This is a genomic window from Actinacidiphila yanglinensis (assembly GCF_900107965.1).
GTDB classification, from domain to species: Bacteria; Actinomycetota; Actinomycetes; order Streptomycetales; family Streptomycetaceae; genus Actinacidiphila; species Actinacidiphila yanglinensis.
The window spans coordinates 432,709-489,109 of record NZ_FNVU01000006.1 but is presented as its reverse complement, the minus strand read 5'-3'; the positions used below and the strand labels follow the sequence as shown (position 1 = coordinate 489,109).

Here is a 56,401-nt window from a genome sequence, read left to right as displayed (position 1 = left end):
CAGCGAACTGCTGCGTGCGAAGGGTTGCTCTCCCGAGGTGAAACGGCCCAGGAACAGGGCGTCGACGACGTCGGACGGCGAGTCGCTGTCGTCCAGGCGCACGTGGATGGGCAGGGCCCGGGAGGGATCGGTCGCCGTGGCGGCCTTCCTGTCCGAGGACGGGGAAGTGGGCGGCACGTGCCTCCTCGGTGCGCGGGGTGTGGCGGACATGGGGCCCATGATCCGGCACCGCGTGGCAATCGCCCAGCGCTTTTCGGTCCGCCCCGGACTTCCGTCCGGATTCCCAAACCCCTCGAAAGGGTTGATTTGCCGCACATGTGTCCGGATATGAATTCTGTGGGGCCAACGAGGCGGCGGGACCGCCTTGTTGACCGCCCAACAGTTTCCGTACCCATGGCCCCTCCTGAGGGCGTCGTCGACGTCGCGAGCGGGTGGCCGGTGAACCCACCAGGGAGTCCCTCATGAAAATGCGCCACTTCGCCTCATCCGCGTCCGCGTTGGCCCTCATGTGCACCGCCGGCCTGCTCGGGACCGGTTCCGCGCACGCGGCGGCCGCCCGCTACGTCGCTCTCGGCGACTCCTACTCCTCCGGGGTCGGCGCCGGCGGATACGACGCCTCCAGTGGCGCCTGCAAGCGAAGTACCAGGGCCTATCCGGAGTTGTGGGCGGCGGCCCATCACCCTTCGTCCTTCGCCTTCACCGCCTGCTCGGGTGCCAAGACCACGGACGTCGCCGGCGGCCAGCTGAAACCGGTCACCTCGGCGACCAGCCTGATCAGCATCAGCGTGGGGGGAAACGACGCGGCGTTCTCCGACGTCATGTCGACCTGTGCCCTCGAGTCGCAGAAATCCTGCACGGCCCGGATCGCCAAGGCACGTACCTTCGTCGACAAGCGCCTTCCGGGTCTGCTCGACACTCTGTACGACAGGATTCGCGTCAAGGGTCCGCACGCCCACGTGGTCGTGCTCGGGTATCCGCATGTCTACAAAGTTCCCGGCGGCTGCCTGCTCGGCCTGAGCGACACCGACCGCAGGGCCATCGACGCCGCGGCCGACGACCTGGACGGGGTCATCGCCAAGCGTGCGGCCGTCCACGGGTTCACGTTCGCCGACGTCCGCAAGGTCTTCGCCGGTCACGAACTGTGCTCCGGCGCCCCGTGGTTGCACAGCGTCACGCTTCCGACGGACGAGTCCTACCACCCGACCGCGGCCGGTCAGTCCAAGGGCTATCTGTCGACTTTCGCCGCCGGGGCATGATGCGCGAGCGTTCTCCGCACGTCCGTTCCAGCGTCAACACCCTTGAAGGGAAGGTGAATCGGGCGACAGAGGCGGACGGGGGATGCGCACGTGACGTTGCGGGGGCGATAGGGTTACCCTGCCCGTGCAGGGTGCCCTCGATAGGGTGGGGAGAGTCATGGAACAGATAGCGATGCACGGCAGGCCCAGAGTGCCTGCCATCAACTGCGGTACCACGGCGTCCAGTGCGCGTCTGGACCGGCATCTCTCGGTACTGGCCGGCCCTGCCGTGCCGCAACGCGAGGCTGAGGAGGCGACCGTGCTGTTGCGGGAGCTGACCTCGCGCAACACGGCGCACACCAAGACAAACAAGGGTGCCCGGGTCTCCCTGTTCGCGCCGTTGCGCCGACTGCGGAGGTCCCTCTTCGGCAACCGGGGCTGACTCGCGAGCAGTTCGCGTACATCCCGCTGTCCACGCGGTGGGTTCCTGCGGCCGTCCTCCCCAGCGGCCGCAGCCGAACCACCGCTCACAGCAGGGCGAACTGCCCGTCGGGGCCCTCCTCGTGGTGCTCCAGCACGGAGGCGGGCCTGCGCCTGGCTCCGGGGACCGGAAGGACTCCCTCGGCCCGCAGCGCCACCGCGCCGGTCGCCCTGCTGTCGCCCGAAGTCGCCAACTGATTCGCGAAGTCCGCTTGTTCTCCCCGCAACTGGGCCAGCAGCGTCAGCACGGTGATGAGTTCCAGGAGCTCGGAGGTCGTGGTCCGGCTCCACGCCGCGGGGCGCAGCGCTTCCAGCGAGCCGGGTTCGCCCGGCGTGGTGCGCCGGGCGTACCACGCCTCCAGCACGCGTACGCCGCCTGCCGTCGTCTCCCACGTGTCGAGTGTGACGGGGGCCACCTGGCCGGAGCCGATCCACAGGGCGCGCTCTTCCGGGTCGTACCTCAACTCGTCGGGTCGGGGCCGGGCGGGCAGCGGTGCCCTGACGTAGGGGCGGCTCCCGGCGGGTGGCTTCAACCGGGCGGCGTCACGGCCCTGGGTGGAATCGGCGTATCGGGCACCTCGGGTGTGCAGCCACAGCGATCTGCGGCCCAGGGCCAGTCCTTCCCTCCACTGCTCCGGGGTGCGGGGGAGGGGCACGACGCAACCCCGGCGGCCCGGGCGGGCGGTTGCGGCGATCCAGGCGAAGGTGCCCTCGGCGTCGACGTCGGTGCCCAGGCGGGTGGAGAGCCAGGCGGTCAGCCCCGGTGCCAGGTTCGGATCCCGGCCGCCGGGCTGCCGATAGAGCGGTCGGATCAGGGCGGGTTTGCCGGCCGGTGAGCGCCCGTCGGGCAGCAGCGCGCAGAAGGTCACCGCGGGCTCCTGGGTGTCCGGCAGCGGGCTCTGCTCGACGGCGAACACCTGCCGGTCGTCGGCGATCCGCCACAACTCGGGGCGCGCCACGTCGATGAGCCGGTGGTCGGGTATCAGCCACTCCTGGTCGAAGGGTCCGTGCTGGATGCGCACCGGTTCCGGGCACCGGCCGTCCTCGCGGGCGATCGCGGTGGTGGGGGTGCGGTGGCCGGGAAGTTGGGCGACGGGGGTATGCGGGCCGCGGGCGCGGGTCGGGTGGAACAGGGCGGTTCTGGCGGCTTCGTCCGACGCGGTGGTGAGGAGCGTCCAGCGTGCCCGCAGGCAGGTGGGTTCTGGTGCCATCGGCCAGCCGCGGCCGATCCGCAGCGGGCGCACCGACCAGGGCATCAGGTCGTCCAGCAAAGGCGCGTCATCGCTCACCGTATGCATGCTACTGAGAGCCCTCAGGGCGCCTCCATGGTCACGGTGAAGGAGAACCGGTCGCCGCGGTAGTGGATGCGGACCACGTCGACGGCCCGGCCCGTGTCGTCGTACGTCACGCCGGTGTAGTGGAGTATCGGGCTGAGCAGCGGCACGTGCAGCAGGCGGGCGGTGTCCGGGGCGGCGAGTCGCGCCTCCAAGGTGTCCGTGATGCGGCTGATCCGCACCCCCAGCACATCGCGCAGCACTTTCGTCATCGGCCAGCGCTCCAGATCGGCGAGGTCGATGCGGGCGGCGAGTTCGGGGCGGACGTGGTTCTCGGCCCAGTTGGAGGGCTCGCCCGACTCGTCATGGCGCAGCCGGCGGAAGGCGACGGCTTCGGTGAGGTCGGGGAAGTACTCGGCGGCCTCCGCGGGCAGGGGCACGGGGCCGTGCGACAGGATCGTGGTGCGGCCGCCGGACTGCTGGGCGACGATGGCGTCCACCGAACCGAGCAGCTTCACCGGCGCTCCGCGCAGCGCGGTCGGCTCGATGAAGGTGCCGCGCCTGCGGTGCCGGGATATCAGTCCCTCGGTTTCCAACTCCTTCAGCGCCTGGCGCATGGTGAGCACGCTCACCCCGTAGTGCTCGGCCAGGTCGTCCTCGGTGGGCAGCCGGAGGGGAGCGTCCGCGTGCCGGCCGAGTATCGAGGCCCGCAGGGACTGCGAGACCTGGTACCACAGCGGCAGCTTGCGGTTGAGGACCAGCGAGTCGGGGGCGAAGGAGTTCACGGTCGGAAGTTTCTCTCAAGTCCCTCCCACACCGCGTCGTATCGCTCCTGGCGGTGTCCCGCCGTCAGTGCGTGCGCGGTCGGGACGACCGGCCAGCGGGTCTCGAACATGAACGCGAGCCCGTCGTCGATCTTCTGCGGCCGCAGTTCCGCGCTGCTGGCACGGTCGAAGGTGGTCCGGTCCGGGCCGTGCGCGGACATCATGTTGTGCAGGGAGGCGCCGCCGGGGACGAAGCCCTCGGCCTTCGCGTCGTAAGCGCCCTCGACCAGGCCCATGAACTCCGACATCACGTTCCGGTGGAAGTACGGGGGCCGGAAGGTGTCCTCGCCGACGAGCCAGCGCGGGGCGAACACCACGAAGTCCGCGCCCGCGAGGCCGGGGGTGTCCGAGGGGGAGGTCAGGACGGTGAAGATCGACGGGTCGGGGTGGTCGTAGCTGATCGACCCCAGGACGTTGAAACGGTGCAGGTCGTACAGGTAGGGCACGTGAGTGCCGTGCCAGGCCACCACGTCGAGCGGGGAGTGGTCGTACTCGGCCGCCCACAGGTTGCCGCCGAACTTGTTGACCACCTCGATGCTCTCGTCGCGGTCCTCGTAGGCGGCGACCGGGGCGAGGAAGTCGCGGGCGTTCGCCAGCCCGTTGGCGCCGATGGGACCGAGGTCGGGGAGCTGGAACGGCCGGCCGTAGTTCTCGCACACGTAGCCCCGGGCGGTCGCGTCGGGGAGCTCCACCCGGAAGCGGACGCCGCGCGGGAGGAGGGCGACATGGCCCGGTTCGGCACGCAGCAGGCCGAGTTCGGTACGCAGCAGTAGGGCGCCCTGCTGGGGAACGATCAGGAACTCGCCGTCCGCGGAGGAGAAGACCCGGTTCTGCATCGAGGTGTTGGCCGCGTACCAGTGGATGCCGATGCCCTCACGGCGCAGCACGTCTCCGTTGCCCCCCACGGTGATCAGGCCCTGGACGAAGTCCGTGGGCTCCTCGGGGAGGGGCAGCGGGCCCCAGCGCAACCGGTTGGGGTCCGGGTCCACGTCCTGGAAGGGGGCGCTGCGCAACGCCCCGTTCGGCACGCGGTGGAAGGGCGGGTGCGCGGCGGACGGGCGGATGCGGTAGAGCCAGCTGCGGCGGTTGTGCGAGCGGGGCTCGGTGAAGGCGGTGCCGCTGAGCTGCTCGGCGTACAACCCGAAGGGCGCGCGCTGCGGGGCGTTGCGACCGACCGGGAGCGCTCCTGGTACGGCCTCGGTGCTGTGCTCGTTGCCGAAGCCCGGCTGGTAGTCGAGGTCCTTGCCCTCGTCCCCGTGCCCGCTGTGCTGCGCGTCCATGGTCCGCTCCCCGTCCTGCCGTCGTGATTCCTATGCTGAACCATAGGAATCACGACGGCAACCCTCAGCGCCCGCCTGTGGATAACCCCGCGGCGGGGATGCGCGAGGCCAGTGTCCGGATGGTCGTCGCGGCGATGACCGCATGGCCGCGGGCGGAGGCGTGCAACCGGTCGGCGCTGAAAAGGTCCCGGTCGGAGGAGGCCGGATGGCCGTACATCCGCACGACCACGGCCCCGTGTCGTGCGGCGACCTCGCGTGTCACCTCGTTGAGCACGTGCACGCCCCTCTCCAGGGGGCCGCCGCGCAGTTCGGGTACGGCGTCGACGACGTTGGCGAGGGCGAAGACGAACAGGGTGGTGCGGCGTGCGGCCAGTGCGTCGAAGAGGTCGTCGAGTTCCGCTGCCAGGACGTCCGGGCTGAAGCCGGGGAGCAGCAGGTCGTTGCCGCCGCAGACGACACCCAGGAGGTCGGGCGCGAAGGCCGCCGCGTGCTCGGCCTGTTCGGCGCGGACCTCGGTGGCGGTCAGCCCGCGTCGCCCGAGGTTGAGGTAGGCCAGGTCGGGCACGGACCGGCGCAGCGCCTCGGCCACCCGATCCGCCCAGCACACGGTGCGGTAGCCGGGCACGGGATCGCCGAGACCCTCCGCGAGACTGTCCCCGACGATCGCCAGGCGCCTCCAGGGGGCCTCGCGCAGGAGGGTATCCGCCTCCTCGTCGCTCATGCAGTGCGGATCGGCCGACTCGCGGGAGGTGTCGTCAATGCGGTCGGAGGTCCCGGAGCTTTCGGACGCTTCGTAGGGAGAGGCGGCACCCGGGGCCGGGAGGGATTCGGCGGTCATCTCAGGACTCCTTCGGGCGGGTCAGGGTGCGGGTCATGGCGAGGCCGACCGACGCGGCGGTGGCGGCGAGCAGCGCGCAGGCCAGATAGACGTCGCGGAACGCCTGCACGCTGCCGACATGGTGGGCCGCGATGATCGTGCCGGTCGCCGCGGCGCCCAGGGCGCCGCCCAACTGCCGCGCGGTGGTGCTCATCCCGAGCCCCGAGGCGAACTGCGCCGGGGGCAGGGCCGTCGCCGCCGCGGTGGACAGGGCCGTCAGGGCCCCGCCGAATGCCGCGCCGCCGACGAGCCCCATGGGCAGCCAGAGGCTCAGGAAGCGGGTGTCGGTGCCGAGTTGCAGCCACCCCCACACGCCGACGGCCGCGGAGGCCGCCATCGCCGCGCCGACGACGAACGGAAGGTGGTGCGGCTTGGCGCGCCTGCCGACGGCGACGGCCGCCAATGCGGAGGTCAGCGCGCCGGGTGTCACCGCGAAGCCGGCCTTGAGCACCGAGTAGTGCCAGAGGGAGGTGAGGAAGAGCGGGCCGCTCAGCAGCCAGGCGAAGAGCGCCGCACCGGTGAAGGCCGCGGAGGTGGATGCCACGGCGAAGGTGCGGTTGCCGAAGAGGCCGGTCTCGACGGCCGGCGCGGAGTGGTGCACGGAGCGCAGCAGGGCGAGCGTGCCCAGGGCCGCCCCGCCTGCCGTGGTGCCGATGGTGGCCGCCGAGTCCCAGTTCCAGTCGCTCCCCTTGGTGAGCCCGAGGACGAGCAGGGCGATGCCGGCGGTGAGGGCCCCGGTCCCGAACGGGTCGGGCAGGCTCCGCCCGCCGCCGCGGCGTTCGGGCAGTCCGCGTATCCCCGCGGTCACGAGGGCGGCGCCGACAGGGATGTTGATGAGGAATACGGCGCGCCACCCGAAGACGTCGACCAGGACTCCGCCCAGGGCCGGGCCGGCCGCCGAGGCCATCGAGCCCGCCGCTCCCCAGGCGCCGATCGCCGCGGCGAGCCTGGCGGGTGGAGTGGTGGCCAGCACCAGCCCGAGGGCGGCCGGGATCATGCCCGCCGCGGCCGCTCCCTGGAGGGCTCGGGCGACGATCAGGAACGGCAGGTCGGGCGCTGCGGCGCACAGGGCGGACGCGACGGTGAAGGCGGACAGCGAGAGCAGGAAGACCCGCTTGCGGCCCACGGCGTCGGCGATCCGGCCCATCGGGGTGAGCAGGGCGGCGAAGAGCACCGCGTAACTGCTCACCACCCAGGACAGGTCGGAGACCCGATCGGCCGGAAAAGAGGTGGCCAGGTCCGGAAAGGCGACGTTGACCACGGTGGTGTCGAGGAACGCGATGAAGGTGGCCCCTGAGCTGAGCAGCAGGACGAGACCGGGCCGGGTGACCGTACCCGGAACTCCGGGCGGGGCGCCGGGGATGGCCGGGGATGCGGATGAGGCGGTTGAGGACATGACCGTCCTTGCCTTGTCGGATCCGATGCATACTGACGGTATGGAACATACATACCGAAGGTATGTGACTGTCAAGCGATGACCTTGGTTAGGGTGTGGACGGACAGGGCAGCCGTTCCCGACGGCAGGCAAGAGCAGGAGGTGCGCCGTGCCGGCAACCAGCACAGGTGCCGCCGGTGGCGCGCGGCGCCCCGGCACCCGGTCGCGTGGCGCCGGTGGTGCCGCAACTTCCGCGGCGCCCCGCCAGCGCCAGCGCGAGCGTTCCGACGCCACCGTCGAGGACCTGCTCACCGCCGCCCGCGCGCTGTTCGCCACCGACGGGTACGGCGCGACGTCCCTGGACGCGGTGTGCGAACGGGCGGGTGTCACCAAGGGCGCGCTCTACCACCACTTCACCGGCAAGCGGGAGTTGTTCAGCGGCGTCTACGCGCGCGAGCAGGAGGCGCTCGCCGCCGCCATCTCGGCCGCCTACCTGAAGGTCGCCGACCGCCCCTGGGAGGCGCTCTTCGAAGGCAGCCGGGCCTATCTCGAAGCATCGATCGACCCCGAGGTGCAGCGCATCACGCTCTTCGACGCCCCCGGCGCCCTGGGCTGGGAGGCGATGCGCACCCTCGGATTCGACTGCCGCGAGCTGACCTTCCGCGGTGTCGCCCGGGCGATCCGGAAGGGCGCGATCCCGGCCCGCCCGGCCGACCCTCTCACGTCGATGCTCTACGGCGGCCTCAGCGAGAGCGCCATGGCCATCGCCCGTGCCGAGGACCCGCAGGCCGCACTCGCGGAGACCCTGGACGAACTGCGCCGGCTCTTCGATGCCATAGCCGGGAGTTGAGGGCCGTGCCCGGGACCGAGGCGGCTCGCGGTGCGCTGCGTCGGGCTCCCGTGCAGCGCCGGAGCACCGAACGCCTCGCCCGCATCCTCGACGCCTGTGCCCGGGAACTCGACGAGGGCGGCTACGAACGGTTGAGTACGCGCGCGGTGGCCGCACGCGCCGGAGTGCCGATCGGTTCGGTCTACCGTTTCTTCTCGGACAAGCGCGCCATGACCGACGCGCTGGCGCACCGCAATCTCGACGAGTTCCTGGACCGTACGGCGGCGCGGCTGGCCGAGCCGGGTGTCGGCGCGGACTGGCGCGCCGCCGTCGACGTCCTGGTCGAGGAGTACACGGCGATGAAGCGCACAGCGCCGGGTTTTGCCCTGGTGGACTTCGGAGTTCCGGGGGAGACCAACCAGGATCTCGCCGACAGGCTGCCGGCGCTGCTCGGCGACCGGCTTCCCGTCGACCCCGCCGACCCGCGGCTCCGGCTGGCGCTCGTCATCGCCGTCGAGGCCGCGGACGCCGCACTGCAACTCGCCTTCCGGACCAGCCAAACGGGTGATTCGCGCGTGATCGCCGAGGCGAAAGAGCTGGTCAGGGCCTATCTCGGCACGGTGCTCGAATAACGAACAGCCATTCGACGGGTCGCCGTCGATGGAGCCGGGTAGGTCCTTGATCAGAACCACTCGGCGCCGATATCTCCGCGCGATCGCACGGGGATCGACGGGATCGACGGGGATCGCGGGTCGGAGCCGGATGGCCGAGGGGCGGCGCCTCGGGGGTGACGTACGGAACGCAAGGGTGGCCGGGCGAGCACTGGTCACAAAAAACTATCGGCGCTAGTTTGGGGCCGGGTGCAGAGCGGCGAGGTCGGAGGACAGAGTGAACGGCGAGACGGAAACGGCGGGCGGGCGCGTCCACCAGGGGCGGGACGAGGTGTACATCGACGGGCGCTGGCAGCCCGCCGCGGCCGGCGAACTGATCGACGTCGTCGATCCGGTGACCGAGCAGGTCATCGCCCGCGTGCCCGCGGGCGACGCGCGAGACGTGAACGCCGCGGTGCGTGCGGCGCGGCGGGCGCTGCCCGGGTGGGGGGCGACGGCACGCGCGCGGCGGGCCTCGATCCTGGCCGGCGCAGCCGCGTTGATGGCCGAGCGCCGGGACGAGATCGCGGCGACGATAGCGGCGGAACTCGGTGCGCCGGTCGCGTTCGCCACCGCCGTGCACACGGACATGCCGACCGCGGTGATGAGGACGTTCGCCGAACTCGCCTCCGAGCATCCCTTCGAGGAGCGGATCGGCAACTCCCGCGTCTTCCACGAGCCGGTGGGCGTGGTCGGGGCGATCACGCCGTGGAACTACCCGCTGCACCAAGTCGTGGCGAAGGTGGCGCCTGCCCTCGCCGCGGGCTGCACCGTGGTGCTCAAGCCCGCCGAGGACACCCCGCTGGTCGCTCAGCTGGTGGCGGAGATACTGGACGCGGCGGGGCTGCCCGCCGGGGTGTTCAACCTGGTCACCGGGCTCGGCCCGGTCGCGGGGCAGGCCCTGGCGGAGCATCCGGAGGTCGACCTGGTGTCGTTCACCGGCTCGACCGCGGTGGGCCGGCGGATCGGCGAAGTCGCCGGCGGCTCGGTCAAGCGGGTGGCGCTCGAACTCGGCGGCAAGTCGGCGAACGTCATCCTTCCGGGCGCGGACCTGGCCCGTGCGGTGAACGTCGGCGTGGCCAACGTCTTCGCCAACTCGGGGCAGACGTGCAGCGCCTGGACCCGGATGCTGGTGGACACCGCCCGCTACGACGAGGCGGTGGAGATAGCCGCGGCGGCCTCCGCGAAGTACGTACCCGGCGAGCGGCTCGGCCCGGTGGTCAACGCGAAGCAGCGCGACCGGGTCCGCGGCTACATACGCAAGGGCGTGGAGGAAGGGGCGAGGATCGCGGCCGGCGGCCCGGACGCGCCCGACGACCTGCCCACCGGCTACTACGTGCGCCCGACGGTCTTCGCCGACGTCGACCCCGGGATGACGATCGCCCAGGAGGAGATCTTCGGCCCGGTGGTGGTGCTCATCCGGTACGAGGACGAGGAGGACGCGCTGCGGATCGCCAACGGCACGGTGTACGGCCTGGCCGGAGCGGTGTGGGGTGCGGACGAGGAGCAGGCCGTCGCGTTCGCCCGGCGGATGGACACCGGGCAGGTGGACATCAACGGAGGACGGTTCAACCCGAAGGCGCCCTTCGGTGGCTACAAGCAGTCCGGGGTCGGGCGGGAGTTGGGGCCGCACGGACTGCTGGAGTACCTCCAGACCAAGTCGCTCCAGCTCTGACCTCGCGCGCCCGGCACATCAGGGAAGACGACAAACCGACAACGCAGCCGTGAAGAAGCCAGGAGACACCGTGGTCCGCGCCGCAGTCCTGCCGGAAGTGAACGCCCCGCTGCTGGTCACCGAGATCGAGTTGCCTGCGCCCGGGCCGGGCCAGGTGCGGGTGCGCCTGGCGGCCGCCGGGGTGTGCCACTCGGACCTGTCGCTGTCCAACGGCACCCTGCGCCAGCCGGTGCCGGCAGTGCTCGGGCACGAGGGCGCGGGCACGGTCGTGGAGGTGGGGGAGGGCGTCACGCAGGTGGCGGTCGGCGACCAGGTGGTGCTGAACTGGGCACCGGCCTGCGGGGCCTGCCATTTCTGCGGGCTGGCCGAGCCATGGCTGTGCGCGAACGCGGGCGCGGCGGCGGCTGCGCCCTACGCCACCCGTGCCGATGACGGCAGTGCGCTCTACCCGGGCCTGGGCACCGCGGTGTTCGCCGAGGAGACGGTGGTGGCGGCGAACGCGGTGCTGCCGCTGCCCGAAGGGGTGCCGCTGGCGGACGCGGCGTTGCTCGGTTGCGCCGTGCTGACCGGGTACGGGGCGGTGCACCATGTGGCGCGGGTGCGGACGGGGGAGTCCGTCGCCGTATACGGGGTGGGCGGAGTGGGCCTGGCCGTCCTGCAGTCGGCCAGGATCGCCGGGGCGGAGCGGATCATCGCGGTGGACGTGGCGCCGGGCAAGGAGGAGCTGGCCCGGGCGGCGGGCGCCACGGACTTCGTGGTGGCGGGGGAGGACACCGCCAAGCGGGTACGCAAGCTCACCGGTGGCCACGGCGCCGACGCGGCGGTCGAGTGCGTGGGCCGCGCCGAGACGATCCGCACCGCGTGGTCGTCCACCCGCCGCGGCGGCCGTACCGCGGTGGTCGGGATCGGCGGGCAGGACCAGCAGGTGACTTTCTCGGCGCTGGAACTCTTCTACTTCGGTCGTACGTTGTCAGGTTGCGTGTACGGCAACTGCGACCCGGCGAAGGATCTCCCCGTCCTCGCCGGGCACGCACGCGAAGGGCGGCTCGACCTTTCCGCGCTGGTCACCGACCGTATCGATCTCGACGGGATACCGGACGCCTTCGAGGCGATGACCGCCGGGCGCGGCGGCCGGGCGCTGGTGGTGTTCTGAGCGGGCGGAGCCGGACCGCGGTCAGCTGACCTGGGCCAGCCACGGCTGGTGGGCGCCGCTGAAGGGACCGGTTCGTTCGGCGACCGCGGTCATCAGCCAGGCGGCGGACCGCTCGGCGGAGCGGATGACGTCGGGCGGGTAGCGGTAGGCCAGTTGGTGCTCCGCGAACTCGTCCTCGTCGACGAGGATCGGGAGTTCGGCGCCGCGCCGCCGCAGGACGTCGAGGTCGAGGTCGACCATGGTCACCTCGGCGGGCGAGGGCCATTGCGGCGGGGTGGTGATGTCGCAGTAGAGCTCGGTCCTGCGCGGGGCGGCGTTGAAGGCGGCGGTCCACCAGGCGTCGCGCGGGAAGAGGATGACGTGGGCTTCGGCCAGTTCCCTGTCCGGACCGAGGCCCTTGCGTATCCGGCTGTCCGCGGGAAGGCCGAGCCAGATCCCGTGTTCGTCCGCGCCGAGCCTGCGCATCCGCAGGTTCCAGTGCAGGGAGCCGTCGTACTTGCGGTAGTTGACCTGGACGAGGCCGTCGTCGCCGGGGTCGCCGGTTTCGTCGAGAGCGGGCATGGCGTCATCCTGCCATCGAGGAGCCGATGGGCTCAGCGGAACTGGAGGGCCAGTCCGTCGATGAGCGCGCGCAGGCCGGTCTCGAAGGCGCCCTCGTCGACCTGTTCGCGGTGGCCGGCCAGCAGGTGGGCCTGGCCCAGGTGCGGGTAGTCGGCCGGGTCGTACGCCTCGGGGTCGCCGACGAAGCCGCCCGCGAAGGAGCCGAGCGCGGAGCCGGTGACGAAATAGCGCATCAGTGCGCCGATCCGGGTCGCCTGGGCCGCCGGCCAGCCCGCCGCGACCATGCCGCCGAAGACCGCGTCCGCCATCCGCAGCCCGGCGGGCCGCAAACCGGGGCCGGTGGCGAGGAAGGGCACGATGTGCGGGTGTTCGGTCAGGGCCGCGCGGTAGGAGCGGCCCCAGGCGAGGAGGGCGGCACGCCAGTCCGGCCCGCCGTCCGGCGCGGGCGCGAACATCGACAGGTCGACCTGGGCGATGACCGTGTCGGCGGCGGCGTCGAGGATCGCCTCCTTGGTGGCGAAGTGGTTGTAGAGGGACGGTCCGCTGACCCCGAGTTGTGCGGCGAGCCGCCGGGTGGACAGCGCGTTCAGGCCTTCCTCGTCGATGAGGGCGAGGGCGGCGGTGACGATGCGGTCGCGGCTGAGCAGGGGCTTGCGGGGGCGGGCCATGCGGCACATAGTAGAGGCTTCCGGCAGAAAACTAGCGCCGGTAGTTTATGAGTCGGAAGGGCCGGGTGACCGCAGTGGACCTTGAGTTGTCCGAGGAGCAGGCTGCCGTCAAGGCGCTGGCCAGGGAGTTCGTCGACCGCGAGGTCGCCCCGCACGCCGCCGAGTGGGACCGGGCCGAGAGCGTGGACCGCGGCATCGTGAAGAAGCTCGGCACGCTCGGGTTCCTCGGTCTGACCCTCGGCGAGGAGTACGGCGGCTCGGGCGGCGACCACCTCGCCTACTGCCTGGTGACCGAGGAGTTGGGGCGCGGGGACTCGGCGGTGCGCGGCATCGTGTCGGTCTCGCTCGGCCTTGTCGCCAAGTCGATCGCGCATTGGGGCAGCGACCGGCAGAAGCGGGCGTGGCTGCCCCGGCTCACCTCCGGCGAGGCGCTCGGCTGCTTCGGCCTCACCGAACCGGGGACCGGGTCCGATGCCGCCAACCTCACCACACGCGCGGTGCGGGACGGCGACGCGTACGTGATCACCGGCAGCAAGATGTTCATCACCAACGGCACCTGGGCCGACGTGGTGCTGCTCTTCGCCCGCACCGGCGGCGAGGGGCATCGCGGGGTGAGCGCCTTCCTCGTCCCGCTCGACACCCCCGGGCTGACGCGGCGCGAGGTGCACGGCAAGCTCGGCCTGCGCGGTCAGGCGACCGCCGAGCTGATCCTGGACGCGGTACGGGTCCCGGCGGACGCCATGCTCGGGCCCGAGGGCAAGGGCTTCTCCGTCGCGATGTCCGCCCTCGCCAAGGGCCGGATGTCGGTCGCCGCGGGCTGCGTCGGCATCGCGCAGGCCTGCCTGGAGGCGGCCACCGAATACGCCGGCCAGCGCGAGCAGTTCGGGGCGCCGATCGCGAGGCACCAGCTGGTCCAGGAGATGCTCGCCGACATCGCCGTCGACGTCGATGCGGCCCGCCTGCTCACCTGGCGGGTGGCCGACCTCATCGACCGCGGACAGCCCTTCGCCACCGAGTCCTCCGTCGCCAAGCTCTTCGCCAGCGAGGCCGCGGTGCGCTGCGCCAACAACGCCCTCCAGGTCTTCGGCGGGTACGGCTACATCGACGAGTTCCCGGCGGGCAAGCTGCTGCGCGACGCGCGGGTGATGACGCTGTACGAAGGCACCAGCCAGATACACAAGCTGCTCATCGGGAGAGCGCTGACGGGCGTCTCCGCCTTCTAGCCCCGCCCCGCGGGGAGAGCCGGCCCTTGCCGGCCCCGTGTCAGCCTCGCGTCGGCCCGCATGCCCGGGGGGTCCCGTCCCGTGTCACGGGTTGACCTGGCTGGATCCGGTTCCTCGCGCCCTCGCATCCCCGGCCGGCTCGCTCGCCTAAGCGCTTGCTCACCCAGGACGGTAGGGTGTGGCCCTGTCGACCAAGTGGGTGTGACGGGTGTGAGGAGCGTGCGATGACTGCGGAGGCGGCAACCGGCGAGGCGTGGGGTGACATCACCCCCGACGCCGCGAGGCGGCTGGTGATCGCCGCGGTCGAGGCGTTCGCGGAGCGCGGCTACCACGCCACCACCACCCGGGACATCGCCGGCCGGGCCGGGATGAGCCCGGCCGCGCTCTACATCCACTACAAGACCAAGGAAGAGCTGCTCTACCAGATCAGCAAGGTCGGGCACCATCGTTCGCTGGCCATGCTGGAGGAGGCCCGCGACGCCGGCGGCACCGCGGCGGAGCGCCTGGCGGCGGCGGTGCGCGTCTTCGTCCGCTGGCACGCCGAGCACCACACCACCGGCCGCATCGTGCAGTACGAGCTCGGCGCGCTCGCCCCCGAGCACTACCGCGAGATCGTCGTGCTGCGACGGCGCAGCGAGGACGCGATCCGCACGATCATCAAGGACGGCGTGACGGACGGCGAGTTCGACGTGCCGGATGTCTCCGGGACCACCCTCGCGGTGCTGTCGCTGTGCATCGACGTGGCCCGCTGGTTCAGCCCGAGCGGCCGCCGCACGCCGGAGGAGGTCGGCGCGCTCTACGCCGACCTCGTCCTGCGGATGGTCCGGCAGAACGGCTGATCGTCGGGGCGGCCGGCCGAAATCGGCCGGCCGCCCCGACGATCCACCGGGTACCCCAAGTCCGGAGGCTCCGGCCTCCCCGGTGGGCGCTTGCCGCTCGCTAGAGGTAGAAGCGCGCCACCGTCTCGGCCACGCACACCGGCTTCTCGCCGCCCTCGCGCTCGATCGTCACCTGGGTCACGAGCTGGACGCCGCCGCCTGCCTCCGACACCTCCGCGATCCGCGCGGTCGCCCGCAGCCGCGAGCCCACCGGCACGGGAGCGGGGAAGCGGACCTTGTTGACGCCGTAGTTGACGCCCATCCGGACCCCTTCGACGGAGAACAGCCGGGGGGTCAGCGACGGGATCAGGGAAAGCGTGAGGAAGCCGTGGGCGATGGTGGTGCCGAAGGGGCCCTGGGCCGCACGCTCGGGGTCGACGTGGATCCACTGGTGGTCCCCGGTCGCCTCGGCGAACTGGTCGATCCGCTTCTGCTCGATCTCCAGCCAGTCGGTCCAGCCGAGCTGCTCACCGACGGCGGCACGGAGTTCGTCGAGCGACGCGAAGACGCGGGGCTGCGGCATGGTGGGGAGCCTCCTGGGCTGAGTAGCTGGTGTCCAAGCGCTTGCTCAGCATGATTCCGGTCCACCGGCATGTCAACGTGCCCGGGTCGCCGCCGGCTTGTCGAGGCGTGCCCGCAGCTCCGCCGGCTTGTCGAGCAGCGCCCGCAGCCCCGCCAGCCCGTCGAGCTGCGCGCGCTGGCCCGCGATGTCCGGTGCGGCGATCCGGAAGACCAGGTGCCGCGCGCCCGCGTCGACATAGCGGCCGAGCTTCTCGACGACCGCCTCGGGCGTCCCGGCGGCGTTCGCCTGGATCCGCTCCATCTCCTCCACCGGGCGGCCGTAGGTGGCGCGGGCGTACGCGTCGAGCTCCGTCCGCCCGCCGTCCGCCGCGTTCGTCAGCAGGACGTTCACGAACAGCGCGGGGGCGAAGGCGGCGTCGGAACGGCCCGCGGCGGCGGCCGAGGAGCGGATCGAGGCCAGGCCGGTGCCGTAGTCGGCCGGGTCGGGCGGGTAGGGCAGCCAGCCGTCGTACAGGCGGCCGGCGCGGGCGTGGGCGGCGGGCGTGGCGCCGCCGAGCCAGATCGGCGGGCCCTGCGGGCGGAACGCGGGAGTGGCGGGGGCGATGTCGTCGAAGTGCAGCACCTCGCCGTGGAAGGAGACCGGCCCCTCGCCGGTCCACAGCCGGCGCCACAGCGTCACCGTCTCGTCCAGCCGGGTGAAGCGCCTCGGCCAGGGGGTGCCGGCCATCGCGTAGACCGGTGCGCCGAAGGAGCCGGGGAAGCCTGCGCCGACCGCGAGGACCAGCCGGCCGCCGGACAGCTGGTCGACCGAGGCGATGGTCTGGGCGGCGGTCACCGGCGGGCGGAGGGCCGGCAGGAGCGTGCCGGTGCCGAGCGTCACCCGTTCGGTGGCCGATGCGAGGGCGGTCAGTGCCGTCAGGGCCTCGATGCGCGGGGTCAGCAGCGAGTCGGTCACCCACAGGGAGTCGAAGCCGGTCCGCTCGGCGCGCACCCCGAAGTCGACGACGTCCCGCGGGCCGTCGCCCGGGGCCCACTGCGCCAGCGGGGTGGGGACGAAGACGCCGAGCCGCAGGGCGTCGTCGTGCCCTGCCGGGTCGACGGCCGGTGGGAGGGCCGCACCGCGGTGGGCGCTCGGTCCCGGGGCGACGTCGCCCACCGGAACGGAAGGAGCGGACGGAGCGGAAGGAGCAGGGGAGGCGGAGGGAAGCGCATGCGTCATACGGCCGAGCCTGCGCGACCCGGTGAATGCCCTCAATTCCCGGCAGGGAATGGCCGGGTCGCGGCCTGAGCGGCTAGAACGAGGACGTGGACTTTCCCGAGGCGCTGCGCGCCAGCCGCAACCGGCGGCACCTCAGCCAGCTCGAACTGGCCTCGCGTGCGGGCACCACGCAACGCCACATCAGCTTCATCGAGAACGGCCGCTCGACGCCGGGCCGAGCGCTGGTGGCCCGGTTGGCGGACTCCCTCGCGCTTCCGCTGCGCGAGCGCAACGGGCTGCTGCTCGCCGCCGGTTACGCGCCCGTCCACCCCGAACGCGGTCTCGACGACCCGGCGCTCGCCCCCGCGCTCGAAGCGCTGGACCACGTGCTGGCCGGGCACCTGCCGTACCCGGCGATCGTCGTGGACCGCCACGGCACGGTGATCGGTGCGAACGACGCCTTCGGTGTGATGACGGAGGGGGCCGACCCCGCGCTGCTCGGCCCGCGGGCCAACATCCTGCGGCTCGCCCTGCACCCCGCCGGTCTCGCGCCGCGCATCCGCAACTTCGGGCAGTGGGCCAGGCACGTCATCGAGGCGTTGCGGGAGGAGCAGCGCCGCAGCCCGGACGTACGCTTGGCCGCCCTGCACGACGAACTCGCGCGCTATGTCCCCGAACCCGCGCCCGGTGACGCGAACCTGCTGGGCTTCGCGGTGCCGATGGAGCTGGAGACGGCGAGCCGGGGACTGCTGCGCCTGATGACCACGGTCGCGGTGTTCGCGACGGCGGCGGACGTGACGATCGCGGAGCTGAAGCTGGAGGCGTTCCTGCCCGCGGATCGCGCCACGGCCGAGGCGCTCGCGGCCGGCCCCGCACCGAGCGTCAGGGCCGAGCCGCCGGTCGCGGCCCTCCCGCCGACTCCGGCGCGGCCCGTTCCGGGCGTTCCCCCGGCGCCGGGCCCTCCCCCGGCTCAGGCCGCTCCGCGAGATGCGCCAGCAACTGCAGCCGTTCGTACGAGTCCGTCCCCGGCCGGGCGTGGTACGTGATCAGCACCTGTCCGGATGCGCCCGGCAGCGTCAGCTTCTCGTAGGACAGGTCGAGATCGCCGACCTGCGGGTGCCGCAGCAGGGTGACCCCGCTGGTCTTGAGCCGCACGTCCTGCCGGGCCCACAGCGTGCGGAACCGCTCGCTGTGCAGGCTCAGCTCGCCGATCAGCTCCAGCAGCCGCGGGTCGTCGACCCCCGCGACCACCGAGCGCAGGTAGGCGACGGTCTTCGCGGTCATCGCGTCCCAGTCGCGGTAGAACTCCCGCATCTCCGGTTCCAGGAAAGCGGCACGCAGCGTGTTCACACCCGGCGCGAAGTACGGACTGAGCGCGACGGCGACCGGGTTCGCGGCCAGCGTCGTGAGGGAGCGGCCGGCCACCAGCGCGGGCGTGGTGGGCCAGGTGTCGATCAGCGACCGGATGCCCGGGCTGACCCGCTCCGGTCGCGCGGCGGTCTGCCGGGCCGCGGGCCGTCGCGGCCGGGCGAGCGTGCGCAGATACGTCTGCGCGTCGGGTTCCAGGTGCAGCGCGCGGGCGAGGCTGTCGAGCACCTGGTCCGAAGGGTGCTGGTCGCGGCCCTGCTCCAGCCGCAGGTAGTACTCCACGCTGATCCCGGCCAGCAGCGCGACCTCCTCGCGCCGCAGCCCCGGAACGCGGCGCCGGGTCCCCGCGGGCAGGCCCACGTCCTCGGGCCGCAGCCGTTCGCGGCGCACCCGCAGGTACGCGCCGAGTTCACTCGCCGTAGCCATGCCTCCCAGCGTACGGCGGTGCTCGCGGCGCATCCTGTCCCCGCGGGTACCAGTGTCGGCAGGGTCTTACCGCGCGTGACGGGCCGCCGCATCATCGGCAGCGGAACGACGACCGGCCGGACCGCGGCCGAGACGGGAGCGCAGCACATGAGCGGCGAACTGGTACTTGTCACCGGCGGCTCGGGATTCGTCGGTGCGCACTGCATCGTGCGCCTGCTGGAGGAGGGCTACCGGGTACGGACCACGGTGCGCTCCCCGGCCCGCGAACCCGACGTGCGCGCGATGGTGAGGGCGGGCCGGCCGGAGGGGGCGGCGGACACCGGGGACGACCTGACCTTCGCGGTCGCCGACCTCGGCGCGGACGACGGCTGGGCCGAGGCGCTCGCGGGATGTGCGTACGTCCTGCACGTCGCCTCGCCCTTCCCGCCGGGGGAACCCGAGCACGAGGACGACCTGATCGTGCCCGCGCGGGACGGCGCCCTGCGCGTGCTGCGGGCCGCCCGGGCGGCGGGCGTGCGGCGGGTGGTGCTCACCTCGTCCTTCGGCGCGGTCGGCTACGGCCACCCGCAGAGCGACAAGCCGTTCACCGAGGAGACCTGGACCGACGTCGACGGTCCGGGCATGAACGCCTACGTGAAGTCCAAGACCCTCGCGGAACGTGCCGCCTGGGAGTTCGCCGCGGGTGAGGGCAGTGGCACGGAACTCACGGTGGTCAACCCGGTCGGCGTCTTCGGGCCGGTGCTCGGACCGGACTACTCCGCCTCGATCGCGCTCGTCCGGCAGCTGCTCGACGGGGCGATGCCGGGGGTGCCGCGGATGCACTTCGCGGTGGTGGACGTGCGCGACGTGGCCGACCTGCACCTGCTGGCCATGACCAGCCCGGCCGCGGCAGGGGAGCGCTTCGTGGCGGCGGCCGGCGACGTGATGTCCTTCCACGAGATCGCGGTGCTGCTGAAGGAGCGGATGGGCGAGGACGGGGCACGCGTACCGACCCGCGAACTGCCGGACCGTTCGCGGGTCGAGGGCGGGGTCACGAACCTCGACGTGATCCGGCACACGAGCAGCGAGAAGGCGCGCCGGGTGCTCGGCTGGCGGCCGAGGCCGAACGAGGAGGCGGTGCTGGCGACCGCGCGGAGCCTGGTGCGGATCGCGGGGGCGTAGCGGGTGGGCCCGGCGGGCGGGAGGCGTTCGGCGTGCGCCTCGGCTCCGGGTGGGCACGGGGTGAGCGGCGGGGCCGCCCGCGATACCGCCCGGTTACCGGCTGCTTCGTAGGCTGAGCCGTCCGGGGAGCGAGGGCACACCGTCCGCCGAACAGAGGATCACCGTGGCCTTATTGGGAACCCTGCTGAGGAACAAGCGCGTCGGGCAGGCGCGGCTGGCCTGGAACGCCGCCGCGCTGGCCGGACCGGAGACGCTGGAACTGAGCAGCGCCGACTTCACGGACGGGGGTGAGGTGCCGGCGGTCCACGCCCACCGGCTGGGCGGCGGCACGAACACCTCACCCGCGCTCGCGTGGGCCGACGCGCCCGCGGCCACGGCCCAGTTCCTGCTGGTGATGGAGGACGCGGACTCGCCCACCTCGGCGCCGTTCGTCCACTGCCTGGCCCTGATCGCCCCCGAGGTGACGGAGGTACCCGCGGGCGCGCTCGGTGCGGAGCGTCCGGGAGACGGGGTCCAGGTGCTCCGTGCGGGATGGGGGCGCGGCTACCAGGGACCGGCACCGCTCAAGGGGCACGGTCCGCACCGGTACGTGTTCCAGGTCTTCGCACTGTCCGCCGGGCTCACCTCGGCGGAAGGCGGCGCCCGGTTGGCGTCGGCGAAGCCGCGGGCGGTGCTGGCCGCGGTCGGTGGACCGGTGCTGGCCCGGGGGCGGATGGACGGCTGGTTCACCCGGTGAGCGGTTGACCGGTCCGCGTCTCCGGCCATCGCTTGCTCCGCACCCGCGGCCCCAGCGGAATTCGAGTGGCACGGCGGCTCCCGGATCAGGCACGATGCGCGGGTTCCATCCCCGTCGAGGGGACCTGCGAGGCCGAGGAGCCGCATGAGCCTGCGCCATCACGAGATCGCCGAGTCCGGGCACCGCATTCTCAACCCGATCACCGACGCGAAGTTGATGCTCCTGGGGGAGATCTGCCGGCTGGAGGAGGGGCAGCGGCTCCTCGATCTGGCGTGCGGGAAGGGGGAGTTGCTCGCCCGCTGGGCGCAGCGCTGGGGTGTCGGCGGTGTCGGTGTCGACCTGAGCGAGGTGTTCCTGACCGCCGCCCGGCTGCGGGCGGCGGAGTTGGGCGTGGCCGAGCAACTCGGCTTCGAGCGGGGCGACGCGGGCGCCTATCGGGCCGAGCCCGGGGCGTTCGACGTCGTGTCGTGCGTGGGGGCGACCTGGATCGGCGACGGGCTGGCCGGGACGATCGATCTGCTGCGCCCGGCGATGCGGCCGGGCGGCCTCATGCTGATCGGCGAACCGTACTGGACCGAACCGGCCCCGGAGGAGGCGTACGAGGCACTGGGGTTCGGCCCGGAGGACTTCACCTCCCTGGTGGGCACGCTGGACCGGTTCGAAGCGGCCGGTATGGAACTGGTCGAGATGGTGCTCGCGGACGGGGACAGCTGGGACCGGTACGTGGCGGAGCAGTGGTTCGCCGTCTCCGACTGGCTGCGGGCGGTGCCGGCGGACCATCGGGACGCGGCGGACATGCGGGAGTTCCTGGCGCACGGCCGGCGGACGCACCTGGAGTTCCAGCGCAGGTACCTGGGCTGGGGTGTGTTCGTGCTGCGGCAGGCCGCGGGGTGAGGCGGGTCGCGGGGTGAGGCGGGTCGCGGCGGGAGATGGGCCACGGCGGGAGATGGGCCACGGGGTGAGGCGGGCACCGTCGGCGCGGTGCGGCCCTGTGCGGTGACGTGTCCCGGAAGATGCCCGGGGGAAGCGCGGGGTCCGCGGGGATGTGGGTGCCTATGATCCGGTTCGGCCACGTGGGACGGCGGAGAATCTGAAAAGCTGACGTATGTTCATCTTCCGGGGAAGGTATACCGGCGGTAACCTCCGCGCACCGGTATCCGGAAGGAGCAGACATGCCGCTACGGACCCCACAACGGATCGGCACGCGGATCGGCAGGCGGATCGGCATCCTGAGAACCGCGGCGGCCGCCGCGCTGCTGGCGCTCGGCGCCACGCTGATGGCGCCGGGCGCCATGGCGGCGCACGCCGCCGACAGCAGTACCGACTACTGCGGGGGGCAGTGCTCGGACATCCTGCCGCCCGGCGAGAACGGCAACGCCACCCTCGCCGACATCCTCGCCAACAAGGTGCTCGGGACGCGCCCCGCGCACACGATGGACCAGCTCGGACCGTACTCCTCGCTCGCGACGGGCTACCAGGGCCTGACGGACGCGACGTTGAGCAAGTTCTTCAACTCGTCCTCCTTCGGAGTGCCCGCCAACCAGGTCGCCTCCGTGATCAGCCCGCGCTCCGACGTCACGATCACCCGGGACAAGGCGACCGGGGTGCCGCACATCAAGGGCACGACCAGGGACGGCACCGAGTTCGGCGCGGGGTACGCCGCCGCACAGGACCGGTTGTGGCTCATGGACCTCTTCCGGCACGTCGGGCGGGGGGAGTTGTCGTCGTTCGCCGGGGGCGCGGCCGCCAACCGCGGCCTGGAGCAGGAGTTCTGGCAGCAGGCCCCGTACACCGAGGACGACCTGCAGGCGCAGGTCGACTGGCTGAGCAACAACAGCGGTGCGCGCGGGCAGCAGGCACTGGCCGACGCGCAGGACTACATCGACGGCATCAACGCCTACATCACCTCGGCGAAGAGCAGCCGGACCTTCCCCGGGGAGTACGACCTGACCGGGCATGTCGACCCGATCACCAACGCCGGGACCATCGAGCCGTTCAAGATGACCGACCTGATCGCGCTCGCCTCCGTGGTGGGCGCGCTGTTCGGCACCGGCGGCGGGGGAGAGGTGCAGTCGGCGCTGTCGCTGGCGGCGGCGCAGCAGAAGTACGGCGTCCAGGACGGCACGAACGTCTGGGAGTCCTTCCGGGAGCGGGACGATCCCGAGGCCACCTCGACCGTGCACGACGGCAGTTCGTTCCCGTACGCGGGCAAGCCGGCGAACGCGCAGGGCGAGGCGCTGCCGGACCCGGGTTCGGTGGTGCCGGAGCCGCTGGTCTACGACGCGACCGGCGGGGCGACGCAGAGCACCACGAAGAGCCCCGGGGTGCTGCCGTCGAACCTCTTCTCGGACCCGCGCAAGGGTATGTCCAACGCGCTGGTGGTGAGCGGCGCGCACACCGCCAGCGGCCATCCGGTCGCCGTGTTCGGGCCGCAGACCGGCTACTTCGCCCCGCAGTTGCTGATGCTGCAGGAACTGCAGGGGCCCGGGATCAGCGCGCGCGGCGCGTCGTTCGCGGGGCTGGGGATGTACGTGGAGCTCGGCCGCGGCCAGGACTACGCGTGGAGCGCCACGTCCGCCTCGCAGGACGTGACCGACACCTACGCGGTGCAGCTCTGCCAGGACGACACCCACTACCTCCTGCACGGCCAGTGCGTGGCGATGGAGAAACTGGAGCGCACCAACTCCTGGACGCCGACGCTCGCGGACTCCACGCCTGCCGGGTCATACCGGATGCAGGTGTGGCGCACGGCCTACGGACCGGTGATCTACCGCGCCACGATCGGCGGAAAACCGGTCGCCTACACGCAGTTGCGCAGTTCGTACATGCACGAGGCGGACTCGATCATCGGCTTCCAGGAGCTGAACGATCCGGGGTTCGTGCACGACGCGGCGTCGTTCCAGAAGGCGGCGCAGGACATCAACTACACCTTCAACTGGTTCTACGCGGACTCCCGGCAGACCGCGTACTACAACAGCGGCACCAACCCGGTGCGTGCCGCCGGCGTGGACGCGTCGTTCCCCGTGTGGGGGACCGGTGCGTACGACTGGCAGGGCTGGGACCCGACGCACAACACGGCCGACTACACGCCCCCTTCGCAGCATCCGCAGTCCGTCGACCAGGACTACTACATCAGCTGGAACAACAAGCAGGCCCCCGGCTACACGTCGGCGACCTTCGGCAACGGCTCGGTGCACCGGGCCGACCTGCTCAACGACCGGGTGAAGGCGCTGGTGCAGGCGGGCGGGGTGACGAGGGCGTCGCTGGTGAAGGCGATGTCGGACGCGTCGCTGACCGATCTGCGCGGTGAGGACGTGCTGCCCGACCTGCTCCAGGTGATCGACAGCGCACCCGTGGCCGATCCCCAGGAAGCCACCGCCGTCCAGCAGTTGACGGCGTGGGCCGCGGCGGGCACCAAGCGGACGGAGACCTCGCCGGGTTCGCACACGTACGCGAACGCGGACGCGGTACGGACCATGGACGCGTGGTGGCCGCTGCTGGTCCAGGGCGAGTTCGAGCCCGGGCTCGGCACCGACCTGTACAACGCGCTGGCCGCCAACCTCACCATCGACGAGTCGCCGTCGGCCGGGCACGGCCCGACCGGCTCGCACGCGGGCAGCTCGTTCCAGTACGGCTGGTGGTCGTACGCCGACAAGGACCTGCGCAAGGTGCTCGGCCAGAACGTGCAGGGCCCGCTCGCGCACACCTACTGCGGCGGCGGCCGGCTCGCGGCCTGCCGGGACATGCTGCTGTCGACCCTGAAGCAGGCGGCCGCCACCCCGGCGAGCACCGTCTACCCCGGGGACGACGGCGGTTGCGCGGCCGGTGACCAGTGGTGCGCCGACTCGATCGTGCAGCGGCCGCTCGGCGGCATCACGGACGACCGGATCAGCTGGCAGAACCGTCCGACCTACCAGCAGGTGGTGGAGTTCCCCTCGCACCGCTGAAACCGCGTCGCCACCGCGTCGCCACGATCCCGGGCCCGGCCCCGCCGCATGCGACGGTGCCGGGCTTCGGGCTGCCCGCGGCCGCGCCCCCCGCAGTGCCCCGGGCCGGGGTCCGGCCCTTCCGCGGGGATGACCGACCGCTTAGTATGCGAGAGTCGTACCGTCGAGTCGAAGGAGACACGTCGTGGTCGTGGAAGCGCTGCGCGACGCCCGGGTGGTCGTCACCGGGGCCGGAGGCGGTATCGGCGCCGCGCTGGCCCGCCGATTCGCGGCCGAGGGCGCCCGGGTGGCCGTCAACGACCTCGATGCCGACGCCGCCCGCAGGACCGCCGCCGAGATCGACGCCGTGGCCGTGCCGGGCGACGCCTCCGACGTGGTGCCCGCCGCCCGGACCGCGCTCGGCGGCAGTATCGACGTGTTCTGCGCCAACGCGGGTGTGGGCACCGGAGGAGGGCCCGAGGCCGACGACGCCGCGTGGGAACTGGCCTGGGACGTCAATGTGATGAGCCACGTCCGCGCCGCCCGCGCCCTGCTCCCGGAGTGGCTGGACCGCGGGGCGGGCCGCTTCGTGTCCACCGTGTCCGCCGCCGGGCTGCTGACGATGATCGGTGCCGCGCCGTACTCCGTGACCAAGCACGGCGCGCTCGCCTTCGCCGAGTGGATGTCCCTCACCTACCGGCACCGCGGGATCCACGTGCACGCCGTCTGCCCGCAGGGCGTGCGCACCGCGATGCTCGCGGCCAGCGGCACCGCCGGGGACCTGGTGCTCGCACCGGACGCGATCGAGCCGGAGGACGTCGCCGACGCGGTGCTCGACGGCATCGCGGCCGAGCGCTTCCTGATCCTGCCGCACCCGCAGGCCGCCGGGTACTACGCCGCCCGCGCCGCGGAACCCGAACGCTGGCTCCGCGGCATGAACAAGGTCCAGCGCCAGTACGAGGAGCAGCTCGCGGCGCGCAAGGAGGGCGGACGGGCATGACGAGCTACGCCGACCAGCCCTGGCTCCAGCACTTCACCGACGAGCAGCGCGCCTTCACCGAGCACCCGCCGTCCGTGCTGCACAGCTTCCTCGACGTCGCCGGGCGCGTCCCCGACCACCCGGCGCTGCGCTACTTCGACGGCACGCTCGCGTACGGCGAGCTCGACGCCCTCTCCGACGGGCTCGCCCGCCACCTCGAAGAGCAGGGGTTCGCCCGCGGCGACCGGCTCGCGATCATGCTCCAGAACGTGCCGCAGTTCGCGGTCGGGCTGCTCGCGGCGTGGAAGGCCGGCGGCTCGGTCATCCCGGTCAACCCGATGTACAAGCAGCAGGAACTCGCCCACATTCTCGGCGACGCCGGCGCCGCCGCGATCCTGTGCTCGCGGACCGCCTGGCGGGACTACGTAGGGCAGACCGTCGCCGGCTCGCCGGTGCGGATCGCGCTGACCGCCTCCGAGTACGACCTCCAGACCCGCGACGACCCACGGGTACTCACCGCCGAGCGGCTGCCCGCCGAGGGCGGCCCGGGCGACGACGGTCCACGTGACGGCGTCGCGACGGACGTGCTGGCCGCCGCCCGCGCCTGCGCCGGGCCGCCGCCCGCGCCTGCGCCGGGCCGCGCCCCGCGCGCTCCGGCGCGGACCTGCCCGCGGCCGGCGACACCGCACTGGTCAGCTACACCTCCGGCACCAGCGGCCGCCCCAAGGGCGCCCTCAACACACACGGCAACATCTCCTTCAACGCCCACCGGCAGGTCCGCGTCCAGGGCCTGCCCGAGGACGCCGTGGTGTTCGCGCTCGCGCCGCTCTTCCACATCACCGGCATGGTCTGCCAGCTCGCCGCCGCGCTGGCCGGCGGCCACACCGTGGCGCTCGCGTACCGTTTCGAGCCCGGCGTGGTGCTCGACGCGTTCCGCGAGTACCGGCCGACCTACACCGTCGGACCGTCGACCGCCTTCATGGCACTGCTGGCCCGGCCGGACGCCGGCCCGGAGGATTTCGCCTCCTTCCGGCTGATCTCCTCCGGCGGCGCCCCGCTGCCGCCCGCCGTCGTGGAGTCCTTCCGGGCCCGCTCCGGCGGCCTCTACCTCGCCAACGGGTACGGCCTGACGGAGTGCACGGCGCCGTGCGCGAGTGTCCCGCCGGGACTGGAGGCGCCGGTCGACCCGGAGTCGGGGACCCTCGCGGTCGGCGTGCCCGGCCCCGGCACCATGGTCCGCATCCTCGACGACGACGGCGCCGAGGTGCCGTTCGGGCAGTCCGGCGAGATCGCGGTGACCGGGCCGATGGTCGTGCCCGGGTACTGGAACAAGCCCGAGGAGTCCGCGGCGGCCCTGCCCGGCGGTGAACTGCTCACCGGGGACATCGGCTTCATGGACGAGGACGGCTGGCTCTACGTCGTCGACCGCAAGAAGGACATGATCAGCGCGTCCGGCTTCAAGGTGTGGCCGCGCGAGGTCGAGGACGTCCTCTACACCCACCCCGCCGTCCGCGAGGCGGCGGTCGTCGGCGTACCCGACGCCTACCGCGGCGAGAGCGTCAAGGCGTACGTCAGCCTGCGGCCCGGCGTCGCCGTCGAACCGGCCGAGCTGATCGCGTACTGCAAGGAGCGGCTGGCGGCGTTCAAGTACCCGCGGCAGGTGGAGGTGCTGGTCGAGCTGCCCAAGACCGCCACCGGGAAGATCCTGCGCCGCGAACTGAAAACGGCGGCCGGATAGGGTCCGTACCGGTCGGAATGCCGGCCGGCCGACCACACGGCACGAGGAGAGGGCAGCGATGGCACGCAGGGCGACGAGCGGCGGCAGCGCCGGCGGCGGTACGGAACCGGGCGCCGCGACGGGTTCGGGCGCGTCGGGTTCCGGTACGACGGGTGCGGTGCCCGAGCGGCTGCTCGCCGAGGCCACCCGGCTGTTCGCCGAGCACGGCTACGACCGCACCTCCGTCCAGGAGATCGTGGAGGCCGCCGGCGTCACCAAGGGCGCGCTCTACCACTACTTCGGTTCGAAGGACGACCTGCTGCACGAGATCTACGGCCGGGTGCTGCGGCTGCAGACCGAGCGGCTCGACGCCATCGCCACCCGTCCGACCCCGGTCACCGAGCGGATCGCCGAGGCCGCCGCCGACGTGGTCGTCACCAGCATCCAGAACCTCGACGACACGAAGATCTTCTTCCGCTCGATGCACCAGCTCAGCCCGGAGAAGCAGAAGGCGGTCCGGGCCGAGCGCCGCCGCTACCACGAGACGTTCCGCGCGCTGGTGGAGGAGGGGCAACGCGACGGCCGGTTCCGGCCCGAACCGCGCCCCGACCTGGTGGTGGACTTCTTCTTCGGCTCGGTGCACCACCTCGGCACCTGGTACCACGCGGACGGCCCGCTCACCGCGGAGCAGGTCGCCGCGGAGTTCTCCGACCTGCTGCTGCACTCGCTGCTGCGGCCCTGACCCCCTGGGAGTCCCCCCGTGAAGGCATGGCGCGTCCACGAGACCGGCGAGCCGCGCGAGGCGATGCGCCTCGACGACGTCCCCACCCCGCAACCCGGCCCCGGCGAGGTGCTGTTGCGGGTGCGCGCCGCCAACGTCAACTTCCCCGACGCGCTGCTGTGCCGCGGCCGCTACCAGATCCGTCCGCCGCTGCCCTTCACCCCGGGTGTGGAGTTGTGCGGCGAGGTGGCGGAGACCGGGCCGGAGGTCACCGGCGTCGGCCCCGGCGACCGCGTCATCACCACGGCGGCCCTGCCCGGCGGCGCCTTCGCGGAGTACGCGGTGGTGCCCGCCGCCGGCGTGCTGCCGGCCCCTGAAGCCCTCGACGACGCCGAGGCCGCCGCGCTCCACATCGGCTACCAGACCGGCTGGTTCGGCCTGCACCGCCGGGCCGCGCTCCGCGCCGGCGAGACCCTCCTGGTGCATGCGGCGGCCGGTGGTGTCGGCAGCGCCGCCGTCCAGCTCGGCAAGGCGGCGGGCGCCACCGTCATCGGCGTGGTCGGCGGGGCCGAGAAGGCCAAGGCCGCACGCGAGTCGGGCGCCGACGTGGTCGTGGACCGGCGCAGCGAGGACTTCGTCGCCGTGGTCAAGGAGGCCACCGGCGGGCGGGGCGCGGACGTCGTCTACGACCCGGTCGGCGGCGACGCCTACACCCGGTCCACGAAGTGCGTGGCCTTCGAGGGCCGCATCGTGGTGGTCGGCTTCACCAGCGGCACCATCCCGGCGCCGGGCCTCAACCACGCCCTGGTCAAGAACTACGCGATCCTCGGGCTGCATTGGGGCCTGTACGCCACCCACGACCCGGCGGCGGTCCGCGCGGCCCACGACAGCCTCACCCGCCTCGCCGCCGAGGGCACGGTCAAGCCCCTCGTCTCCGCGAGGGTCCCGATGGAGGAGGCCGCGCGGGCGGTCCAGTCGGTGGCCGACGGCACGACGGTCGGCCGGGTCGTCGTCCTGCCCTGAACGGGCCTGCGGCGCACGGGAGTTCCGTCCGGCAGCCGCGACGAGGCGGGGTGCCGTCCGCGGACGGCACCCCGCCTCCGTGCGTCAGGGGCGCTCGCCCGGCCTGTCCACCACCCCCCAGGCGTCGCGGACGGTGGTCATCGCGACGGTGCCGGACGTGACGACCGTGCCCACGGACCCGTCGTTCCGGGTCACCACCACCCGTCCGCGGGGCTTCGCGGGTGCGGTGGGCGGCGCGGCGCGCGCGATCTCCGCCAGGTACGCGTACGTCGTCGGGTCGAAGAAGAGCTCCTGCTTGCCCTGCCAGCCGGAAGCGGTGGCTTCGGGGTAGGTCACGGTCACTCCGATCGCGGGTCGCCCGGCGGGGTCCTTGATGCCCGTCTCCACTCGTGCGCCGGAGACCGCCGCCAGTGCCCGGAAGAGACCGGCCTGCGCGTTCGGCGGGATCAGCACGGAGCGGTAGAGCACGTCGATCTCCCGCCAGTCGCGCTGCGCCGCGGTCTCGCCCGGGACGTCGCCGATCGCGTGCTTCTGGAGGATCTTCTTCATCATGGCGTCGGGGTCACTCGGCAGCGTGGCGAGGAAGTCGTAGAACTGCCGCTGCGAGCGGTCGTCGTAGCCCTCCTTCTTCCACTTCGCCTCCTGGTTGGGCCCGTACCAGACCTGGAGCTTGTTCGGGTCGAAGCCCTTGGCGCTGCCGGACGGGGCGATGCCGGGCAGGTTCGCGTAGCCCGTGCCGTCCCAGCGGGTCCACGACTCCGCCGTCTGCTTCGGGCCCTGGCCCATGGACGTGCTCTTCTCGTACACCCACTGCTTCGGGCCGGGCTCGGCCGCGCCCGACTTCTGCACGGTGGCCGCGGCCAGTTCGAGGGTGTCGGCGGAGGCCCGTGCGGACAGCACCTGCGGGCCGCCGGCGGTGGTCGGGGTGCGGGCGTCGTGGTCGGGCAGGGAGACGACGATCCCGCCGGTCACCGCGAGCGCGGCGGTGGCCGCGGCACTCATCAGGACGATCCGGCGCCGGGGGACCCGAGGACGCCGGACGGGGCGTGCCGGCGTACGGTCCTCGGCCTCCTGCCGGAACTCGGCGAGGAGCAGCGCCCGTTGCGGGGCAAGCCGGTCGCCGTCGGGGGCTGGCGCGTCGGCGCGCAGGGCGCGCACCTGGGACAGGTCGTTCATGCGAGGTCACCTTCCGCTGCGTGCGGGTCGAACGATTCGTTGAGCGGGCTGTGCGTGCCGGTCGCGGTACGCATCTTGCGGCGGGCGCGGTGGAGCCGGGACCGGACGGTGCCCACGGGGATGTCCAGGGCCTCGGCGATCTCCTGGTAGGTGAAGTCGGCCCAGGCGGCGAGCAGCAGCGCGTGCCGGTCCCCCTCGGTGAGCCGGGCCAGCGCCCGGGCCAGGGGCCGGGAGGCGGCCTGCGCGACGACGCGGTCGTCGGCGGAGCCGGTCCAGGTCTCGGCCACCGGGTCGTGCCCGGAACGGGCGAGCAGCCGGAGCGCCCTGACCTCCTCGCGCCGGTGCCGGCCGATCAGCTTGGCCGCGATGCCGAACAACCAGGGCCGGACACCCGCCCGTTCGCTGTCGTAGCGGGTCCGGATCCGGAAGGCGGTCAGGAAGGTCTCGGCGGTGATGTCGTCGGCGGCGTCCCGGCCGAGGCGCCGGGCGGCGTACTGGTGGATGGCCGGCGCGTGCCGGTCGAAGAGCGCGGCGAAGCACTCGGGTTCCTCGAGTGACGCCGCGATCAGCGCACCATCCGCGGCAGCGGCAGCGGCAGCGGTGTCGGCGCCGGGCGGCCCGGTCCCCGGGGAGGGGCGGGACGGCGATTCGGTCATGGGCGGTCCGGGTGGTCGCAGGGGCAGGAAGGCGTTGCACCCTGTACTTGCCGTCGGACCGGAAAAGGGTTCACGGGAGCGGGCCACGCAGGACTGCGGGGGCGCCACCGGTACCACCGATGATGCCCCCGCCGTTGTGCGTCGCCCGCTCCGGCCCCGGCCGTGCGCCTCAGGAATCGGACGAGGCGTACTTCCTCAACTCGCGCCGCGCGAGGGAGCGCTTGTGCACCTCGTCGGGGCCGTCGGCCAGTCGCAGCGTCCTCGTCGCGGCCCAGAGCTGGGCCAGCGGGAAGTCCTGCGAGACGCCTCCGGCGCCGTGCAACTGGATCGCCCGGTCCACGATCTTCTGGACCGCGGCCGGTGTGGCGATCTTGATCGCCTGGATCTCGGTGTGGGCGCCCTGATTGCCGACGGTGTCCATGAGCCAGGCCGTCTTGAGCACGAGCAGCCGCAACTGCTCGATCTCCACCCGCGCTTCGGCGATCCACTCCTGCACCACGCCCTGCGCGGCGAGCGGCTTGCCGAACGCGGTACGGGCCCCGGCCCGCCGGCACATCAGCTCCAGGGCGCGCTCGGCCATGCCGATCAGCCGCATGCAGTGGTGGATCCGACCCGGCCCCAACCGGGCCTGGGCGATGGCGAATCCGCCGCCCTCCTCACCGATCAGGTTGCCGACCGGCACCCGCACGTCCCGGAAGACGATCTCGGCGTGCCCGCCGTGGTCGCCGTCGTCGTACCCGAACACCCGCATACCGCGCCGCACTTCGACGCCGGGGGTGTCCCGGGGCACCAGGATCTGGCTCTGCTGGCGGTGCCGTTCCGCCGCCGGGTCGGTCTTGCCCATCACGATGAGGATCGCGCACTTGGGGTTCATCGCCCCGGAGATGAACCACTTGCGGCCGTTGATGACGTACGCGTCCCCGTCGCGCTCGATGCGGGTCTCGATGTTGGTGGCGTCGGAGGAGGCGACGTCGGGCTCGGTCATCGCGAACGCGGAGCGGATCTCGCCGGCCAGCAGCGGGTCCAGCCACTCCTTGCGCTGCGCGGGAGTGCCGAACTCGGCGAGCACCTCCATGTTGCCGGTGTCGGGCGCCGCGCAGTTGAGGGCGGGTGGGGCCAGGTGCGGGCTGCGGCCGGTGAGTTCGGCCAGCGGGGCGTACTGGAGGTTGGTCAGCCCGGCGCCGTGCTCCCCGGGGAGGAAGAGGTTCCACAGGCCCTGCGACCGGGCCTCGGCCTTGAGCTGCTCGACGATCGGCGGGGCGGTCCAGCGGTCGTCGCCGGTCGCCTGCTCGCGCTGCTCCTCGAAGACCGGCTCCGCCGGGAGGACGTGCTGGTCGAGGAACGCCGAGAGCCTGGTGCGCAGTTCCTCGGTCCTGGTGTCGTAGCCGAAGTCCATGGGTGCTCAGTCCTCGTCTCGGGTGGTGGGGTTCTCCGCAGGCTGCCGAGGCGCGGTGTGCGGCGCCGACCGGCCCAGCGTGCGCAGGCCGCGGTCGATGAAGACCGGGACGACGGTCCCGATGCGGTCGAACCCGGCGCCGACGGTCTGGCCGAGGGTCCACCGGTAGTGGATGCCCTCCAGGATGACGGCGAGCTTGAAGAAGGCGAAGGCGGTGTACCAGTCGACCGCCGCGACGTCCCGGCCGGAGCGCTCGGCGTAGCGGGCGACGATCTCGGCGGAGGTGGGGTGGCCGGGGGCGCCGCCGGTGGTGGGCGCGGAGAGCAGGTCGCTGCTGCGCTGCTCGGTGTACATCACCAGCAGCCCGAGGTCGGTGAGCGGGTCGCCGAGGGTGGACATCTCCCAGTCCAGGACGGCGGTGAGCCGGCCGCCGTCGTCGATCAGCACGTTGTCCAGGCGGTAGTCGCCGTGCACGATCGTGGGGGTGGGGGAGGCGGGCAGCGCCCGGCCGAGGGCGGCGTGCAGCTCGTCCACGCCGGGCAGGTCGCGGCTGCGGGAGGCGTCCAGCTGCTTGCCCCAGCGCCGCAACTGCCGGTCCAGGAAGCCCTCGGGGCGTCCGAAGTCGGCCAGGCCGACGGCCGCCGGGTCCACCGCGTGCAGGTCCACCAGGGTGTCGACCAGGGTGTGCACGGCGGCCCGGGTCCGCTCGGGCCCGATCTCCCGCAGCTGGTCCTCGCTGCGGTACGGGGTGCCGGGCACGAACTCCATCACGTAGAAGGGCGCCCCGATGACCTCCGGGTCGTCGCAGTGCAGCAGGGTCCGCGGCACCGGGACGGGAGTGCCGGCCAGCGCGCTGATCACCCGGTGCTCGCGGCCCATGTCGTGCGCGGTGGCCAGCACGTGGCCGAGCGGCGGCCGCCGTACCACCCAGGTCCCGGTCCCGTCGGTGACGCGGTAGGTGAGGTTGGAGCGACCGCCCTCCAGCAGCTCGGCCCGCAGCTCGCCCCGGGCCAGCCCGGGGTGCTCCCGCTCCAGGTGGCGGCGCAGGCGGTCGAGGTCCAGGCCCGGGGGATCGGCGGGTGCACTCATACGCCGATCGTACCGACTGGTCGGTATGCAGTCCAGTTCCCCGGCTGTCCCGGCCGTACCGGAGGTCTCCCGGGCCCCGGTGGTACGGCCGGCGCGTGCGGCCCCCACCCGCACATTGACGGTCGGGCGCCCCCCGCCTACGCTCAGATCTTATGGGTGAACATGATTCATATATGCAGACAGCGGATGGGGCGGCGACCCCGTCCTCGGCGGCCATCGCCGAGGTGCGGCTGACCCCCATCCTGATCGCCGATCCGCCGCTGCTCAACACCCAGGGGGTCCACCAGCCCTACACCCCCCGTCTGATCATCGAGGTGGTCACCGCCGACGGCACCACCGGTGTCGGCGAGACCTACGGCGACAGCCGCTACCTCGACCTGGCCGCGCCGCTGGCCAAGGCGCTGCCCGGCCACCGGATCAGCGACCTGAACGGGCTGTTCACCCTCGCCGAGCGGGTCTGCGGTGAGCCCGGTGACGTGTCCGACTCCGTCGACCTCGGCGGCCTGCGCGGCGTGCAGACCGCGGACAAGCTCCGGCTGTCGGTCATCTCCGGCTTCGAGGTGGCCTGCCTCGACGCGCTCGGCAAGACCCTCGGACTGCCCGTGCACGCGCTGCTCGGCGGCAAGGTCCGCGACGCCGTCGACTACAGCGCCTACCTCTTCTACCGGCTTGCCGAGCACCCGCAGGGCGCCGGCGAGCCCGACGACTGGGGCGCCGCCCTCGACCCGGCCGGCGTCGTGGCCCAGGCCCGCCGGTTCGCCGACATCTACGGCTTCGGCTCCTTCAAGCTCAAGGGCGGCGTCTTCCCGCCCGAGCAGGAGATCGCCGCGGTCCGCGCGCTCGCCGAGGCGTTCCCCGGCAAGCCGCTGCGGCTGGACCCCAACGGGGCCTGGTCTGTGGCGACTTCGCTGGAGGTCGCGCGCGAGCTGGCGGACGTCCTGGAGTACCTGGAGGACCCGGCGAGCAGCACCGACCGGATGGCCGAGGTGGCCGCCGGCACGGACGTGCCGCTGGCCACCAACATGTGCGTGACGACGGTCCCCGAGATCCGGGAGGCGTTCACCCGCGGCGCCGTGCAGGTGGTGCTCTCCGATCACCACTACTGGGGCGGGCTGCGCAGGACCCAGCAACTCGCCGCCATCTGCGGTGCCTTCGGGGTGGGCCTGTCCATGCACTCCAACACCCACCTGGGCATCAGCCTGGCGGCGATGACCCACGTCGCGGCGACCGTGCCCAACCTCGACTACGCCTGCGACACGCACTACCCGTGGCAGACCGAGGACGTCATCACCGAGCGGCACGTCTTCGAGGACGGCCGGCTCGCCGTCTGCGACCGCCCCGGCCTGGGCGTCACACTCGACCCTGCCGCCCTCGCGGCCCTGCACCAGCGCTGGCTGGACGACGACGGCACCCTGCGCGACCGCGACGACGCCGCCGCGATGCGCAAGGCCGACCCGTCCTGGCGCACCCCGTCCGTGCCGCGCTGGTAGCCCGCGCCACGGAGACCGGCGGGCCCGACCGTGTCGGGGGGCGGGCCCGCCCCGGTCAGCGGGGGAGCGCGGCCAGAATCCGCTCCACGGTCCGCTCCGCCTCGCCGTCGATCGGCACGACCATGCCCGCCTCACCCGGCTCCAGCGGTTCCAGCGCCTCGAACTGCGAGGCCAGCAGCGCCGGCGGCATGAAGTGGCCGGTGCGGGCGCCGAGCCGGGCGGCGACCAGCTCCGGCGATCCGTCCAGGTGCACGAACACCACCCCGGGGGCCGCGGCCCGCAGCCGGTCGCGGTAACGCCGCCGCAGCGCCGAACAGCTCACCACGCCGCCGCGCGCCCCCCGCCCGGCCAGCCATCCCGCTATCGTGTCCAGCCAGGGCGCACGGTCGTCGTCGTCCAGCGGCCGGCCCGCCGCCATCTTGGCGATGTTCGCCGCCGGGTGGAAGTCGTCGGCCTCGGCGTACGGCACGCCCAGCCGCGCGGCCAGCATGCCGCCGATCGTCGTCTTGCCCGACCCGGACACCCCCATGACCACGATCAGGGGCAACGGTGCGGCTGGTTCTGCTGTCATGCGCCCACTGAACACGTATCCGTGCCGCGCGTTCAAGTTCGACGAGGTCCGAAGGGTGCCGGGACGGCCGGCGGCCGCTCACGGGGTGCGGCCGGGGGGTGGGCAACCGGCCGCGTTCCGGGGGCCGTTCCCCGGGAAAAGGAGTGTCGCCGGATCGGGCCCGGGTGCTGCAATGGCGGGTATGACCAGGAGCACCGGCCGGCCGCCGCAGCCGTACCGCTGGCCGCTGTCGTCCTTCGGGGGCGGCGCGCCGGCCCGGCTCGGGACGCTCGCGGAGGGCCCGGCGCGCTCGCGACCGGGCTACCTGCCGGAACTGGTGGAGTGCACCGGGAAGGTGCTGGCGCGGTCGCACGCCGCGGACCTGTGCTTCGTGGGGCGCTCGCTGGACACCATGTACGACCTGCTGACGGGCGTGCTGGAGGGTGCGGACCGGCCGGGCGGGCTCCGGAGACTGCCGCTGTCCTTGCGGGGTGCGCACACCCTGGGGCCGGTCGGCCGGGACCGGCTGCGGACGCACCTGGCCGAGGCGGGTCTGGAACCGTACGCACTGGCCCGTCGCAAGCGGCCGTTGGCACTGGTGGACGTCGTCAGCGCCGGCTCGACCTTCGACGCGATCCACGGCGAGCTGTCGGCGTGGATCGCGGAGAGCCGGGAGCCCTGGGCGGTGATCCGGCGGAAGCTGCGGTACGTCGGGGTCACCATCCGGGGCAGGAGCAGCCCGCACCAGTGGCGCTGGCAGCAGTCACCGGAATCGGTGCGCTGGGTGCGGACCCTGCCGGCCGGTCACGTGGTCAACGTCTCGATGCACTGGCGGACCTGGAGCTGGTTCGGGAACGAGCAGCCGAAGCTGCACCGCTCCTTCCCGCCGAGCCGCTGGTTCGAGCCGGACGCGGCGCGGGCCCGCCACCACGAGACGCTGCCGCAGGCGCTCGCCGAGGCGCGCGCGGTGGTCGCGGCCGGCCGCACCCGGGAGACGCGGCGCGACCTGGTCCGGGCGATGGCGGCGGAGCCGGGCTTCGCCGACCGCGAGGTGCGTGCGCTGGCCGCGGCGATCCGGGTGCCCTGAGTATCGGGGCGCCCCTGACCCCCCGGGTTGCCCGGTCCTGCCGGTGGAGGGACCTTGCGGTCCGCGGTGGCTTGTCGCGCAGTTCCCCGCGCCCCTGATGTGTGCGGCTCGCCGCGTGCTTGACCCGGGAGGGCCCGGGCGTATTTGGGGGCGCGGGGAACTGCGCGAGCAGCCGGCCACCGGCGGGTGGTCCCTCAACCGGCGGACAGGGGCACCCGGGAGGGTCAGGGGCCCACCCTATTTGCGGCGGCGGGAGGCGGCGACGAGCGCGGCGATCGCGACGACCAGGATGACGACGACCACGACGATCACCAGGGTGTGGCTTCCCCCGTCCCCGTCATTGGGTGGAGCCACATCGGCAAGGACCATCAACTTCACTTCTCCCCCTCGGTAATCCGGGGCGCGAGGCCCAGGACGAGCATGAGCAGCACCGGGAACTCCAGGTACGCGTGGTAGCCGGCGATCGCGGCGTAGAGCGAGGTGCCCTGGTCGTAGTCGCTGACGAAGAGCACGGCGAGCGCGGCGGTGCCGCCGATCCCCAGGGCCCAGGCCCAGCGACCGGTGACCACCGGCACCCGCTGTTCGAACGCGGCGGTCGCGTCGGGGGCGTAGCGCGGCATGAACCACACCCACACCAGGTAGTGCATCAGCGCCATGAACGCGAAGACGGTCACGAACCGCTGCCCGGCGTCCGTGTGCTGCCAGGCCGGCGGGGTGTAGGAGGAGGACAGCCGGGTGGTCCAGCCCGAGCCGGCACCCATCAGGCCGTCGAAGGCGCCCGACAGCACGAGCGCCGGGATCACCACGATCCAGCCGCACTGCACCGCTCGGAACAGGGTCCGGCCGCGCGGCATCTCGCGCGACCACTCCCACAGGAAGACCAGCGGGACGACGTTGTGCAGGTGGGTCAGCACCACGAAGTGGTAGTCGGGGAAGGCGAGCGAGGTCGCCGCCGCGCCCGCGACCACCAGCAGGGCGGCGGCCAGCCGCAGGGGCCGCGAGCGCAACGCGTAGCAGCAGGCCGCCGCGAGCAGCACGTACGCGAGCAGGATCTCGACGGCCCGGGTGCCGGTCGAGGGCGGCAGCAGCCGCACCAGCACGATGCCGGTGATCAGCGCCGCCAGCATCCGCAGGAACGGCCCCTTCAGAAGACCGCCGAACCGGCCTGCCATGTAACGGAGTTCGAGCACGTTGTGCAGGATGCCGAGGGACGCCAGGCCCACCACGGCGGTGCCGGCGGGCAGGCGCAGGGCCAGCACCAGCGTCACGCAGATCAGCACCGCGAAACCGGCGATCGGCCTCATCTGCCCGGCCCGCCCCAGCCGCCCGCCCAGGCGGGCGACCGGCAGGCCCGCGAACGCCGCACCGGCGCCGCCCCCTCCGGCCCCTGCCGCCGCCACCGCTCCGATGCCGGCTGCGCTCCCGATACCGGCGCCCGTCACCGAACCGCCCGTCACTGAACCGCTCGCCACTGGTCCCTCCCCCGTGACACGATCCCGCTGTGTCCTATCCTCCGGCCCTCGCCCTGACCGTGGCGGTCGAGGTGCCGGTGTACGCGGTGACGGTCATCTCGGCCTCCCCCGCGCGGTTCCGCCGTACGGCAGTCGCGGCCGTCATGGTCAACCTTGTGACGCACCCGCTGCTGTGGTGGTTCCTCTCCCGGGTCCCGTCGCACGACTACTGGCCGGCGTTCGCGGTCGCGGAGAGCGTGGTGTGCCTGGTGGAGGGCGCGTTGATGGCGTGGTGGCTGCGGCTGCGCGGACCGGTGCCGTACGCCGCTTCGGTCGCGGCGAACGCGGCATCGGTGATCGCGGGGATGCTGCTGCCGGCGTGAGAACGGCCGCCGGCGCGCACCGGGAAGGGCGCCGGAAGGGCCGAAGAGGCGTGCGGAGAAAAGGAGTCGGGCGGGCGCCGGACCGGGGGAGTGGCGGTCCGGCACCCCCGTGTGCGCCGGACCGCCGTGGGGGGCGTGACCGGCCGCCCCTGTTTCCTCCGCGTCGCCGACCTCTCTACGCGGAAGCCTTGGCGCGGTGCTCGGCCCGGGCCATCCCGGGGCGCAGTGCCAGCACGCCGAACGAACCCGCCATGCCCAGCGCGGCGACCGCCCACCACAGCGCGGCCGGACCGGCGGTCGCGTACAGGGCCGGGCCGGCCACCAGCGCGAGGAAACGGGCCACACCGCGCGCCCAGTTGAGCGCCGCCTGGTAACGGGCCCGGGCGTGGACGGGAGCCAGGTCGGCCACGACCGCGGTGCTGATGCCGCCCGCGCACACCTCACCCGCGCTCCACACCACGGCCGTCGCCACGAACCCGCCGGCCGCGTGTGCGGTTCCGGTCAGCCCCACCCCGACCGCGAGCAGCACGGACGCCGCGGCCCACACCCGGAGCCGGTCCCGCCGGGCCAGCCATGTGTTGGCGAACGGCTGGCAGACCACCACCAGCAGCGCGTTGACGACGGCGACCAGCCCGTACACGCTCGCGGGCAGCCCGTGGTCGCGGATCGCCAACGGCACCGTGAACTCCGTCTGCGCGTAGACGCATTCGCCCGCGACCGACACCACGACCAGCGCCAGCATCATCCGGTCGCGCAGCACCAGACCGTAACCGCCGGAGCCGGTGGGCCCGTTGGCGTGGTGCGGCGCGTCCTTCGGCAGGGCCACCATGGCGACCGCGGCGAATCCCAGGCAGGTCACCGCGTCCACCACGAACAGCAGCCAGAACCCGTGCGCGATCAGGAACCCGCCGAGCGCGCCGGCGGTGGCGGCGCCGATGTTGATCGCCCAGTGGTACAGCCCGTAGGCCGCCCGGCGCCGGCTCGCGCCGGACGAGTCCGCGATCACCGCGGCCACGCCCGGCAGATGGAGGTTCGCCGCGGCTCCCAGCAGCGCGGCGGCGACGGCGAGCGTCACGAACCCGGGGGAGGCGAACAGCAGCGCCTGGCTGATCGGCGTCGCGACCATGCCGGTGAGGATCGCCTGCCGCCGCCCGAGCCGGTCCGCGAACCAGCCCCCGAGCACCGGTCCGACCAGCCCGCCCGCACCCAACGCGCCCAGCACGTAGGGCGTTTGGTCGGCGGTGACACCCCGCGAGCCGAGGTAGAAGACGAGGAACGGCACGACCATGGTGCCGACCCGGTTGATCACGGTGCCGCTGAAGACGACCCAGAACGGGCCCGGCAGTCCGCCGAAGTGGCGTGCGGCGGCAGCCCGGAAGCGGCGCGGCCCGGGCGTCACGCCGTGCGCGTCCTCGGGTACGCCTTCGGGTACGTCCTCGGGCGCGCGGCTGGGGAGGACGTCGCGGACCCGGACGCCGTCGGGTCCGTGGACGCCGTCATGCCCGTGGAGGTCGTCGGGGCCTGGGCCCGGGCGCGGCTCTCCCGGTGAAGCGGGCGGCTGGGGGGCCTGGCGTGGTGGAGCGGTCATACCGGAATGGTGTGGTGGCCGGGTGGGTTGACGGCAATGATTAAGGCAGGGCCGAATCGACGCCGCTGCGGCGGGCCCCGGCGGGCCCCGGCGGCCGCGGAGAACGAGCGGCGGTCCGTTTCTGCGGCGGGGGAGAGACGACATGGGGAGAGGCATCCGCTTCGCCTTCTCGGCGAACGACGTGGCACGCACCCGCTTCGCGGTGTCCCCGCTGTGGGAGGTGGTGGCGAGCATCCGCGTCTACCAGGCGGCGGGCGGGTCCGAGGCGGGCCGGCAGGCGGGCCGCCGGTCGGCGCACCGGCGCTGGCTGGAGGCGGCGGTGCCGAGGGTGGCCGCGGCCGGGCTGGACCGCGGGCTGCTCTTCGACCTGGTGCCTGCCACCGGCTACACCCCCGACTTCATCACCCCGCCGCCGCCCACCCGGGGCGCCGAACTCGCCGCCGAACTCAGGGTGGTCGAGGCGACGCCGGTGAGCGAGATCCACCGCGAGCTGAGCATGTTCGGGTTGCGGACCGCGCGGATCGAGGCGATGTACGCCGACCCGGCCGCCGGGATCGCGCGGCTCGTCGGGGAGATCGAGGCGTACTGGGACGCGGCTCTCGCCCCGTGCTGGCCGCAGATACGGTCCGTGCTGGAGGCCGACGTCTTCCACCAGGCGCGGCGGCTGGCCGCGGACGGGGCTGGGGCGGTCCTCGGCGACCTGCACCCGAGGGTGGTGTGGAGCGCGGGCACCCTGACCCTCTCGCAGATGGCCTGCCCCGTCCGCCTGGATCTGGAGGGCCGGGGCCTGGTGCTCGTGCCGTCGGTGTTCACCCGGTCGGAGGCGCCCACGGCGACCGTGGCCCCGGTCGGCAGGCAGCTCTTCTACCCGAGCCGCGGGTGGGGATCGGTCTGGGCGGCGGAGCGGCCCGCGGTCCCCGAGGCGGTCGCCGCGGTGCTCGGCCGGACCCGGGCGCTGCTGCTGACGGAGCTGGCGGTGCCCGCGTCGACCAGCGAACTCGCCGGGCGGACCGGGCTGTCCGCGGGCGGGGTCAACCAGCACCTGACCGCTCTGCGGGACGCCGGGATCGTGTCGGCGCACCGCTCCGGGCGGTCCGTGCTGTACATGCGGACCGCGGTGGCGGAGTCGATTCTCGCGGCGGCGGCTTCTGGTTGAGCGGACCGCCCGGGCTGCCTACGGCGAAGCCAGGGGGAGTGCCCCCACACGTCCCGTGGCCGGCCCGGACCGACCGGCGGGATCGGTCACCCCTCCTTCCGCCAGCGGGCGAGGCGCTGGTAGGCATCCAGGCCGTCGGGGACGAACTCCCATTCGGTGAGGCGGCGTTCGAGTTCCTCTTCGGTGAGGAAGTCGTGCCAGGCGACCTCCTCGACCTGCGGCCGGACCGGGACGTCGACGCGGACCTCGTAGACCGTCGACCACCAGGAGCCGGGGCCGGACTCCGGAGCGAAGAGGAACTTGAACAGGCGGGTGGGCTGGGGCAGTCCGGAGACGCCCAGCTCCTCCTCGGCCTCACGCAGCGCCGTCGCGTCGTAGGACTCGCCCGCGCCGACCACGCCGCCGACGAAGATGTCGTACAGGGAGGGGAAGACGAGCTTGCGGGCCGTACGGCGGTGCACGAAGATCCGGCCGCTCGGGTCGCGGGCCAGGATGAACGCGCAGCGGTGCCGCAGCCCTTGGGCGTATGCCTCGCCGCGCGGCGAGGTGCCGATCACGTGGTCGTCCTCGTCGACGATGTCGATCACCTCGTCCACCGAGAGCAGCCCCTCCTCCGGGACGGCGCCGTCCCCGGCCGGCGGGGCGGAAGGGGCGGAGGGGGTGGACGGGTCGGGCGACTCGAACGGTTGGCTCATGCCGTGATTGAACCACCGCACTCCGACACGGGTGTCGCAGGTACCGGCGCCACGGCGGACGGCTCCCGCGCGGTCTTGCGCGGCGCCGGTACCGGCATGATGATCGTTCGGATCGGTGACCCTGCACAGAAGTGACGGGAGAGTACGGTGACGACTGCGCCGAACGGTCCGGTGGCCCCGCCGACGTACGGCCGCGGCCGTACCGAGCCGCTGCGGATCGCCAACTGCTCCGGCTACTACGGCGATCGGCAGTCCGCCGCGCGGGAGATGGTCGAGGGTGGCCCGATCGACGTGCTCACCGGTGACTACCTCGCCGAACTCACCATGCTGCTGCTGTGGAAGGCCCGGCAGCGCGACCCCGAGGGCGGCTACGCGGTCTCCTTCCTCGGCCAGATGCACGACGTGCTCGGCACCTGCCTGGAGCGCGGCATCAAGATCGTGGTCAACGCGGGCGGCCTGAACCCCGCCGGTCTCGCCGCCAGACTCCGCGAACTCGCCGCGGCCGGCGGCCTGCACCCAACCGTCGCCCACGTCGAGGGCGACGACCTGCTCGACCGGCTGCCCGAACTCCGGTCCCGCGGACATGACTTCGCCCATCTCGCGACCGGCCGCCCGCTGGCCGGCGCCGGCGTGCAACCGGTCACCGCCCATGCCTACCTCGGTGGTTGGGGCATCGCCCAGGCGCTGCGGTCCGGCGCCGACGTGGTGGTCTGCGGCCGCGTCACCGACGCCTCCCTCGTGGTCGGACCCGCCGCCTGGGCGTTCGACTGGGCCGTCGACGACTGGGACGCGCTGGCCGGCGCGGTCACCGCCGGCCACATCATCGAGTGCGGCACCCAGGCCACCGGGGGCAACTACTCCTTCTTCACCGAGATCCCCGACCCCGTCCACCCCGGCTTCCCGATCGCCGAGGTGCACCCGGACGGCTCCAGCGTCATCACCAAGCACCCCGGCACCGCGGGAGCCGTCACTGTGGGCACCGTCACCGCCCAACTCCTGTACGAGATCGGCCATCCCGCCTACCTCAACGCCGACGTGGTGGCCCGCTTCGACACCGTGCGCCTCACCCAGCAGGGCACCGACCGGGTCGCCGTCGGCCCGGTCACCGGGCAGCCCGCCCCCGCCACCCTGAAGGTCTGCGTCAACCACCTCGGCGGCCACCGCAATGCGGCCGTCTTCGTGCTGACCGGCCTGGACCTCGACGCCAAGGCCGACTACGCGGAGGCCGCGCTGCGCGACGCCACCGGCGGGCCGGCCGCGTTCGCCGGGTACGACCTGCGCCGGGAGCACGGCCAGGAGGTCGACCGGCTCACCCTCACCGTCAAGGACCCCGACCCCGGCAAGGTCGGCCGCGGCTTCTTCGGCGCGGTCGCCGGCACCGCGCTGGCCGGCTACCCCGGCCTGTACCTGGAGCACGCCACGCCCCGGCCCACCGAGTACGGCGTGTTCTGGCCCGCGCTGGTCCCGGCGCAGGAGGTGCGGGCCGTCACGGTGCTCGCCGACGGCACCCGGCTGCCCGTGCCCCGCCCGCCGCTGCGCCCGGGCACCGCCGCCGCGCCGGCCGGTGCCGCGGTGCCGGGCACCCGCGCCGACGCCGTACCCCCGCCGCTCCCGGGCGTGCCGCGCCCCGAGCGGAAGGAATCCCACCCCGAAGAGCACGGCAGGACCGTACGCCTGCCGCTCGGCACGCTCGTCGGGGCGCGTTCGGGCGACAAGGGTGGGGACGCCAACGTCGGGCTGTGGGTCCGGGACGACGACACGTACGCCTGGCTGCGCGCGTACCTGGACGTGCCCCGGCTGCGCGCGCTGCTGCCCGAGGCCGCGCGGCTGCCGGTCAGCCGCTACGAACTGCCCCACCTGCGTGCCCTGAACTTCGTCGTGCACGACCTGCTCGGCGACGGCGTGGCCGCGTCCACCCGGGCCGACCCGCAGGCGAAGGCGCTCGGCGAGCGGCTGCGCGGATGCCTGGCCGACATACCGGAGCGGCTCGTCGAGCCGCCTCGACCGGCTCGGCCGCGTCCGGGGGCATGATCGAGCCATGAGCAATCTCGATGTGAAACCGTCCGCCACCGTCTGCGGCGGCCGCGAGGATGTGCCGGCCGGCCCGGTCCGTGAACTGCTCACCGGCCGGACCGTGCAGCTCGGCGAGAGCACGCAGGTGCGCCGCCTGCTGCCCAGCCTGGGCCGCCGCATGATCGGTGCCTGGTGCTTCGTCGACCACTACGGGCCCGACGACATCGCCCAGGAACCCGGAATGCAGGTGCCGCCGCACCCGCACATGGGCCTGCAGACCGTGAGCTGGCTGCACGACGGCGAGGTGCTGCACCGCGACAGCCTCGGCAGAAAGCAGACGGTACGACCCAGGGAACTGGGCCTGATGACCTCCGGCGAGGGCATCTCGCACTCCGAGGAGTCGCCCCGCGACCACGCCCGATACCTGCACGGCGCCCAGTTGTGGATCGCCCTCCCCGACTCCCGCCGGCACGTCCCGCCCGCCTTCGAGCACCACGCCGAACTCCCCGAGGTCACCGCGCAGGGCCTGCACGCGACCGTCATCCTCGGCGAACTCGACGGCACGGCCTCGCCCGGCACCCTCCACAGCCCGCTGGTCGGCGCCGACCTCACCCTCGCCGAGGGCGCGGCCGCCCGCCTGCCGCTCCAGCCCGACTTCGAGTACGCCGCCCTCGCGATGTCCGGCCAGGTCGACGTCGACGGGGTAACCGTGGCCCCCGGCTCCCTCCTCTACCTCGGCTCCGGCCGCCGGGACCTCTCCCTGCTCGCGGACAGCTCCGCCTCCCTCATGCTCCTGGGCGGCGAGCCCTTCGCGGAGAAGATCGTCATGTGGTGGAACTTCATCGGGCGCTCTCACGAGGATATCGTGGAAGCTCGCGAGGAGTGGAGTACGAGCACCAGGTTCGGCGAGGTGCACGGCTACAACGGTGCCCGACTGTCCGCCCCGCCGATCCCCGCAACTCCCCTGAAGCCGCGGGGTCGTGAGCGTTGACCTGGTGTTTCTGAGTCGGACCATGGCCTGGCGCCCCCTGTCTCCGCAGACACCTGGAGGCCGTCTTCGCTGACCGCGAGGTACTCGGATCGCGAGGCTCGGAAAGCACGCGGGCCCCCGATGGAATCCCCATGTATGTACGAGTGCAACAAGGTGTGCCAGGACCAATGCTGACCCAATGCTGACTTTACTGATCAGTGGTCAGGTTCGGGTCGATGCTCGCGAGACGGTAACCAGTACGAGTTCTCGGCAGCCTGGGGACGCCCGGTCAGCCCAGCCACTCAATGGGCGCTTTGGTTGTTGTCGTATGGCTCGCTCGTGAGCCGGAGCCGCCGCGGCCTAGCTGGGCCGGGCCAGTCGTCAGGTGGGATTCGATGTCGGTGAGGATGTCGACGGTGGCGTGCAGCTCGCGGGAAGGGCGGGTAGGCGAGTGGCCTGTGCTCCGGCCTGGCGGCGTGCGGCCGGGGGAGCGGCGTACTCCTCGGGCGTACCCGCATCGCCCTGGCCTGGCCCGGAGTCAGGGTCGGATGGCACTGGCAGGCCGACGCCGTGAACTCACCGATCTGTGCTTCATCTTCTTCAGTCGCGCGGTCTCGGCGGCTGTCGGGACGATCGGGCAGGTCGATGCAACGGGCATGACGGACAGGCCGAGCGGGAGAAGGTGGAACACGACGGAAGGTAGCCCTCCAGGCACGCCCCAATATCCAACAGAACTCAGGCGTTCGCGACCGCCGAATCGAGCAGGGAGAGCGTCTGGTTGTCTGCGTCCACGTGCGCGCGGACGCCGAGAGGCAGCGGCAGGTTCGGCGAGGTGTGACCGAAGTCGACCTGTGCAAGGACCGGGACGTCACGTCGAGCCAGGACATCGAGTACCACGTCGCGTAGACCTGCGCGGTCTCCGCCGCCCTCGTAGGGCGTGACCTCAGTCGGGATGCCGACCACCATGCCTGCGATCCGGTCCAACACACCGGACAGTCGCAGAGTATGCAGGTCGCCCCAGATCCGAGAGACCGGCCGCTGCACCTCCTCCCAGAACAGCACGGCACCGTCGAACCGTTCGGCAGCCAATGCGAAGGGTGTCGCCTGCAGTTGGACAAGGCGGTTCAGCAAACCGCCGACCAGTGGTCCCCGCGCGTGTCCCGGCCTCCAGGTTTCCCAAGCCCCCATTGCCGGCAGGGCGCCCGGCGCCTCGGCCTTGGTGAGCACACGGGTGTAGAGGTCGACAAGCTCGGAGCGACGGGCCTTGTCGCCCAGCGTGTACCAATCGCTGCCGAAACCGTGGGTAGCGATGTCGGAGTGGAAGCCGACGAGGCCGGTCTTGGCGTGCAACGCCATGTGCAGCAGCGAGATGTCGCTGTAGCCGAGGATCGGCTTCGGGTCGGCCAGGATCGCGTTCAGATCGATCAAATCGAGATAGCCGATAGTCGCCTGCCCACCAGTGTGCGCGACGATGGCCCGCACCTCCGCGTCCCGGAGCAGACCATTGAGTTCGGCGGCCTGCTCCGCCGGCGTGCCCGACGCCCACCAGCGATTCTGCGCCGGGTCGACCATCGGGCTGACTCGCACGCGGAAACCCATCCGCTCCAGTATCGCCACACCGCGGGCGAGCAGTGGTTCCTCACCTGGCTCAAGCTGGCCCGAGAGCGCGGTAACGACCACGAGGTCGCCGGAACGCAGCGCGCGGGGCCGAAGGGTCACAGGCATGGGGCCTCCTTGTTGATCAGCAACGGCGGCAAACAAGGCCCGTGCCGCCGATATTCCGCCTTCACGCGGATTGGCCATGCGGGAGAACCTGCTTCCGCCGGGCCTGCCACTGCTCCCCGAGACGGTACTGACCAGCCGGTATCTCCCCGCCACGGAGGGAGCATCCGTGGGCGGCGACTGGTAGGACGTCGTCCCCCTGCCCGACGGTGGCATGGGACTGGTCGTGGCGGACGTCGAGGGGCACAGCGCGCAGGCGGCGGGCGTGTGCCATCACTCTCGGCGATACCTCGCTGTCCGGCGCGGGTGGCGTTATCGGCCCAGATCACGGGTGGAGGGATAGCGCTCCCTGAGCAGGTCGAGGAATGCCTCGGTCGGGCCGCTGGGCCGGCGACGCGAGGCGGTGGCGACACTGAACCGCCACCGCAGATCGTGATCGGCGATCTCCAGGACGTCCAGCCCGGTATGGTCCTCGACGAGGAAGCGGCTGAGGAATCCGATACCCAGCCCGGCGCGGATGTAGTTGACGGCGGTGCCGATGTCCGCGACCTCCAGCGTCACCTCCCGGTCGACCCCTGCGGCGGCGAATGCCTGGTCGACCACGGTCCGGTTGCCGAAACCCTGAGGCGAATCGACGAACGGGAACTCGCCCAGCTGTGCCAGCACCACCCGTCCAGCGCCCACGAGCGGATGGGCGCTGGGCACGTACAGGGAAAGCGGCGCGACTGCCAGCAGCCGGGTGTCGAGGCCGAGGCGCTGCGGATCAGGCAGCGACATGAACGCCACGTCAAGCAGCCCGTCCCGCAACTGCTGCGCCAGGTCGGCCGATCCCCCCGCCGCCGCCCGCAGCCGCACGGTCACCGCGGGGTGCCGGTCGCGCAGAACCGACAGCATGTCGGGTAGGTCCACGACGTTGACCGAGGTCAGGGTACCTACGGTCACTTCACCCTGGAGCGTGCCCTGGGTGCGGTGCACGGCGTCCTTGGCGGAGCCGGCCGCGACCAGCGTCTCGCGGGCCCGGGGCAGCAGCGCCCGGCCGGCTGCGGTCAGCACGACCGCGCCGGGGGTGCGGACGAACAGCGCCGCCCCGAGCTCATGCTCCAGGGTCTTGATCGTCGCGGACACCCCGGACTGGACGAGGTGCAGGTTCCTCGCCGCCTTGGTGAAGCTGCCCGCGTCGGCAACCGCGAGGAAGTGTTCGAGATGACGGAGCTCCATGCCGGCAACTATCACACATGATGCTGAGCGGTATGAGAATGAATCGTTGGACGTGATGCGCAGAGGCCGTGAACGTTGGTGACGTCGGCGCAACGCCGACCGAACCCAAGAGGTAGATATGTCCTTCCCCCTGCAGGCCGACGAGCAGGCACTCCTGCGCCCCTACGACCTCGGCGCCGTTCAGCTGCGCAACCGCGTGGTGATGGCGCCGATGACCCGTGCACGTGCCACCAACCCCGAGATGGCGCCCACCGGCCTGCACGCCGACTACTACCGACAGCGTGCGGGTGCCGGTCTGATCGTGACGGAGGGCACCTGGATCAGCCCGGACGCCATCGGCGCGCTCAACGTGCCGGGCATCTTCAGCGACGAACAGGTCCAGGGCTGGACCGGGGTGACCAAGGCGGTGCACGCGGATGGCGGCGTCATCTACTCCCAGCTGGCGCACACCGGCTCCTCCTCCCACCCGGACTACCGCGGCGGGGACCTGCCGGTGGCGCCGTCCGCGGTCAACCCCGGGGGGAAGGTCTTCACTCCGGGCAGTGGTTTCACCGACACGGTAACGCCGCGGGCGCTGTCGGCCGAGGAGATCGCCGGCGTCGTGGAGCAGTACCGGTCGGCCGCGCTCAACGCGCGGCGTGCGGGCTTCGACGGCGTGGAGGTGCACGCGCAGCGCGGATACCTGATCGCGCAATTCCTCAACCCGGACCTGAACCTGCGCACCGACGGTTACGGCGGCAGCCCGGAGAAGCGGGCCCGTTTCCTGTTCGAGATCCTGGACGCCGTCACCGAGGTGTGGGGCCCGCACCGGGTCGGCATCAAGTTCGCACCGCACCAGGCGATGATCGCCGACGCTGTCTCGCCCGAGATCCTCACCGGCCACGAGTACGTCGCCGAGCGCCTCAACGACTACCCGCTGGCCTACGTGCACCTGATGATGACCCGCCGTCCGAACGTGGCCGTCCCGGCCGAGGAGCGCGCGGAGTCGCTGGGCCGGTTTCGGCCGCTGTACCGCGGAACGCTGATCGCCAACGCCGGCCTGGACCAGGAGGCGGGCAACGCCGTGCTCTCCGAGGGCCTGGCCGACCTGGTCTCCTTCGGGCTGCCGTTCATCGCCAACCCCGACCTGCCCGCGCGCTTCGCCCACGGCATCCCGCTCTCCCCGCCCGACCGCGACACCTTCTACGAGGGCGGCGAGCGCGGCTACACGGACTACCCGGCGGCCGGCCTGGTCTCCGGCAACACCCAGGGCGGTGTGCTGTGACCGGCATCGTGCGATACCCGGACATCACACGGACCCGCTGGTCCTCGGCGGACGAGGCCGACCGGTTCGTGGTCGACAACCCCGCGACCGGACGCCCCACGAGCGTCATCCAGGGCTCGGGCACCGCTGGGGTGATGCCGGCGCGGAAGAGGGTGGGGCCGCCCGTCAATTGGCGCGCACGCGTCGGCGGGGGGAACTGCCCGGTGTGGTCATTTCGGGAGGAGGACTGCGGGTAGAAGCCCGGGGAAGCGGGTTTCCATGTCGTGGCGGCGTACCTTGACGATCCGTTTGCGTCCCTCGACGGCGGTTCGGGTGAGTCCAGCTTCGCGGAGCACGCGGTAGTGGTGGGAGATGGTCGGGTCGCTCAGCCCGAGGTCGGCGGGGGTTCAGAGGTCGGGCGCCAGTTCCACCCAGCCGGTCGAGAGGTGGAAGCACAGGTTGCCGGACACGGTGTCGGGGCGGGGGATCGGAGGGACCGGCGTCATTCGGGCACGCCGCTGGTCAGGTACTCGCGGTACGGAGGACGGTCAGGCGCCGAGGCGGACCCCGAGCCGGCGCAGCCGCTTGCGGGTGGCGGGGTTCAGCCTGCGCATCATCGGCCTGCCGATCCGGCGCAGGGCGCTGCGCTGGGCAGATCGACGGCGCCGCGTGGCAGCCTCAAGGGCGGTGGCCGGGTCCACGGTGGCCAGGCTCTCGACGGGGTGCATGCGGCCGTGGTCGTCGACCCGGACCTGACCGATCTTCAGCTCGGGTCCCGAGGTCCCGCCGTCCAGCCGTGCCGACAGTTGCCAGGTGCCGGCCTGCGGCCCGGTGAAGAGAGCCTCGCTCCCGCCGGCGTCGGTGGGGCACAGCCGCACCCGTCCGCCGACCGGCTCCAGCGTGGCCGGCAGGCCGAGGAATCCCGCGTCTGCACCTGCGCCCCGTAGTACCAGCCAGGCCCGGGCAGGGGCCGTACCCGGGTGCGAGACGGCCGCAAGCTCCAGTTCGAATCCGTCGCCGGGAACCCGCAGTACCTCGTGCCCGGCGAGCGCGTCGCCGATCTTCTTGCCGCGCCGGTCGACGTCGAGGGTCAGGTTGCCGTGCGGGTGGGTGAAGTACGGCACCGTCAGCCGCGCCGGCGAGCCGAGCAGCGCGGGCAGGCACGCCGCGTCCACGCCTGGGGCGCGGTCGGCGCCGAGCCGGGCCTTGCGGACCATGCCCAGCCCGCGCACCGGCACCCACACGTCCCACATCCCCTTGTGCAGCGCGTCGCGGCCCCTGACTTTCTTCGGATCCAGGTAGCCCACGCCGCGCAGCCTGACCTCGCAGGCCACGCCCTCAGGCCCGCGCTCGGTCACGGGCAGTTCCTCCACCACACGATCGAACTCGGCGGGGCAGGCCCACTCGACCGCGGTCTCGCGGTCACGGAGGCTCACCTCGGCCCGGTAGCCGTCGAGTTCGTCGGTGACGTCGATCAGCTCGCCGTCGTCCAGCAGGCCCTGGTGGAACTCCGGGTGCAGGTAGTAGCGCTCGCCGCGGCGCAGCAGCGACAACGGCCGCCGGTCCTCACCCCACACCAGCCGTGCGGTGATCGTCACGGCGATCCGGCCGTCCTCCCAGCGCAGTTCCTCCAGGCGGGCGACGCCCTTGACGGTGGAGGCCCGGCGGGCGATCTCGACCAGATCCTCGCGCCGGTCGCGTCGCAGCACGGTGGAGCGCAGCCGCAGGATCGCGCCGAGGCCGTCGTGCACGCCGTCGTTCACGTGGTCGGCGGCCAACTCGCGGATCGCGTCGATCATCTCGTCGCGGTAGGCGGCGTCGTACTTGGGCATCGCCGGCTCGCTGATCCGGCCGAGCATCTCGACCCGGTAGAAGCGGCGCAGCAGGTCGTCACGGAAGGTGCCGGGCTCGGTATTGGCGACGACGACGTCGAGCACCTCGCGCAGGTTGCCGTAGTACCCGGCGGGCACGATCTTCGCCGAGCCGGCGTTCTTGCCGTCGTCGCGCTTGGAGTAGTGGTAGCACGTGTAGTCGCCGAGGATCGAGACGACCTTCGCCGGGAAGTACGCCTCCATCATGTACAGCTGGTCCTCCAGCCGTCGCCTGCCCTCGGGGTACGCGAGGGCGTTGTCGCGCAGGAACCGGGTGCGGAACATCTTGTGGGGGGTGAGGCTGTCCACGAGGGGCGCGTCATGGATGGTGCACTTCTCCCGGTTGGTGCGGAACACCCCGTGCGGCACCCCGCGGAAGTTGGACGCCACCTTCCCGATGACGATGTCGGACCGGTTGCGGTGCCCCATCTCCCACAGTCGCCTCAGCGCGTCCGGAGCCAGGAAGTCGTCCTGGTCGACGAAGTGCACGTACTCGCCGCGGGCCTCGGTCACGCCGATGTTGCGTGGCTTGCCCGGCCAGCCGGAGTTCGGGATGTGGATGACGCGTACGTGCGAGTGCTCCGCTGCCAGCTCGTCCAGCCGGGCGGGGGAGTCATCCGTCGAACCGTCGTCCACGAACAGCAGTTCCAGTTCCTGCGCGGGCAACGTCTGCCCGAGCAGGGACTCGATGCACGGCTCGATGTACTTCCCGGGGTTGTAGACCGGGACGATGACGCTGACCTTGACCGACATCCTGGTTCCTCGCCTCGCTTGTCGCACCGCTCGTTCGAGTGGGGGGCGGTGCCCCTGGGCGCGCAGCGGGCCGGGCATGCCGTCCAGCCAGGGGTGGACGTGTTCCACGCTTCGTCGGCCGACACGCGCGCCTGCCGCGGTGTGGTCCGGCCAGGCTACTACATGATGTAGGAGTTCATCCGAGGGGCTTCCCGTGGCGGCCGCGAGCCCGCCACCTGGGAGGTGAGGGGCCGGAGGGTCCGCTTCGGGACCGAGTGGGAGCTGCTACCTGTCGCACTGCGTGCCGCGGATCGGCGGTGTCGCTCGGTACCGCGCGCGTCCCTACGGCCTCCCCGCGCCTCGTGCCATGACGGTGGCGGTCGCGAGACGGCACTGCGAACAGCCTCCTTGCCGGCCGGATCGCGAGGGGATCGGCTCCGGGCGCACCGGCGGGACTGGATGCCGGGGGCACGGCGAAGCCGCCACCCGAGGTCGAACGGCCCGGCCGGGCGTTCCGGTCAACCTACTACATGGTGTAGAAGTCGGTGGTCGCGAACGATCGGGCCCCCACGCATGGCCCGCGTCTCCGCGCCGAGTTCGGGAGTGCGGCGCCGGGCGGGGGCGGGCGGCCGGTTGTGTCGCGTCGCACCGATCACCCAGGCCGTAAGCGCCTGGACGACCGGAAAGCCCTGTCCGGCATCCTGTTCGTGCTCTACGCCGCCATCCCGCGGGAGTTCTTGCCTCAGGAGCTGGGCGTCGGGCCGGGCATGACGTGCTGGCGGCGCCTGCGTGACTGGAACGACGCGGGCGTGTGCCACGTTTGCACGATTCCCTGCTGCGACACGGCTCCTTTGGCGGCGCCAGTGAGGGCCGTCCCGGCGGCGTGCGCGACACCACCGCCGCCGTGACCGCGGTCCAGCCGACGCCCAACGGCGAAACGAAGCCACTTCGAGGGCCTCATGGGGCTTCGGCCGTCGTGCGTTGATCCACCCCGGCCTCGCCGAAGGCGGGGAGCCCGACCACCACCAACGCCCCACCCCCGTCGGCTTCCGCGACGGCGATCGCCCCCCGGTGCGCGCCGACGATGGCCTTGGCGATGGCCAGCCCGAGCCCGGCCGAGCCGCTGTGCTGCTCGCGGCTGGCGTCGAGCCGGACGAAGCGGTCGAAGACCCGTTCCCGCTCCTCGGCCGGGATGCCTGGTCCGTCGTCGGCGATCTCGACGCGGACGGTTCGGTCTGCCCGGAGCTCGCAGGCCGATACCTGGACGAGTGAATGCGCATGGCGGATTGCGTTGTCGAGGATGTTACGGAACAACCGCGACAGCTCGGCAGGGCTTCCGGTCACGGCCAGGCCCTCAGGGATGTCGATCTCTACGGCGACCGGTGGCGTGGGTGTCGTCGCCCGGATCTCGGCGATGAGGGCGGCCAGATCGACCCGCCGACGCCGGGCCGCGGTCCGGCCGGCGTCCGATCGCGCCAGGAGCAGCAGTTCGCTGATCAGATCCTCGAGCCGGGTGGCCTGCCTGACGGCACGGTCGGCGATCGCCGGCCACGGCGCGCGGTCCGGGTGCGCGAGGCCGACCTCCAGACCGGTGCGGATCGCTGTCAGCGGGCTGCGCAGTTCGTGGCTGGCGTCGGCGACGAAGCGCCGCTGTCTTGCGGCGGCGTCCTCGAGTCGGGCCAGCATCGCGTTCATGGTCTGAGCCAGATGGCCGATCTCGTCGTCGGTCCCGGGCTCGGGGACCCGCTGGGTCAGGTCGGCGGCGGTGATGGCGGTGACCGTGTGCCGAATCCGCTCGACCGGGCGCAGGGCCCGCCCGACCACCAGCCACACCGTGGCGCAGGCGAGGAGCAGGAGCGTCGGCAGCCCGATGAGCAGCAGCCGGGCGAAGGTCTCGTTGACCTGACTGCGCAGTGATGTGGCGGAACCGGTGATGATCGATACCGGTCGGCCGCCGATCGTCACGTGCTCGCCGTACACGAGGACTTCACCGGGTACCACGCCGTCGGCGGCCTTCTGCCGGACCGGAGTGGTGGAACCGGCGGGAAGGGCATAAACGGCGGGCAGCCCGGCCAGGGTCCGTGTCGCGGCGAGCACGCTGCCGTCCGCGGCGAGCACCTGGGCCTGTGCCGCGGGATCGAGGCCCGATACCGGCAGCGGGCGCGGGAATGCGCCGCCGGGCGCCGGGGACTGCTCGATCTGTGTGGCGTAGGTGCGCAGTTGGCTCTCGATGGTGCGCCGCGCGGCGTTCACCTGGAGCAGGTACATCACCCCCAGGCCGAGCGTCACCGCCATCGTCAGCGCCAGCCCGGCCACAATGGTCACCCGCGACCGCACGCTGCCCGGCCGGAACCGGTGCCAGATGCCGGACGCTGTCGTCGCGGTCATCGCCGCTCCCGGATGACGTAACCCTGTCCGCGTACCGTCTCGATGATCGGCCTGTCGGCGCCGGGAGCCTCGATCTTGCGTCGCAGCCGGTGCATCAGCACCTCCACCACGGCGCGGTCGCCGTCGAAGTGCACGTCCCAGCAGTGTTCCAGCAGCTTGGACTTGGAGACGACGCGCCCGGCCTCGCGCAGCAGATACTCCACCACCGCGACCTCGCGCGCGGTCAGGTTCACCGGCGTGCCGTCGCGGGTGACGCTGCGCGCCGCGGGGTCCAGCGCCAGGCCGGCGGCGGTGAGGACCACCGGCCTGGCGCCCAGGACGCGCCGGGTCAGGGAGCGAAGGTGAGCGAGGAGCACCGGGTAGGAGAAGGGCTTGGCCAGGTAGTCGTCGGCGCCGCTGTCCAGGCCTTCCGCGTGGTCGAGATCCTCGTCCAGCGCGGTGAGCATCAGGATGGGGGTCCAGATGCCCCGCTCCCGAAGCACGCGGCAGACCTGGTAGCCGTCCATCCCGGGCAGCATCACGTCCAGGACGATGACGTCGTGGGGGCTCTCCGTGGCCTTCCACAGCCCGTCCACGCCGTTGTCCGCGACGTCCACGACGTAGCCCTCGGCCTCCAGGCCCCAGGTCAGGGCCGCGGCGACGTCCGGCTCGTCCTCGACCACCAGTATCCGCATCTAGCCAGCATCCTCCATCGCCCGGCCGGCCTCGGCGGGTTCGCGCTCGAGCTGCGGAGTGCGGGACGGCGCGGGCGGCTCAAGGCGCAGAAGGCGCCGGGCCCCGTCGGGCAGCCACCAGTTCCACTCGCCGAACAGCGCGACCAGCGCGGGGAGCAGGAGCATGCGCACGACGACCGCGTCCAGCACCACGCCGGCGGCCAGGCCGGCCGCGATCTCGCGGACCGTCACGTCGTTGGCGGTGGACAGGGAGGCGAGCGCGAAGAACAGGATGAGTGCCGCCGAGGTCACCAGGCGTCCGGTGCGGGAGACGCCCTCGATGATGCCTTCGCGCGTGGACCGCGAACGGTCGTGGCCTTCGCGGATCCGGGCCAGGATGAAGACCTCGTAGTCCATCGAGACCCCGAACAGGAAGCCGAAGATCAGCACGGGGACCAGGCTGTCGATCGCGCCGTAGGAGCTGGTCCCCCAGAGCGTCTGCATGCCGATGCCATGTTGGAAGACCAGGACGAGGACGCCGTAGGTCGCGGCCACCGACAGCATGTTCAGCAGCACGGCCTTCGCGGGCAGGACCAGCGACCGCATCCCGCGGGCCAGCAGCAGGAAGGTGAAGAGGGCCACGACCGCGAACAGCAGCGGGAACGAGCCGTAGGTGGCCTTGGTCTCGTCGATCTTCTGTGCTCCGTCACCGCCGGCCAGCGCGCCGTGTCCGGCCGCCGCGCGGATGTCGGCGAGGGCGGTGCCTCCGTGCGAACTGCCCACCTCGGTGCGGGGGACCGCGACCACCAGCGCCGAGCCGTCGGTGGACGACCAGCGGGTGCCGGTCGCCAGCGCCGCGCCGCGCAGGCTGGACACTGTCGCCAGGGAGTCGACCACGGCTGGGGCGTCGGCGGCGTGTGGGACGTAGATCGGAACGGCGGTCAGGGTGCCGGAGGGGAACCCGTCGGTCTCCAACGCGTGCAGACCGTCGGTGTACGAGCCCGCCGAGGCCATGGCCTGGGTTGTGGGCTGAGCGATGTTGATCGTCGTGGCGGTGGCGGCCAGTCCGACGAGCAGGCCGAGGCCGACGACCGCGGCGAGTACCCGGTGCTTGATCACTCCGACGGACCACGCGGTCCAGAATCCGCTCACCGGGTTTCGTCGCGAGGCTCGCCGCGGCCAGTCCAGCCGCGGCCCGGCCTTGGACAGGATCGCGGGCAGCAGCGTCAAGGCGACCAGTGTCGCGGTCGACGGGATGAAGAGCCCGGAGATACCGATGCCGCGGACCATGGAGTTGGGGATGACGACCAGCGCGAACAGCCCGAGCGAGGCGACAACGCCGCTGAACCAGACGCTGTGCCCGGCGCGCTTGACGGCCGCGAGCACGGCCTCGTCGTTCGTCTTCCCGGCGCCGCGTTCCTCCCGCCAGCGGGTGACCACCAGCAGCGAGTAGTCGATGGACAGGCCCAGGCCCAGCAGCGCGACGATGTACTGCACAGCAGGGTTGATCGGCGAGGATGACGGCACGAGGTAGGTCAACCCGTAGATGAAGATCTGCATCGTCAGGACGCTGATGAGCGCCATGATCAGCGGCAGCAGGGCCAGGAACGAGCCGAACACCCAGGCCAGGACAAGCAATGCGCCCAGTGCCCCGACGATCAGCTCGCTCAAGACCGAACCGTTGCCGCCGCCGCTGGTGTTCCCGGCTTCCAGGGCGTGGTAGCTGGTGCCGTGGACGGACAGGTCCGGGGCGGCCTGTTTCGCCGCGGCGGTCAGCTGGTCCATCTGCGCCGGGCCGACGTCGTCGCCGACGTTCGGCGGATAGGCGAGCACGATGGTGCCGGCGCGGTTCGCGCCGACGAGCGCAGCGTCGCCGTTGGCGGCGTAGGAGACCAGGCGCAGGTTCGGCGCGGCCTTGGCCAGCGTGGCGTCGACGCGCACCAGCTCCTGCTTGACCGGCTGGGCGTCAACGGTCCGCCCGGGGGGAGCGTTCAGGATCAGCACGCCGGGATCGGACGCCGCGCCGCCGTAGTGGGCGGCTATGGCAGTGTTCGCGGTGAAGCCGGGCCCGCTGACATGGTTGCCGGACTGGAGCCGGCCGGACAGCGACGGCGC

General features: G+C 72.5%; 48 protein-coding genes and 4 pseudogenes (2 of these 52 running past the window's edge). 25 read left to right on the top strand and 27 right to left on the bottom strand.

The window, feature by feature from the left end:
• A protein-coding gene (locus tag C4U44_RS17140; protein WP_235032143.1) for a DUF5925 domain-containing protein crosses the window boundary here: on the bottom strand, window positions 1-219 show its 5' portion. The gene continues 948 nt to the left of window position 1, outside the view; only the first 219 of its 1,167 coding nucleotides appear in the window; its start codon is at window positions 217-219; its stop codon lies beyond the left edge, outside the window.
• Window positions 220-461: 242 nt separating this feature from the next.
• Between C4U44_RS17140 and C4U44_RS17135 the strand changes: the two genes are divergently transcribed.
• Together C4U44_RS17135 and C4U44_RS17130 are read left to right on the top strand one after the other, a co-directional pair.
• Complete coding sequence (locus tag C4U44_RS17135) at window positions 462-1,256, top strand: SGNH/GDSL hydrolase family protein (RefSeq protein WP_103886657.1); 795 nt, start codon at window positions 462-464, stop codon at window positions 1,254-1,256.
• A gap of 157 nt (window positions 1,257-1,413) precedes the next feature.
• Window positions 1,414-1,677, top strand: a complete 264-nt coding sequence (locus tag C4U44_RS17130) for a hypothetical protein (protein ID WP_103886656.1) — start codon at window positions 1,414-1,416, stop codon at window positions 1,675-1,677.
• A gap of 85 nt (window positions 1,678-1,762) precedes the next feature.
• Here C4U44_RS17130 and C4U44_RS17125 read toward each other — a convergent pair whose 3' ends face one another.
• The 5 genes from C4U44_RS17125 to C4U44_RS17105 form a co-directional block, all read right to left on the bottom strand.
• Window positions 1,763-3,013 carry a type ISP restriction/modification enzyme gene (locus C4U44_RS17125; protein ID WP_103886655.1) on the bottom strand — a complete coding sequence of 417 codons (1,251 nt, stop codon included), beginning with the start codon at window positions 3,011-3,013 and terminating at the stop codon, window positions 1,763-1,765.
• Between the two features lie 14 nt (window positions 3,014-3,027).
• A complete protein-coding gene (locus tag C4U44_RS17120) occupies window positions 3,028-3,774 on the bottom strand; it encodes a GntR family transcriptional regulator (protein WP_103886654.1) in 747 nt (248 codons plus the stop codon).
• The gene (gene hmgA, locus C4U44_RS17115; protein ID WP_103886653.1) at window positions 3,771-5,093 is read right to left on the bottom strand and encodes a homogentisate 1,2-dioxygenase; all 1,323 of its coding nucleotides are present in this window, start codon (window positions 5,091-5,093) and stop codon (window positions 3,771-3,773) included. The genes C4U44_RS17120 and hmgA overlap by 4 nt, the downstream gene beginning before the upstream one ends.
• A 64-nt stretch (window positions 5,094-5,157) precedes the next feature.
• Window positions 5,158-5,931, bottom strand: coding sequence for an SGNH/GDSL hydrolase family protein (locus C4U44_RS17110; protein ID WP_103886652.1), 774 nt, complete (start codon window positions 5,929-5,931; stop codon window positions 5,158-5,160).
• A gap of 1 nt (window position 5,932) precedes the next feature.
• Window positions 5,933-7,366, bottom strand: a complete 1,434-nt coding sequence (locus C4U44_RS17105; protein ID WP_103886651.1) for an MFS transporter — start codon at window positions 7,364-7,366, stop codon at window positions 5,933-5,935.
• A gap of 148 nt (window positions 7,367-7,514) precedes the next feature.
• Between C4U44_RS17105 and C4U44_RS17100 the strand changes: the two genes are divergently transcribed.
• The 4 genes from C4U44_RS17100 to C4U44_RS17085 all read left to right on the top strand — a co-directional run bounded on the left by C4U44_RS17100 (window position 7,515) and on the right by C4U44_RS17085 (window position 11,652).
• Window positions 7,515-8,195: a TetR/AcrR family transcriptional regulator gene (locus tag C4U44_RS17100; RefSeq protein WP_103886650.1), complete on the top strand. Its 681-nt coding sequence runs from the start codon at window positions 7,515-7,517 to the stop codon at window positions 8,193-8,195.
• A 5-nt stretch (window positions 8,196-8,200) separates the two neighbouring features.
• Window positions 8,201-8,806 (top strand): TetR/AcrR family transcriptional regulator, encoded by a 606-nt coding sequence (locus tag C4U44_RS17095; protein ID WP_103886649.1) that lies wholly within the window; start codon window positions 8,201-8,203, stop codon window positions 8,804-8,806.
• Window positions 8,807-9,062: 256 nt separating this feature from the next.
• A complete protein-coding gene (locus tag C4U44_RS17090) occupies window positions 9,063-10,499 on the top strand; it encodes an aldehyde dehydrogenase family protein (protein WP_235032142.1) in 1,437 nt (478 codons plus the stop codon).
• 70 nt (window positions 10,500-10,569) lie between these two features.
• Complete coding sequence (locus C4U44_RS17085; RefSeq protein ID WP_103886648.1) at window positions 10,570-11,652, top strand: zinc-binding dehydrogenase; 1,083 nt, start codon at window positions 10,570-10,572, stop codon at window positions 11,650-11,652.
• A gap of 21 nt (window positions 11,653-11,673) precedes the next feature.
• Here C4U44_RS17085 and C4U44_RS17080 read toward each other — a convergent pair whose 3' ends face one another.
• Both C4U44_RS17080 and C4U44_RS17075 read right to left on the bottom strand, forming a co-directional pair.
• Complete coding sequence (locus tag C4U44_RS17080) at window positions 11,674-12,213, bottom strand: DUF402 domain-containing protein (RefSeq protein ID WP_103886647.1); 540 nt, start codon at window positions 12,211-12,213, stop codon at window positions 11,674-11,676.
• Window positions 12,214-12,245: 32 nt separating this feature from the next.
• Window positions 12,246-12,881 carry a TetR/AcrR family transcriptional regulator gene (locus C4U44_RS17075; protein ID WP_103886646.1) on the bottom strand — a complete coding sequence of 212 codons (636 nt, stop codon included), beginning with the start codon at window positions 12,879-12,881 and terminating at the stop codon, window positions 12,246-12,248.
• Window positions 12,882-12,955: 74 nt separating this feature from the next.
• On the opposite strand from C4U44_RS17075, the gene C4U44_RS17070 reads away from it, so the two are divergent.
• Window positions 12,956-14,104 (top strand): acyl-CoA dehydrogenase family protein, encoded by a 1,149-nt coding sequence (locus C4U44_RS17070; protein WP_103886645.1) that lies wholly within the window; start codon window positions 12,956-12,958, stop codon window positions 14,102-14,104.
• 224 nt (window positions 14,105-14,328) lie between these two features.
• A complete protein-coding gene (locus C4U44_RS17065) occupies window positions 14,329-14,943 on the top strand; it encodes a TetR/AcrR family transcriptional regulator (protein WP_103886644.1) in 615 nt (204 codons plus the stop codon).
• Window positions 14,944-15,043: 100 nt separating this feature from the next.
• Here C4U44_RS17065 and C4U44_RS17060 read toward each other — a convergent pair whose 3' ends face one another.
• On the bottom strand, window positions 15,044-15,505 hold the full coding sequence (locus C4U44_RS17060) for a MaoC family dehydratase (protein ID WP_103886643.1): 462 nt from the start codon (window positions 15,503-15,505) through the stop codon (window positions 15,044-15,046).
• A 72-nt stretch (window positions 15,506-15,577) separates the two neighbouring features.
• The gene (locus tag C4U44_RS17055; protein WP_200823279.1) at window positions 15,578-16,723 is read right to left on the bottom strand and encodes an LLM class flavin-dependent oxidoreductase; all 1,146 of its coding nucleotides are present in this window, start codon (window positions 16,721-16,723) and stop codon (window positions 15,578-15,580) included.
• An 86-nt stretch (window positions 16,724-16,809) separates the two neighbouring features.
• Between C4U44_RS17055 and C4U44_RS17050 the strand changes: the two are divergent.
• Window positions 16,810-17,553 (top strand): annotated as a pseudogene (locus tag C4U44_RS17050) (MmyB family transcriptional regulator); the annotation flags it as partial.
• A gap of 31 nt (window positions 17,554-17,584) precedes the next feature.
• Here the strand turns inward: C4U44_RS17050 and C4U44_RS42545 are convergent.
• Window positions 17,585-18,496 (bottom strand): helix-turn-helix domain-containing protein, encoded by a 912-nt coding sequence (locus C4U44_RS42545; RefSeq protein WP_103886642.1) that lies wholly within the window; start codon window positions 18,494-18,496, stop codon window positions 17,585-17,587.
• A gap of 147 nt (window positions 18,497-18,643) precedes the next feature.
• Here C4U44_RS42545 and C4U44_RS17040 point away from each other — a divergent pair, with 147 nt between their 5' ends.
• From C4U44_RS17040 to C4U44_RS17005, 8 genes and pseudogenes are all read left to right on the top strand, one after another.
• A complete protein-coding gene (locus C4U44_RS17040) occupies window positions 18,644-19,657 on the top strand; it encodes an SDR family oxidoreductase (protein ID WP_103886750.1) in 1,014 nt (337 codons plus the stop codon).
• 163 nt (window positions 19,658-19,820) lie between these two features.
• The gene (locus tag C4U44_RS17035; RefSeq protein ID WP_103886641.1) at window positions 19,821-20,393 is read left to right on the top strand and encodes a YbhB/YbcL family Raf kinase inhibitor-like protein; all 573 of its coding nucleotides are present in this window, start codon (window positions 19,821-19,823) and stop codon (window positions 20,391-20,393) included.
• Window positions 20,394-20,537: 144 nt separating this feature from the next.
• On the top strand, window positions 20,538-21,287 hold the full coding sequence (locus C4U44_RS17030) for an SAM-dependent methyltransferase (protein WP_103886640.1): 750 nt from the start codon (window positions 20,538-20,540) through the stop codon (window positions 21,285-21,287).
• Window positions 21,288-21,565: 278 nt separating this feature from the next.
• Window positions 21,566-24,340, top strand: a complete 2,775-nt coding sequence (locus tag C4U44_RS17025) for a penicillin acylase family protein (RefSeq protein ID WP_103886639.1) — start codon at window positions 21,566-21,568, stop codon at window positions 24,338-24,340.
• Window positions 24,341-24,530: 190 nt separating this feature from the next.
• Complete coding sequence (locus tag C4U44_RS17020) at window positions 24,531-25,319, top strand: SDR family oxidoreductase (protein WP_103886749.1); 789 nt, start codon at window positions 24,531-24,533, stop codon at window positions 25,317-25,319.
• Window positions 25,316-27,036: pseudogene (locus tag C4U44_RS17015) on the top strand (AMP-binding protein). Before C4U44_RS17020 ends, C4U44_RS17015 begins: the two are co-directional and overlap by 4 nt.
• Before the next feature lie 58 nt (window positions 27,037-27,094).
• Window positions 27,095-27,757: a TetR/AcrR family transcriptional regulator gene (locus tag C4U44_RS17010; RefSeq protein WP_103886638.1), complete on the top strand. Its 663-nt coding sequence runs from the start codon at window positions 27,095-27,097 to the stop codon at window positions 27,755-27,757.
• Window positions 27,758-27,775: 18 nt separating this feature from the next.
• On the top strand, window positions 27,776-28,759 hold the full coding sequence (locus tag C4U44_RS17005; protein ID WP_103886637.1) for an NADPH:quinone oxidoreductase family protein: 984 nt from the start codon (window positions 27,776-27,778) through the stop codon (window positions 28,757-28,759).
• A gap of 84 nt (window positions 28,760-28,843) precedes the next feature.
• Here the strand turns inward: C4U44_RS17005 and C4U44_RS17000 are convergent, their stop codons facing one another.
• From C4U44_RS17000 to C4U44_RS16985, 4 genes are all read right to left on the bottom strand, one after another.
• On the bottom strand, window positions 28,844-29,935 hold the full coding sequence (locus tag C4U44_RS17000) for a CU044_5270 family protein (RefSeq protein WP_103886636.1): 1,092 nt from the start codon (window positions 29,933-29,935) through the stop codon (window positions 28,844-28,846).
• Complete coding sequence (locus tag C4U44_RS16995) at window positions 29,932-30,591, bottom strand: RNA polymerase sigma factor (RefSeq protein ID WP_103886635.1); 660 nt, start codon at window positions 30,589-30,591, stop codon at window positions 29,932-29,934. Before C4U44_RS16995 ends, C4U44_RS17000 begins: the two co-directional genes overlap by 4 nt.
• A gap of 169 nt (window positions 30,592-30,760) precedes the next feature.
• Window positions 30,761-31,987 carry an acyl-CoA dehydrogenase family protein gene (locus C4U44_RS16990; protein WP_103886634.1) on the bottom strand — a complete coding sequence of 409 codons (1,227 nt, stop codon included), beginning with the start codon at window positions 31,985-31,987 and terminating at the stop codon, window positions 30,761-30,763.
• Window positions 31,988-31,993: 6 nt separating this feature from the next.
• The gene (locus C4U44_RS16985; protein ID WP_103886633.1) at window positions 31,994-33,076 is read right to left on the bottom strand and encodes a phosphotransferase family protein; all 1,083 of its coding nucleotides are present in this window, start codon (window positions 33,074-33,076) and stop codon (window positions 31,994-31,996) included.
• Between the two features lie 173 nt (window positions 33,077-33,249).
• On the opposite strand from C4U44_RS16985, the gene C4U44_RS16980 reads away from it, so the two are divergent.
• The gene (locus C4U44_RS16980; RefSeq protein ID WP_103886632.1) at window positions 33,250-34,566 is read left to right on the top strand and encodes a glucarate dehydratase family protein; all 1,317 of its coding nucleotides are present in this window, start codon (window positions 33,250-33,252) and stop codon (window positions 34,564-34,566) included.
• Window positions 34,567-34,621: 55 nt separating this feature from the next.
• Here the strand turns inward: C4U44_RS16980 and C4U44_RS16975 are convergent, their stop codons facing one another.
• Window positions 34,622-35,137, bottom strand: a complete 516-nt coding sequence (locus C4U44_RS16975; RefSeq protein ID WP_103886631.1) for a gluconokinase — start codon at window positions 35,135-35,137, stop codon at window positions 34,622-34,624.
• 181 nt (window positions 35,138-35,318) lie between these two features.
• On the opposite strand from C4U44_RS16975, the gene C4U44_RS16970 reads away from it, so the two are divergent.
• Window positions 35,319-36,203: a hypothetical protein gene (locus C4U44_RS16970; RefSeq protein ID WP_146088280.1), complete on the top strand. Its 885-nt coding sequence runs from the start codon at window positions 35,319-35,321 to the stop codon at window positions 36,201-36,203.
• A gap of 237 nt (window positions 36,204-36,440) precedes the next feature.
• Here the strand turns inward: C4U44_RS16970 and C4U44_RS43255 are convergent, their stop codons facing one another.
• The gene (locus C4U44_RS43255) at window positions 36,441-36,572 is read right to left on the bottom strand and encodes a hypothetical protein (RefSeq protein WP_265737330.1); all 132 of its coding nucleotides are present in this window, start codon (window positions 36,570-36,572) and stop codon (window positions 36,441-36,443) included.
• A gap of 5 nt (window positions 36,573-36,577) precedes the next feature.
• A complete protein-coding gene (locus C4U44_RS16965) occupies window positions 36,578-37,675 on the bottom strand; it encodes a hypothetical protein (RefSeq protein WP_146088279.1) in 1,098 nt (365 codons plus the stop codon).
• A gap of 29 nt (window positions 37,676-37,704) precedes the next feature.
• Here C4U44_RS16965 and C4U44_RS16960 point away from each other — a divergent pair, with 29 nt between their 5' ends.
• A complete protein-coding gene (locus C4U44_RS16960) occupies window positions 37,705-38,037 on the top strand; it encodes a hypothetical protein (protein WP_103886628.1) in 333 nt (110 codons plus the stop codon).
• Window positions 38,038-38,212: 175 nt separating this feature from the next.
• Here the strand turns inward: C4U44_RS16960 and C4U44_RS16955 are convergent, their stop codons facing one another.
• Window positions 38,213-39,625 (bottom strand): MFS transporter, encoded by a 1,413-nt coding sequence (locus C4U44_RS16955; RefSeq protein WP_107503991.1) that lies wholly within the window; start codon window positions 39,623-39,625, stop codon window positions 38,213-38,215.
• A 142-nt stretch (window positions 39,626-39,767) separates the two neighbouring features.
• On the opposite strand from C4U44_RS16955, the gene C4U44_RS16950 reads away from it, so the two are divergent.
• Window positions 39,768-40,781, top strand: a complete 1,014-nt coding sequence (locus C4U44_RS16950) for an ArsR/SmtB family transcription factor (protein WP_103886627.1) — start codon at window positions 39,768-39,770, stop codon at window positions 40,779-40,781.
• Between the two features lie 86 nt (window positions 40,782-40,867).
• On the opposite strand, the gene C4U44_RS16945 is transcribed toward C4U44_RS16950, so the two are convergent.
• Entirely contained in the window at window positions 40,868-41,476 is a 609-nt protein-coding gene (locus C4U44_RS16945) for an NUDIX hydrolase (RefSeq protein WP_103886626.1), read from the bottom strand.
• 147 nt (window positions 41,477-41,623) lie between these two features.
• Between C4U44_RS16945 and C4U44_RS16940 the strand changes: the two genes are divergently transcribed.
• Both C4U44_RS16940 and C4U44_RS16935 read left to right on the top strand, forming a co-directional pair.
• Window positions 41,624-43,507: an acyclic terpene utilization AtuA family protein gene (locus C4U44_RS16940; RefSeq protein ID WP_407642844.1), complete on the top strand. Its 1,884-nt coding sequence runs from the start codon at window positions 41,624-41,626 to the stop codon at window positions 43,505-43,507.
• Between the two features lie 7 nt (window positions 43,508-43,514).
• Window positions 43,515-44,480 (top strand): pirin family protein, encoded by a 966-nt coding sequence (locus C4U44_RS16935; RefSeq protein WP_103886624.1) that lies wholly within the window; start codon window positions 43,515-43,517, stop codon window positions 44,478-44,480.
• Between the two features lie 714 nt (window positions 44,481-45,194).
• On the opposite strand, the gene C4U44_RS16930 is transcribed toward C4U44_RS16935, so the two are convergent.
• Together C4U44_RS16930 and C4U44_RS16920 are read right to left on the bottom strand one after the other, a co-directional pair.
• The gene (locus tag C4U44_RS16930) at window positions 45,195-46,184 is read right to left on the bottom strand and encodes a S66 peptidase family protein (RefSeq protein ID WP_103886623.1); all 990 of its coding nucleotides are present in this window, start codon (window positions 46,182-46,184) and stop codon (window positions 45,195-45,197) included.
• Window positions 46,185-46,493: 309 nt separating this feature from the next.
• On the bottom strand, window positions 46,494-47,399 hold the full coding sequence (locus C4U44_RS16920) for a LysR family transcriptional regulator (RefSeq protein ID WP_103886621.1): 906 nt from the start codon (window positions 47,397-47,399) through the stop codon (window positions 46,494-46,496).
• 118 nt (window positions 47,400-47,517) lie between these two features.
• Here C4U44_RS16920 and C4U44_RS16915 point away from each other — a divergent pair, with 118 nt between their 5' ends.
• Window positions 47,518-48,663, top strand: coding sequence for an alkene reductase (locus C4U44_RS16915; protein WP_103886620.1), 1,146 nt, complete (start codon window positions 47,518-47,520; stop codon window positions 48,661-48,663).
• Window positions 48,664-48,872: 209 nt separating this feature from the next.
• Here the strand turns inward: C4U44_RS16915 and C4U44_RS16910 are convergent.
• Together C4U44_RS16910 and C4U44_RS16905 are read right to left on the bottom strand one after the other, a co-directional pair.
• A pseudogene (locus tag C4U44_RS16910) lies at window positions 48,873-49,037 on the bottom strand (ArsR/SmtB family transcription factor); the annotation flags it as partial.
• Window positions 49,038-49,190: 153 nt separating this feature from the next.
• Complete coding sequence (locus C4U44_RS16905; RefSeq protein ID WP_103886618.1) at window positions 49,191-51,266, bottom strand: glycosyltransferase family 2 protein; 2,076 nt, start codon at window positions 51,264-51,266, stop codon at window positions 49,191-49,193.
• Window positions 51,267-51,880: 614 nt separating this feature from the next.
• Here C4U44_RS16905 and C4U44_RS42540 point away from each other — a divergent pair.
• A pseudogene (locus C4U44_RS42540) lies at window positions 51,881-52,057 on the top strand (transposase); the annotation flags it as partial.
• 145 nt (window positions 52,058-52,202) lie between these two features.
• Here the strand turns inward: C4U44_RS42540 and C4U44_RS16895 are convergent.
• The 3 genes in view from C4U44_RS16895 to C4U44_RS16885 are tightly spaced (at most 59 nt apart) and all read right to left on the bottom strand, a layout consistent with a single transcriptional unit that may run on beyond the window.
• Window positions 52,203-53,570, bottom strand: a complete 1,368-nt coding sequence (locus tag C4U44_RS16895; protein ID WP_160145051.1) for a HAMP domain-containing sensor histidine kinase — start codon at window positions 53,568-53,570, stop codon at window positions 52,203-52,205.
• Window positions 53,571-53,629: 59 nt separating this feature from the next.
• Complete coding sequence (locus tag C4U44_RS16890; RefSeq protein WP_103886616.1) at window positions 53,630-54,307, bottom strand: response regulator transcription factor; 678 nt, start codon at window positions 54,305-54,307, stop codon at window positions 53,630-53,632.
• Window positions 54,308-56,401: the 3' portion of an MMPL family transporter gene (locus tag C4U44_RS16885; RefSeq protein ID WP_103886615.1), read on the bottom strand. It continues 87 nt past the right edge of the window; only the last 2,094 of its 2,181 coding nucleotides appear in the window; its start codon lies beyond the right edge, outside the window — the gene reads right to left on this strand; the stop codon is at window positions 54,308-54,310.

What these genes read in the sequence shown, in the direction of transcription:
- C4U44_RS17135 (WP_103886657.1), top strand. Translation starts at nt 462, where the DNA reads ATGAAAATGCGCCACTTCGCCTCATCCGCGTCCGCGTTGGCCCTCATG.
- C4U44_RS17130 (WP_103886656.1), top strand. Translation starts at nt 1,414, where the DNA reads ATGGAACAGATAGCGATGCACGGCAGGCCCAGAGTGCCTGCCATCAAC.
- C4U44_RS17125 (WP_103886655.1), bottom strand. Translation starts at nt 3,013, where the DNA reads ATGCATACGGTGAGCGATGACGCGCCTTTGCTGGACGACCTGATGCCC.
- hmgA (WP_103886653.1), bottom strand. Translation starts at nt 5,093, where the DNA reads ATGGACGCGCAGCACAGCGGGCACGGGGACGAGGGCAAGGACCTCGAC.
- C4U44_RS17110 (WP_103886652.1), bottom strand. Translation starts at nt 5,931, where the DNA reads ATGACCGCCGAATCCCTCCCGGCCCCGGGTGCCGCCTCTCCCTACGAA.
- C4U44_RS17105 (WP_103886651.1), bottom strand. Translation starts at nt 7,366, where the DNA reads ATGTCCTCAACCGCCTCATCCGCATCCCCGGCCATCCCCGGCGCCCCG.
- C4U44_RS17080 (WP_103886647.1), bottom strand. Translation starts at nt 12,213, where the DNA reads ATGCCCGCTCTCGACGAAACCGGCGACCCCGGCGACGACGGCCTCGTC.
- C4U44_RS17075 (WP_103886646.1), bottom strand. Translation starts at nt 12,881, where the DNA reads ATGGCCCGCCCCCGCAAGCCCCTGCTCAGCCGCGACCGCATCGTCACC.
- C4U44_RS17065 (WP_103886644.1), top strand. Translation starts at nt 14,329, where the DNA reads ATGACTGCGGAGGCGGCAACCGGCGAGGCGTGGGGTGACATCACCCCC.
- C4U44_RS17060 (WP_103886643.1), bottom strand. Translation starts at nt 15,505, where the DNA reads ATGCCGCAGCCCCGCGTCTTCGCGTCGCTCGACGAACTCCGTGCCGCC.
- C4U44_RS17055 (WP_200823279.1), bottom strand. Translation starts at nt 16,723, where the DNA reads ATGACGCATGCGCTTCCCTCCGCCTCCCCTGCTCCTTCCGCTCCGTCC.
- C4U44_RS42545 (WP_103886642.1), bottom strand. Translation starts at nt 18,496, where the DNA reads ATGGCTACGGCGAGTGAACTCGGCGCGTACCTGCGGGTGCGCCGCGAA.
- C4U44_RS17040 (WP_103886750.1), top strand. Translation starts at nt 18,644, where the DNA reads ATGAGCGGCGAACTGGTACTTGTCACCGGCGGCTCGGGATTCGTCGGT.
- C4U44_RS17030 (WP_103886640.1), top strand. Translation starts at nt 20,538, where the DNA reads ATGAGCCTGCGCCATCACGAGATCGCCGAGTCCGGGCACCGCATTCTC.
- C4U44_RS17025 (WP_103886639.1), top strand. Translation starts at nt 21,566, where the DNA reads ATGCCGCTACGGACCCCACAACGGATCGGCACGCGGATCGGCAGGCGG.
- C4U44_RS17010 (WP_103886638.1), top strand. Translation starts at nt 27,095, where the DNA reads ATGGCACGCAGGGCGACGAGCGGCGGCAGCGCCGGCGGCGGTACGGAA.
- C4U44_RS17000 (WP_103886636.1), bottom strand. Translation starts at nt 29,935, where the DNA reads ATGAACGACCTGTCCCAGGTGCGCGCCCTGCGCGCCGACGCGCCAGCC.
- C4U44_RS16995 (WP_103886635.1), bottom strand. Translation starts at nt 30,591, where the DNA reads ATGACCGAATCGCCGTCCCGCCCCTCCCCGGGGACCGGGCCGCCCGGC.
- C4U44_RS16990 (WP_103886634.1), bottom strand. Translation starts at nt 31,987, where the DNA reads ATGGACTTCGGCTACGACACCAGGACCGAGGAACTGCGCACCAGGCTC.
- C4U44_RS16985 (WP_103886633.1), bottom strand. Translation starts at nt 33,076, where the DNA reads ATGAGTGCACCCGCCGATCCCCCGGGCCTGGACCTCGACCGCCTGCGC.
- C4U44_RS16980 (WP_103886632.1), top strand. Translation starts at nt 33,250, where the DNA reads ATGCAGACAGCGGATGGGGCGGCGACCCCGTCCTCGGCGGCCATCGCC.
- C4U44_RS16975 (WP_103886631.1), bottom strand. Translation starts at nt 35,137, where the DNA reads ATGACAGCAGAACCAGCCGCACCGTTGCCCCTGATCGTGGTCATGGGG.
- C4U44_RS16970 (WP_146088280.1), top strand. Translation starts at nt 35,319, where the DNA reads ATGACCAGGAGCACCGGCCGGCCGCCGCAGCCGTACCGCTGGCCGCTG.
- C4U44_RS43255 (WP_265737330.1), bottom strand. Translation starts at nt 36,572, where the DNA reads ATGGTCCTTGCCGATGTGGCTCCACCCAATGACGGGGACGGGGGAAGC.
- C4U44_RS16955 (WP_107503991.1), bottom strand. Translation starts at nt 39,625, where the DNA reads ATGACCGCTCCACCACGCCAGGCCCCCCAGCCGCCCGCTTCACCGGGA.
- C4U44_RS16950 (WP_103886627.1), top strand. Translation starts at nt 39,768, where the DNA reads ATGGGGAGAGGCATCCGCTTCGCCTTCTCGGCGAACGACGTGGCACGC.
- C4U44_RS16945 (WP_103886626.1), bottom strand. Translation starts at nt 41,476, where the DNA reads ATGAGCCAACCGTTCGAGTCGCCCGACCCGTCCACCCCCTCCGCCCCT.
- C4U44_RS16935 (WP_103886624.1), top strand. Translation starts at nt 43,515, where the DNA reads ATGAGCAATCTCGATGTGAAACCGTCCGCCACCGTCTGCGGCGGCCGC.
- C4U44_RS16930 (WP_103886623.1), bottom strand. Translation starts at nt 46,184, where the DNA reads ATGCCTGTGACCCTTCGGCCCCGCGCGCTGCGTTCCGGCGACCTCGTG.
- C4U44_RS16920 (WP_103886621.1), bottom strand. Translation starts at nt 47,399, where the DNA reads ATGGAGCTCCGTCATCTCGAACACTTCCTCGCGGTTGCCGACGCGGGC.
- C4U44_RS16915 (WP_103886620.1), top strand. Translation starts at nt 47,518, where the DNA reads ATGTCCTTCCCCCTGCAGGCCGACGAGCAGGCACTCCTGCGCCCCTAC.
- C4U44_RS16905 (WP_103886618.1), bottom strand. Translation starts at nt 51,266, where the DNA reads ATGTCGGTCAAGGTCAGCGTCATCGTCCCGGTCTACAACCCCGGGAAG.
- C4U44_RS16890 (WP_103886616.1), bottom strand. Translation starts at nt 54,307, where the DNA reads ATGCGGATACTGGTGGTCGAGGACGAGCCGGACGTCGCCGCGGCCCTG.